39 protein-coding genes and 2 tRNA genes (2 of these 41 cut by a window edge) are annotated in these 57,671 nt (G+C 68.6%); 17 read left to right on the forward strand and 24 right to left on the reverse strand.

Annotation, left to right across the window (positions count from 1 at the left end; all coding sequences use genetic code 11):
- From VPH61_RS14185 to VPH61_RS14200, 4 genes are all read left to right on the forward strand, one after another.
- Positions 1-545, forward strand: the 3' portion of a protein-coding gene (locus VPH61_RS14185) for an ACP S-malonyltransferase (RefSeq protein WP_332064159.1). It extends 376 nt beyond the left edge of the window; the window shows 545 of its 921 coding nt (coding positions 377-921); its start codon lies beyond the left edge, outside the window; the stop codon is at positions 543-545.
- A 41-nt stretch (positions 546-586) separates the two neighbouring features.
- The gene (locus VPH61_RS14190; RefSeq protein WP_332064160.1) at positions 587-1,588 is read left to right on the forward strand and encodes a beta-ketoacyl-ACP synthase III; all 1,002 of its coding nucleotides are present in this window, start codon (positions 587-589) and stop codon (positions 1,586-1,588) included.
- Between the two features lie 64 nt (positions 1,589-1,652).
- Positions 1,653-1,901: an acyl carrier protein gene (locus VPH61_RS14195; protein WP_056008597.1), complete on the forward strand. Its 249-nt coding sequence runs from the start codon at positions 1,653-1,655 to the stop codon at positions 1,899-1,901.
- Between the two features lie 81 nt (positions 1,902-1,982).
- A complete protein-coding gene (locus tag VPH61_RS14200; RefSeq protein WP_332064161.1) occupies positions 1,983-3,218 on the forward strand; it encodes a beta-ketoacyl-[acyl-carrier-protein] synthase family protein in 1,236 nt (411 codons plus the stop codon).
- 155 nt (positions 3,219-3,373) lie between these two features.
- Here the strand turns inward: VPH61_RS14200 and VPH61_RS14205 are convergent, their stop codons facing one another.
- Entirely contained in the window at positions 3,374-3,895 is a 522-nt protein-coding gene (locus tag VPH61_RS14205) for a DUF3145 domain-containing protein (protein ID WP_332064162.1), read from the reverse strand.
- Between the two features lie 170 nt (positions 3,896-4,065).
- On the opposite strand from VPH61_RS14205, the gene VPH61_RS14210 reads away from it, so the two are divergent.
- The gene (locus VPH61_RS14210) at positions 4,066-4,722 is read left to right on the forward strand and encodes a PadR family transcriptional regulator (RefSeq protein ID WP_332064163.1); all 657 of its coding nucleotides are present in this window, start codon (positions 4,066-4,068) and stop codon (positions 4,720-4,722) included.
- On the opposite strand, the gene VPH61_RS14215 is transcribed toward VPH61_RS14210, so the two are convergent.
- Positions 4,701-6,491, reverse strand: coding sequence for a bifunctional 3'-5' exonuclease/DNA polymerase (locus VPH61_RS14215; protein WP_332064164.1), 1,791 nt, complete (start codon positions 6,489-6,491; stop codon positions 4,701-4,703). The genes VPH61_RS14210 and VPH61_RS14215 overlap by 22 nt on opposite strands.
- Before the next feature lie 94 nt (positions 6,492-6,585).
- Between VPH61_RS14215 and VPH61_RS14220 the strand changes: the two genes are divergently transcribed.
- The 6 genes from VPH61_RS14220 (at position 6,586) to VPH61_RS14245 (ending at position 14,371) form a co-directional block, all read left to right on the forward strand.
- Positions 6,586-7,347, forward strand: a complete 762-nt coding sequence (locus VPH61_RS14220; protein ID WP_332064165.1) for a hypothetical protein — start codon at positions 6,586-6,588, stop codon at positions 7,345-7,347.
- Positions 7,348-7,495: 148 nt separating this feature from the next.
- Complete coding sequence (locus VPH61_RS14225) at positions 7,496-7,966, forward strand: NfeD family protein (protein ID WP_332064166.1); 471 nt, start codon at positions 7,496-7,498, stop codon at positions 7,964-7,966.
- 134 nt (positions 7,967-8,100) lie between these two features.
- A complete protein-coding gene (locus tag VPH61_RS14230) occupies positions 8,101-9,555 on the forward strand; it encodes a flotillin family protein (RefSeq protein ID WP_332064167.1) in 1,455 nt (484 codons plus the stop codon).
- A gap of 57 nt (positions 9,556-9,612) precedes the next feature.
- On the forward strand, positions 9,613-10,986 hold the full coding sequence (locus tag VPH61_RS14235) for an MFS transporter (protein WP_332064168.1): 1,374 nt from the start codon (positions 9,613-9,615) through the stop codon (positions 10,984-10,986).
- A complete protein-coding gene (locus tag VPH61_RS14240; RefSeq protein WP_332064169.1) occupies positions 10,983-12,845 on the forward strand; it encodes a glycoside hydrolase family 2 protein in 1,863 nt (620 codons plus the stop codon). The genes VPH61_RS14235 and VPH61_RS14240 overlap by 4 nt, the downstream gene beginning before the upstream one ends.
- A gap of 89 nt (positions 12,846-12,934) precedes the next feature.
- On the forward strand, positions 12,935-14,371 hold the full coding sequence (locus tag VPH61_RS14245; protein ID WP_332064170.1) for a DUF1254 domain-containing protein: 1,437 nt from the start codon (positions 12,935-12,937) through the stop codon (positions 14,369-14,371).
- A 13-nt stretch (positions 14,372-14,384) separates the two neighbouring features.
- Here VPH61_RS14245 and VPH61_RS14250 read toward each other — a convergent pair whose 3' ends face one another.
- A complete protein-coding gene (locus VPH61_RS14250; protein ID WP_332064171.1) occupies positions 14,385-14,774 on the reverse strand; it encodes an MmcQ/YjbR family DNA-binding protein in 390 nt (129 codons plus the stop codon).
- Positions 14,775-14,928: 154 nt separating this feature from the next.
- On the opposite strand from VPH61_RS14250, the gene VPH61_RS14255 reads away from it, so the two are divergent.
- On the forward strand, positions 14,929-15,501 hold the full coding sequence (locus VPH61_RS14255) for a YceI family protein (RefSeq protein WP_332064172.1): 573 nt from the start codon (positions 14,929-14,931) through the stop codon (positions 15,499-15,501).
- Positions 15,502-15,634: 133 nt separating this feature from the next.
- Here the strand turns inward: VPH61_RS14255 and VPH61_RS14260 are convergent, their stop codons facing one another.
- The 5 genes from VPH61_RS14260 to VPH61_RS14280 all read right to left on the reverse strand — a co-directional run bounded on the left by VPH61_RS14260 (position 15,635) and on the right by VPH61_RS14280 (position 29,016).
- Positions 15,635-18,097 (reverse strand): S8 family serine peptidase, encoded by a 2,463-nt coding sequence (locus VPH61_RS14260; RefSeq protein ID WP_332064173.1) that lies wholly within the window; start codon positions 18,095-18,097, stop codon positions 15,635-15,637.
- Positions 18,098-18,165: 68 nt separating this feature from the next.
- On the reverse strand, positions 18,166-18,612 hold the full coding sequence (locus tag VPH61_RS14265) for a hypothetical protein (protein ID WP_332064174.1): 447 nt from the start codon (positions 18,610-18,612) through the stop codon (positions 18,166-18,168).
- An 85-nt stretch (positions 18,613-18,697) separates the two neighbouring features.
- Entirely contained in the window at positions 18,698-19,057 is a 360-nt protein-coding gene (locus VPH61_RS14270) for a hypothetical protein (protein WP_332064175.1), read from the reverse strand.
- Positions 19,058-19,980: 923 nt separating this feature from the next.
- Positions 19,981-26,313 carry a DUF7507 domain-containing protein gene (locus VPH61_RS14275; RefSeq protein WP_332064176.1) on the reverse strand — a complete coding sequence of 2,111 codons (6,333 nt, stop codon included), beginning with the start codon at positions 26,311-26,313 and terminating at the stop codon, positions 19,981-19,983.
- A 492-nt stretch (positions 26,314-26,805) separates the two neighbouring features.
- Positions 26,806-29,016, reverse strand: a complete 2,211-nt coding sequence (locus VPH61_RS14280; RefSeq protein WP_332064177.1) for an arylsulfatase — start codon at positions 29,014-29,016, stop codon at positions 26,806-26,808.
- A 436-nt stretch (positions 29,017-29,452) separates the two neighbouring features.
- Here VPH61_RS14280 and VPH61_RS14285 point away from each other — a divergent pair, with 436 nt between their 5' ends.
- Positions 29,453-29,782 (forward strand): carboxymuconolactone decarboxylase family protein, encoded by a 330-nt coding sequence (locus tag VPH61_RS14285; protein ID WP_332064178.1) that lies wholly within the window; start codon positions 29,453-29,455, stop codon positions 29,780-29,782.
- A 9-nt stretch (positions 29,783-29,791) separates the two neighbouring features.
- Here VPH61_RS14285 and VPH61_RS14290 read toward each other — a convergent pair whose 3' ends face one another.
- The 6 genes from VPH61_RS14290 to VPH61_RS14310 all read right to left on the reverse strand — a co-directional run bounded on the left by VPH61_RS14290 (position 29,792) and on the right by VPH61_RS14310 (position 43,484).
- A complete protein-coding gene (locus tag VPH61_RS14290; RefSeq protein ID WP_332064179.1) occupies positions 29,792-31,966 on the reverse strand; it encodes a LuxR C-terminal-related transcriptional regulator in 2,175 nt (724 codons plus the stop codon).
- 256 nt (positions 31,967-32,222) lie between these two features.
- Positions 32,223-40,115: a DUF7507 domain-containing protein gene (locus tag VPH61_RS14295; protein WP_332064180.1), complete on the reverse strand. Its 7,893-nt coding sequence runs from the start codon at positions 40,113-40,115 to the stop codon at positions 32,223-32,225.
- Positions 40,116-40,525: 410 nt separating this feature from the next.
- Positions 40,526-40,678: a cellulose binding domain-containing protein gene (locus VPH61_RS18860; RefSeq protein WP_442879107.1), complete on the reverse strand. Its 153-nt coding sequence runs from the start codon at positions 40,676-40,678 to the stop codon at positions 40,526-40,528.
- 381 nt (positions 40,679-41,059) lie between these two features.
- Positions 41,060-41,133: transfer RNA gene (locus VPH61_RS14300), tRNA-Ile, on the reverse strand.
- Between the two features lie 10 nt (positions 41,134-41,143).
- On the reverse strand, positions 41,144-42,397 hold the full coding sequence (locus VPH61_RS14305; RefSeq protein ID WP_332064181.1) for a glycosyltransferase: 1,254 nt from the start codon (positions 42,395-42,397) through the stop codon (positions 41,144-41,146).
- A 169-nt stretch (positions 42,398-42,566) separates the two neighbouring features.
- On the reverse strand, positions 42,567-43,484 hold the full coding sequence (locus tag VPH61_RS14310) for a DMT family transporter (protein ID WP_332064182.1): 918 nt from the start codon (positions 43,482-43,484) through the stop codon (positions 42,567-42,569).
- A gap of 40 nt (positions 43,485-43,524) precedes the next feature.
- Between VPH61_RS14310 and def the strand changes: the two genes are divergently transcribed.
- Entirely contained in the window at positions 43,525-44,088 is a 564-nt protein-coding gene (gene def / locus VPH61_RS14315) for a peptide deformylase (RefSeq protein WP_332064183.1), read from the forward strand.
- Between the two features lie 36 nt (positions 44,089-44,124).
- On the opposite strand, the gene VPH61_RS14320 is transcribed toward def, so the two are convergent.
- The 9 genes from VPH61_RS14320 to VPH61_RS14360 form a co-directional block, all read right to left on the reverse strand.
- A complete protein-coding gene (locus VPH61_RS14320; protein WP_332064184.1) occupies positions 44,125-44,430 on the reverse strand; it encodes an AzlD domain-containing protein in 306 nt (101 codons plus the stop codon).
- Entirely contained in the window at positions 44,427-45,101 is a 675-nt protein-coding gene (locus VPH61_RS14325; RefSeq protein WP_332064408.1) for an AzlC family ABC transporter permease, read from the reverse strand. Before VPH61_RS14325 ends, VPH61_RS14320 begins: the two co-directional genes overlap by 4 nt.
- A gap of 513 nt (positions 45,102-45,614) precedes the next feature.
- Positions 45,615-45,687 (reverse strand) — tRNA-Asn (locus VPH61_RS14330).
- Between the two features lie 91 nt (positions 45,688-45,778).
- Complete coding sequence (locus VPH61_RS14335) at positions 45,779-46,795, reverse strand: D-isomer specific 2-hydroxyacid dehydrogenase family protein (RefSeq protein WP_332064185.1); 1,017 nt, start codon at positions 46,793-46,795, stop codon at positions 45,779-45,781.
- Positions 46,792-47,649: a dipeptide/oligopeptide/nickel ABC transporter ATP-binding protein gene (locus VPH61_RS14340; protein ID WP_332064186.1), complete on the reverse strand. Its 858-nt coding sequence runs from the start codon at positions 47,647-47,649 to the stop codon at positions 46,792-46,794. Before VPH61_RS14340 ends, VPH61_RS14335 begins: the two co-directional genes overlap by 4 nt.
- Positions 47,649-49,337: an ABC transporter ATP-binding protein gene (locus VPH61_RS14345; protein ID WP_332064187.1), complete on the reverse strand. Its 1,689-nt coding sequence runs from the start codon at positions 49,335-49,337 to the stop codon at positions 47,649-47,651. The genes VPH61_RS14340 and VPH61_RS14345 overlap by 1 nt, the downstream gene beginning before the upstream one ends.
- Positions 49,334-50,407 carry an ABC transporter permease gene (locus VPH61_RS14350; protein ID WP_332064188.1) on the reverse strand — a complete coding sequence of 358 codons (1,074 nt, stop codon included), beginning with the start codon at positions 50,405-50,407 and terminating at the stop codon, positions 49,334-49,336. Before VPH61_RS14350 ends, VPH61_RS14345 begins: the two co-directional genes overlap by 4 nt.
- 1 nt (position 50,408) lies before the next feature.
- A complete protein-coding gene (locus VPH61_RS14355) occupies positions 50,409-51,500 on the reverse strand; it encodes an ABC transporter permease (protein ID WP_332064189.1) in 1,092 nt (363 codons plus the stop codon).
- A gap of 97 nt (positions 51,501-51,597) precedes the next feature.
- Positions 51,598-53,226, reverse strand: coding sequence for an ABC transporter substrate-binding protein (locus VPH61_RS14360; protein WP_332064190.1), 1,629 nt, complete (start codon positions 53,224-53,226; stop codon positions 51,598-51,600).
- A 472-nt stretch (positions 53,227-53,698) separates the two neighbouring features.
- On the opposite strand from VPH61_RS14360, the gene VPH61_RS14365 reads away from it, so the two are divergent.
- The 3 genes from VPH61_RS14365 to VPH61_RS14375 all read left to right on the forward strand — a co-directional run bounded on the left by VPH61_RS14365 (position 53,699) and on the right by VPH61_RS14375 (position 56,976).
- Positions 53,699-55,804, forward strand: a complete 2,106-nt coding sequence (locus VPH61_RS14365; RefSeq protein WP_332064191.1) for a peptidase M6 — start codon at positions 53,699-53,701, stop codon at positions 55,802-55,804.
- A gap of 120 nt (positions 55,805-55,924) precedes the next feature.
- A complete protein-coding gene (locus VPH61_RS14370; RefSeq protein WP_332064192.1) occupies positions 55,925-56,410 on the forward strand; it encodes a hypothetical protein in 486 nt (161 codons plus the stop codon).
- Positions 56,407-56,976, forward strand: coding sequence for a TlpA family protein disulfide reductase (locus VPH61_RS14375; RefSeq protein WP_332064193.1), 570 nt, complete (start codon positions 56,407-56,409; stop codon positions 56,974-56,976). Before VPH61_RS14370 ends, VPH61_RS14375 begins: the two co-directional genes overlap by 4 nt.
- Positions 56,977-57,018: 42 nt before the next feature.
- Here VPH61_RS14375 and dnaG read toward each other — a convergent pair whose 3' ends face one another.
- Positions 57,019-57,671: the 3' portion of a DNA primase gene (gene dnaG, locus VPH61_RS14380; protein WP_332064194.1), read on the reverse strand. 1,222 nt of this gene lie beyond the right edge of the window; only the last 653 of its 1,875 coding nucleotides appear in the window; the start codon falls outside the window, past its right edge; the stop codon is at positions 57,019-57,021.

The following is a 57,671-nucleotide window of genomic DNA, read 5'->3' on the forward strand; positions in this document are numbered from 1 at the left end:
AGCCGACCGGCATGAGCGCCGTCATCGGCGCCGACGAGGCAGCACTGCTCCCCCGCCTCGACGAGCTCGGACTCGAGCCGGCCAACTTCAACGGCGGCGGCCAGATCGTCGTCGCCGGCGCGCTCGACGCCCTCGAACGGCTGAAGGCCGAGCCCCCGGCCGGTTCGCGGGTCATCCCGCTGCAGGTCGCCGGCGCCTTCCACACCCGGTACATGCGCCCCGCGGTCGAACGCCTCGCCGAGGTCGCGGCGGGGCTCGCGCCCGCCGACCCGACGCTTCCGCTCTGGACGAACCGCGACGGGAGCGCCGTGACATCCGGTGCCGCTTTCCTCGACCTGCTCGTCGGCCAGGTCTCATCGCCCGTACGCTGGGATCGCTGCATGGAGTCCTTCCAGGCGGCAGGAGTCACCGGCATCATCGAACTCGCACCGGCCGGCGCCCTCGTGGGCCTCGCGAAGCGCGCGCTCAAGGGCGTGCCAACGGTCGCCGTGAAGACTCCCGAAGACCTGTCGGCGGCGATCGAGCTCATCGAGCAGCACGCCTGAGCCGGCGACGAAAACGAAGACGAGACGAGAAGGCCGAGCATTTGAATCCCACCCTCCAGCAGTCGCACGGGCCTGCCTTCACGCGCATCTACGCCGTCGGCGCGGCTCGCGGCGAGAACGCGGTGCCGAACGCCGAACTGATCGGGCCGATCGACTCGTCCGACGAGTGGATCCAGCAGCGCACGGGCATCGTCACCCGCACGCGTGCCGGCGCCGACGTCTCGGCGACCGATCTCGCCACGACGGCGGCGCGAGAGGCGATCGAGCGGTCGGGCATCGCCCCCGAGCTCATCGACCTCGTCATCATCGCGACCATCTCGAACGTGCAGCAGACCCCGTCGATGGCGGCCGTCGTCGCCGATCGCGTGGGAGCGAACCCCGCCGCGGCCTACGACATGAACGCGGCCTGCGCGGGTTACGCCTACGCGGTCGCCCAGGCGGACGCGCTGATCCGCTCGGGCGCGGCGACGTACGCCCTCGTGATCGGTGCCGAGAAGCTCTCCGACGTCGTGGACCCGACCGACCGCTCGATCTCCTTCCTCCTCGGCGACGGTGCCGGCGCCGTGGTCGTCGGCCCGAGCGAGACGCCCGGCATCGCGCGCACCATCTGGGGCTCCGACGGCTCGAAGGCGGGCGCGGTCGGCATGAACGGCACGCTCACCGAGTACCGCGACGGTGCGGCCGAGTGGCCGACGCTGCGTCAAGAGGGCCAGACCGTCTTCCGCTGGGCCGTGTGGGACATGGCGAAGGTCGCGAAGCAGGCACTGGATGCCGCTGGCGTGACGAGCGACGACCTCGCCGCGTTCATCCCCCACCAGGCCAACATGCGCATCATCGACGAGTTCGCCAAGCAGTTGAAGCTGCCCGAGACCGTCGTGATCGCCCGTGACATCGCCACCACGGGCAACACCTCTGCCGCCTCGATCCCGCTCGCGACGCACCGCCTGCTCGAGGAGCACCCTGAACTTTCCGGAGGCCTCGCCCTCCAGATCGGCTTCGGCGCCGGACTCGTGTTCGGCGCCCAAGTGGTGGTTCTTCCCTGAACCACCTCCCCCCGTCCCTCTAGACTGTCTCTCGGTCAAACGAGACACCCCCAAGGAGAAAACAATGGCATTGTCCACCGAAGAAGTGCTTGCCGGCCTGGCCGAGCTCATCAACGACGAGACCGGCATTGCGACCGACACGGTTGAGCTGGACAAGTCGTTCACCGACGACCTCGACATCGACTCGATCTCCATGATGACGATCGTCGTCAACGCCGAAGAGAAGTTCGACGTGAAGATCCCCGACGAAGAGGTCAAGAACCTGAAGACCGTCGGCGACGCCGTCACCTTCATCGTCAAGGCTCAGGCCTAGCAGCTGCGTGGAGCGGGCCGGCGCCATCTGCCCGGCCCGCTCGATCAGTGCGACCTATTCCTCCATCGGAGTGTTTCTCGAATGACCAAGAAGATCGTCATCACCGGCATCGGTGCGACCTCGCCGCTCGGCGGCACCGCCCCCGAGAGCTGGAACGCCCTGCTCGCCGGCGAGTCCGGCGCGCGCTCGCTCGAGCACGACTGGGTCGCGAAGTACGAGCTGCCCGTCACCTTCGCCGCTGAGGCCAAGGTTCGCCCCGAAGAGGTGCTCGAACGCCCCGTCGCGAAGCGACTCGACCCCTCGAGCCAGTTCGCCCTGATCTCCGCGAAGGAGGCGTGGGCCGACGCCGGTGCACCCGAGGTCGCGCCCGAACGACTCGGCGTCGACTACGCCACCGGCATCGGCGGCATCTGGACCCTGCTCGACGCGTGGGACACCCTGCGCGAGCGCGGGCCCCGCCGAGTGCTGCCCATGACCGTGCCGATGCTCATGCCGAACGCGGCATCCGCTGCGATCTCGATGCACTTCGAGGCTCGCGCGTTCGCACGCACGGTGGCCTCGGCCTGCGCGTCGAGCACCGAGTCGCTCGCGAACGCCTACGAGCACCTGCAGCTCGGCTACGCCGACGTCGTCATCGCCGGCGGGTCCGAGTCCGCGGTGCACCCCATCACGCTCGCATCGTTCTCGTCGATGCAGGCGCTGTCGCGTCGCAACGACGACCCGTCGCACGCCTCGCGCCCGTACAGCGTCGACCGCGACGGTTTCGTCATGGGCGAGGGCGCGGCGAGCCTCGTGCTCGAGACCGAAGAGCACGCGCTCGCGCGCGGCGCCCGCATCTACGCGGAGCTCGCGGGCGGCTCGGTGAGCGCCGATTCGTACCACATCACGGCGAACGACCCCGAGGGCCGCGGCGCCAGCCGCGCCGTGCTCGACGCGCTCGCGCAGGCCGGCGCATCGGTCGACGACGTGACGCACATCAACGCGCACGCGACGAGCACGCCCGTCGGCGACATCGCCGAGTACACCGCGCTGCGCAACGTCTTCGGCGATCGGGTGCACGAGATCCCCGTCTCCGCCACGAAGGCGTCGACCGGGCACCTGCTCGGTGGCACCGGTGCACTCGAGGCCGTGTTCACGATCCTCGCGCTCCAGAACCGCCTCGCTCCGCCGACGATCAACCTCACCACACAAGATCCCGAGATCCCGCTGCGCATCTCGGGCGAGCCGCAGCCGCTCGGCGACGGCCCGCAGCTCGCGATCAGCAACTCCTTCGGGTTCGGCGGCCACAACGCCGTCGTCGCGATCCGCACGCCGTAGCGGCGCCCGGGGCTCGCCCCGGCACGCACATGAGAAGACCCCGGTCGCAGTCCCTGCGCCGGGGTCTTCTCGTGCACGGTCCGAGGGTTTCGCTCATGCGCCGCCGGGAATGGTCATCCGACTTCGCGTCACGCCGCCGGCGGACCGAGGTTCGCTCAGCCCACCTGGTGCAACCAGACGACCGGGGCGAAGTCGCTCGCGTGACGGAACGGTTCGAGTTCGTCGTCCCACGCTTGGCCGAGGGCGAGGCGCAATTCGCGGTGCAGCTCGATGGGGTCGGTCCCGCCGACGTCCATCGCGTAACGGATACGGTCTTCGGGCACCACGGTGTTGCCGGCGGTGTCGGTCTGGGCGAAGAAGACGCCGAGTTCGGGCGTGTGCATCCACCTGGCCCCGTCGGAGCCGGGGGTGGGGTCTTCACTCACCTCGAAGCGCAGTTGCTCCCAGCCGCGCAGCGCCGAGGCGAGTTTCGCGCCGCTGCCGGCGTCGCCCTCCCAGTAGAACTCGGCGCGCATGGCACCGCGGAGCACGGGCTGCTCGCTCCAGTCGAAGTTCACGGCAACACCGAGGGCTGTGCCGGCGGCCCATTCGACATGCGGACACAGCGCCCTCGGCGAGGAGTGCACGAACAGCACGCCTCGCGCGGTGCGCACTGCCCGCGTGGCATTCTTCGTCATGTCTGTCTCCGTTCTCGAGGTGCGTCTTCCCCAACGACCTCAAACGGACAGATGACGGTATTCGGTTGTCGACGAGCGAGCCGTCACCGCCGATTATGCCCCGCATCAGGCTCATTGACAAGGCGCGAAACCATATACTCGGTGAAACGTTGATGTCGATCGGAGGACCGATGGCTGTTCGCGACGCACTGCTCGCACTGCTCTCCGCAGGCCCGGGGTACGGGTTCCAGTTGCACGGCGACCTCGCCGAGCGCACGGGAGGCCGACGAGACGTGAACGTCGGCCAGAGCTATGCGACGCTCGAGCGCCTCGGCAAGCAGGGGCTCGTCGAGTCCGCAGGCGCCACCGACGACGGGCTCCCCCTCTATCGCGCGACGCCAGCGGGTGCCGCTGCGACGTCGGCCTGGTTCTCGGGCACTGATGCCTCCGGCAGCGACGCGTGGGACGAGACCGTCGATCGGGTGCTCGTGGCGGCATCCCTGCCGGGCGTCGATGTCGGCCCGATCGTCGCGGCCGAGCGCATTCGCTGGCAGCAACGTGCTGCCGAGGCATCCGCTCGCGCCGTGATCGACAGCCGTGCAGGCGACGAAAGTGACACGGGAGCGGCCGCTCGCCTCGCAGCGCTGGCCGCTGCCGCCGAGGCCGCACGAGCGCGTGCGGCACTCGCCTGGCTCGACGACGTGACCGCGGTCGCCGATCGGCACGAACTGGCGTTCGCACCGCGAATGGAGCGGCCACGGCGCGGGCGGCGACCGGCGGCGACGACCGGCAAGGCGGGTGCGGCGAGCGTCGAGGGCGGCGCGCCTCAGGCGTCGGCCGAGGCGTAACTCTCGACGATCGCGAGGTCGAGCGGGAACTCCACGGGGAACCCGCCGAAGAGCAGGCGGCCCGCCTCGGTCGCCGAATCCGCCACGGCGGCGGCGACGTCGTCGGCGTGCTCCACCGGAGTGTGCACGATGATCTCGTCGTGGAGGTAGTAGACGAGGTGCGGCATTCGCTCGAAAGCCGACCCCGACCGGGACGCGATCGATCCGGGCTCGACGCCTGTCGCGGCGATCGACGCAAGTCTCGAACGGAGGCCCGCCATCCAGCAGAGCGCCCACTCGGCCGCGGTGCCCTGCACGACGAAGTTGCGGGTGAACCGGCCCCAGTCGCGGGCACGCGAGCGCGCGCGTCGTTCGTCGGCCGCGGTCGCCTCGGGCTGCGACGCGAGCGACTGCGTCGCACGCCACTCCGCCCCGGGCAGCGGCGACGAACGGCCGAGGAGCGTGGTGACGCTCGCACCGCGTTCGCCCTCGGCCGCCGCCCGGTCGACGAGCGCCATCGCTCGCGGGTAGGCCCGGGCCAGCCGCGGCACGAGCCGGCCGCTCTCGCCCGTCGTCGCGCCGTACATCGCACCGAGGATCGCGACCTTCGCCTGGTCGCGGGTCTCGACGACCCCCGCGCCGACGATGCCGCTGTAGAAGTCGCGCCCCCGGCCGGCCTCCGCCATCGCCTCGTCGTGCGCCAGACCGGCGAGCACTCGCGGCTCGAGCTGCGCCGCGTCGGCGACGACGAGCGCCCAACCGGGGTCGGCGACGACGGCACTGCGCACGTTCTTCGGCAGTTGCAGGGCGCCGCCGCCCGACGTCGCCCAGCGCCCGGTTGCCGTGCCGCCGGGCACGTAGTCGGGCCTGAACCGGCCGTCGACCACCCACTCGTCGAGCCACGACCAGGCGTTCGCGCTGAGCAGCCGTGAGAGCTTCTTGTAGGCGACAAGCGGCTCGATCGCCGGGTGCTCGTGCTCGCGCAGTTCCCAGCGGCTCGTCGACTCGACCGGGATGCCGGCGCTGCGCAGCGCCTTCAGCAGGTCGACCTGCGAGTCGAGGTTGACCGCGGGGGCGCCGAGCAGTGTGCGCACCTCGGCCGCGAGCGCCTCCATGCGGGCGGGCTTGCGCCCGGGCGCCGGCTTCGGGCCGAGCTCCGACTCGAGCACGCGCTCGTGCACGCCGCGGTGCCACGGCAGCCCGGCGGCGTGCAGCTCTGCGCCGATCAGGGCGCCCGCCGACTCGGCGGCGAGCAGCAGGCGGAGGGCTCCCGGCCGCTCGGACGCGACGACGAGGGCGAGTTGTCGAGCATGTTCGGCGAGCACGGCGTCGACCGGCACCCCGAGCACGTCCCGCGGGCCGGCGGTGGGCTCCTGCGCCGGGGCATCCGCCTCGTCGAAATCGAGCAGGTCGAAGAGCGGCGAATGGGCAGCGGATGCCGCGGGCACGACGGTCATCGGCTGGCCGGCCTCTGCCGGCCCGAGCGGCAGCCACTCGGGCCGCGGGTGCGCGGCGCCCGCACGGATCGCCGTCGTCATCGTGGAGTGATCGAGGATTGCGGAGGCGAGCACGAGGTCATGGCATCGTTCGACGCGCACGCCCTCGGCGAGGAGTCGGGGGTACCAGCGGCGGGTGTCAGCCCAGATCCACCGGGGGCGCTTCGCGGCCTCGAGCGCCCGCACGACGTCGCCGAAATCGTGCAGCGCCACGGTCTCGAAAGGAACGCTCGAGACCGCGGGGTCGACCAGTGCGACCCGGCCGGGCCCCATCGCACCGACCACGATCTGCATGCTGCCATTCTCGCCTGTGCGTCCGACATGGCGTGCCGCGGATGTCGGTGGCAACGGTGATGATCGAGCCCATGAACGAATACGGGCGGCGCCGATGGTCGCGGTGAGCTTCCGGTGCGGGCACGGCGCCGAACCCGGCGACGCCGGCGCCGTCGCACTCGCGAGAGTGTGCCCGCTCTGCATGCTGCTGCACGAGACGCAGCGCTCGCGCGCCGAACTGCTCTCGCGCGTGGCCCCGCCCCAGCGCGCGGCGCTCGCCCGTGAGACGCGCATCGGGGCGAGCTACGAGTGGCGTTGCGCCCGCGGCCACGACCGCTATCCGGCGACGGTCGGCGAGGTGCTGACCGGCCCGAGCTGCGCGAAGTGCCGCTCGAACGCAGCTGCGCCCGGTGCCCGGCGCGAGGCCGGCCTCGCCTTCATGAAACCGGGGCTCCGCGTCGGCACCTCGCAGGTCGAGCAGCGGTTGCGCATGCTCCTCGGCGAACGCATACGGCTGCACCACCGCGTGAACGCCGTGCGCATCGGGCGCATGTTCTACGGCAAGCAGGAGGTCTGGCCCGACATCCTCGTGCCACAGCTCCGCATCGCCGTCGAGTACGACGATCCCGGTCGTTCGAGACGAGCGCATCTCGGCTTGAAGGAGGCGTCCGACCTCGAGAAGGACGAGGCACTGCGAGAGGTCGGCTGGGAGGTCATCCGCATCCGCGCGGGCGGTCTCGAAGCGCTCGGGCCCTACAGCGTCGTGTGCCGCGGCCTCACGATCGGGGTCGCCGACGAGGTCGTCGCGCTCATGCGGCGCATCCGGGGAGACGAGGCAGTCGAGCGTCTGCTCGTACCCCGGCAACACGCCGTGTGAGCGTCAGCGGCGCTGCGAGCACGACTCGGTGTCGGCCCTCACCGACCATCTGTGGAATCCGACCAGCACGAAGTTCGTCCGACCGATAGGGTAAGTCGACCCGAGCACCCCCTCTGCCCGGGTATTCGCGCGCGCAGAGAGGCAGTCGATGCTCCTTCCGTTCCTCATCGTCGGAGGCATCGGCCTCGTCCTCCTCGTGATCTCGCTCGTGCTCGGCGACATCTTCGACCAATTCGAGATCGGCGACGGCGCCCTCTCGGGTACGGCCCTCGCGGTCGGCATGGTCGTCTTCGGGGCATCCGGCGCGCTGGTGTCGAGCATGGGCCTCGAACTCGTCTGGGTGTACGTGCTCTCGATCGTGCTCGCCGCGGTCGCGTACCTGCTCTGCGTGCTCGCGATCCGAAATCTCACACGCAGCTCCGACGGCGTGCCCACCTCTGCCGTGGGCCTCTCGGGCGTCGCCCGGTCGGGCATCACCACCGCGGGAGGCGAAGTGAGCCTCGACGGGCCCGGCGAGCTCGAACGCCGGCTCGCGTACTCCGACGAGCCGATCGCCGAAGGCGCGCGCGTTCGCGTCATCGAGCACGCGGGCAGCCGCGTGAAGGTCGTCGCGGGCTGACGCCCCCTCGACAACCGCTTCCCTCGACTCCAGCTCCCCCGGCTCGGGCCCCGCGTCCCACTGACTCGGATCCCGCGCCCCACTGAACCGCCCTGCACCACCCCGCCCTGCATCTCCTCCCGAAAGGAAACCCGATGCTCTCCCCCCTGCTGATCCAGGTGATCTCGGTCGTCGCGATCGTCATCGCGCTACTCGCCCTGCTCACCTTCATCGCCCGCCGCATCCGCCGCGTGCCGCCGAACGAGGCGCTCGTCATCGTCGGCCGCGGGGCCGGCCGCGCCGCACCCGAGCAGTCGTCGGCGCAGCGCGTCGTCATCGGCGGGCGCACCTTCATCTGGCCGATCCTGCAGCAGGGCTTCGCCATCTCGCTCGAGCAGCGCCAGATCGGCATCACCGTCGAGGGCGTCGACAAGAACCGCATCAAGATCGCCATCAAGGCGTCGATCAACTTCAAGGTCAGCGGCACCGAAGACGGTGTGCGGCGTGCCGCCCAGCGCTTCCTCTCGCAGCAGAGCCTGCTCACCGAGATCATCAAGGAATCGCTCGAGGGTTCGCTGCGATCGATCGTCGGCGACATGACGATCGAGCAGATCATCTCCGACCGCAAGAGCCTCTCCGACCGCGTCGTCGCCGAGACGAAGACCGACCTCGTCGAGCAGGGCCTGCAGGTCGACCTGCTGAACATCTCCGACATCTCGACGCCCGGCAGCGAGTACCTCGCGAACCTCGGCCGCGCCGAGGCCGCCCGCGCACGTCAGGTCGCCGAGGTGAGCGAAGCCGAGGCCGCCCGGGTGAGCGAGTTCGCGCGCATCGAGGCCGCCGAGCAGGTCGCCGAGCGGCAGAAGGCGCTGAGCCTGAAGCAGGCCACGATCAAGGCCGAGACCGATCGGGCCAACGCCGAGGCCGAGGCATCCGGTCAGCTCGCGAAGGCCGAGCAGGACAAACTGGTCGCCGTGCAGGAGCGCGACGCCCTGTCGGAGCAGGCGCTCGTGACGCAGGAGCGGCTCGACATCGAGATCCGCAAGCCCGCCGAGGCCGAGGCGTACGCCGAGGTGCAGCGGGCGACCGCCCTGCGCGATGCCGCGAACGCCGCGACAGAGGCCGACGCCTACAAGCGCACCAAGATCGCCGAGGCCAACAAGGTCGCAGCCGTGCAGGACGCCGAGGCATCCGCAACTGCCGTGCGTTTCTCGGGTGAGGCCGAGCGCGACCGTCAGGTGGCCCTCGCCGCCGGTATCCGTGCTGATGGCGAGGCCCGCGCGGCCGCGATCCAGGCCGAGGGTCTCGCCGAGGCCACGGCAACCGACGCCAAGGCCATGGCGCTGAAGAAGTACGGCGAGGCCGCCCTCGCGCAGGAGATCATCTCGCGCCTGCCCGAGATCGTTCGCGCAGCTGCCGAGCCGATCTCGAACATCAAGACGCTCACCGTCGTGTCGACCGACGGCGCGAGCGCCATCACGAAGACCGTCGGTCAGGTGCTCGGCGAGGGCACCGAGGTCGTGAAGTCGCTGACCGGGCTCGACGTCAGCTCCATCCTCGCCGGGCTCGCGGGCGGGCAGCTCGTGAAGTCCGACGCGACGACCGACTGACGAAGGCCTGAACGACTGAACGCCTGAAGCGCCGACCCGTCGGCCGAGAGGAAACCTGTGACGACGACGTCAGCAGACCTGGAGACCCCCTCAGCGAGCCGCCTCGGCCCGCGGAGGTGGGCGGTGCTCGCGCTCGTGGGCCTCGTGGGCCAGATCGCGTGGACCGTCGAGAACATGTACCTCAACGTGTTCGTCTACGACACGATCACCGACGACCCGGCGGTGCTCGCGGCGATGGTCGCTGCGAGCGCCGCCTCGGCGACGATCGCCACCCTCGTCGTCGGCGCATGGAGCGACCGGTTGGGTCGTCGCCGAGTGTTCGTCGCGGGCGGGTACGTGCTCTGGGGTCTCTCGACCGCGGCGTTCGGCCTCGTCACGGTCGAGGGGCACGCGGGCGCGGCATCCGTCGCCGGTGCCGTCACTCTCGCGGTGCTCACCGTCATCGTGCTCGACTGCCTCATGAGCATGCTGGGCTCGGGCGCCAACGACGCCGCGTTCAACGCTTGGGTCACCGATGTCACCGACACCACGAACCGCGGCCGCGTCGAAGCGGTGCTCGCCGCCCTGCCGCTGCTCTCGATGCTGCTCGTCTTCGGCGTGCTCGACGGGCTGACTCGAGCGGGCGAGTGGCGCACCTTCTTCCTCACCATCGGCATCGCGATCGTCATCGTCGGCGTCGTCGCCTGGTTCCTCATGCGTGATGCCTCGACGCCGCAGCGTCAGAGCGACGGCGTCTGGCGGGCGATCGCCTACGGCCTGCGACCGTCCACGATCCGTGCGAACCCGGCGCTCTACCTGACCTTCGCAGCCTGGGCGGTCTTCGGCATCTCGACCCAGGTGTTCCTTCCGTACCTGATCATCTACCTGCAGCGAACCCTGCGCATCGACGGGTACGCACTCGTGCTCGGCGTCGTGCTGCTCGGCGCCTCCGTCGTGAGCATCGTCGGCGGCCGGGTCATCGACCGTGTCGGCAAGGTCCGGTCGATCATGCCCGCCCTCGCGATCTACCTCATCGGTCTCGTGCTCATGGCGTTCGTGCGCGACATCACGTGGGTCATCATCGCCGGGCTCGCGATGATGAGCGGGTTCATGCTCGTCGTCGCGGCCGTCGGCGCAGCCTCCCGCGACGCCACCCCCCGCGACCGGGCCGGGTCGGTGCAGGGGCTCCGCATGATCTTCGCGATCCTGATCCCGATGGTCATCGGCCCGTTCATCGGTGCCGCGATCATCAGCGGTGCCGGTGAGACGTACGCCGAGCTCGGCGTCGTGAAGCAAGTGCCGACGGCCGGCATCTTCATCGGCGCCGCCGTCGTCGCCGTGCTCGTCGTCGTGCCGACGATCGCCCTGCTGCGCCGGGAACGCCGGGCGCAGGGGCAGCCGCCCCAAACGCCTCAGGAGCCCCAGCAGACCACCGAGGCCGGACAGGAATGACGCACGCCGCGCGGCCACTCCCGACGGCCCTCCTCACCGAGTGGGGAGAACAGCTCGATCGCGTGCATCCGCTGCCCGAGTACCCACGACCGCAGCTCGTTCGCTCGTCGTACCTGAACCTCAACGGCGTGTGGCAGTACGCGATCACCCCGGGCGGCACGACGGGCGGCGAGGCGCCGGGCGCCCTCGACGGATACGACGGTGAGATCGTCGTGCCCTTCTCCCCCGAGTCGTTGCTCTCGGGCGTCGGCCGCCAGGTGCAGCCCGACGAGACGCTGCACTACCGCCGCACGTTCCACCTCGACGACGACTTCAGCCCCGCCGACGGGCGCATCCTGCTGCACTTCGGCGCCGTCGACCAGCGCTGCGCCGTCGAGGTGAACGGCGTCGTCGTCGGGGAGCATGTGGGCGGCTACCTGCCGTTCACGATCGACATCACCGATGCTGTCGCCGGTCGATCGCACGGTGCCGCCCACGAACTGCTCGTTCGCGTCACCGACCCGAGCGACACCACCGAGTACTCCCGCGGCAAGCAGCAGCTCGATCGCGGGGGCATCTGGTACACCGCGCAGTCGGGCATCTGGCAGACGGTGTGGATCGAGGCGGTGCCCGCCGCGTGGGTCGCACGGCTCGAGTACCAGGCGAACCCGATGACGGGTGAGCTGACCGTCACGGTGCACGGCGGCGGCGCGCTCGAGCAGCCCGCAACGGTGCGCGTCATCGCCGACGGCGTCGTCACGGCCGAGGGGCGCGCGGCAGCGGGGCATCCGCTCATGCTGACGATCGCCGAACCGAGGCTGTGGACGCCCGAGAGCCCGTATCTCTACGACATCGAGGTCGAGTACGGCGACGACCGCGTCGTGAGCTACACGGGGCTCCGCAGCTTCGGGGTCGGCCCCGATGCCGACGGGATCCCCCGACTGCTGCTGAACGGCGAGCCGTACTTCCACGCCGGCGTGCTCGACCAGGGGTATTGGAGCGACGGGCTCTACACGGCGCCGTCCGATGCGGCGATGGTGCACGACATCCGCTCGATGAAGGAGCTCGGCTTCACGATGCTGCGCAAGCACATCAAGGTCGAGCCCCTCCGCTGGTATCACCATGCCGACCGGCTCGGCATGCTCGTCTGGCAGGACGCGGTGAACGGCGGCGGACGCTACAACCCCGTCGTCATCACGGCCCCCGTGCTCACTCCGCTGCGGCTCGACGACCGTCGACACCGGGCCTTCAAGAGAACGGATGCCGCGGCGCGCGCGCACTGGCGCCAGGAACTGCGCGACATGGTCGAGCACCTGCACGGCGTCGTCAGCATCGCGGTCTGGGTGCCGTTCAACGAGGGCTGGGGGCAGTTCGACGCCGCTGAGGTCACCGCGGAGCTGCGCGCCCTCGACCCGAGTCGGAGCATCGACCATGCGAGCGGCTGGCACGACCAGGGTGCCGGTGACCTGACGAGCCTGCACGTGTACTTCCGCCGCTTCCGCGTGCCTCGTCGCCGGCCGCAGACCGCGCACCGCGCCCTCGTCGTGTCGGAGTACGGCGGATACAGCCAGCGCCTGCCCGAGCACAGCGTGACGCCGCGCGAGTTCGGCTACAAGCGGTTCGACGACGTCGATCGTCTTGCAGCCGCCTTCGTGCGACTGCACGAGGAGGAGATCATCCCGGCGATCCCCCGCGGCCTCGCTGCCGTCGTGTACACGCAGCTCAGCGATGTCGAAGACGAGAGCAACGGCCTGCTGAGCTACGACCGCCGCGTGGTGAAGCTGCCGGCCGACGTCGTTCGATCGGTGACCGAGCGGCTGCGATACAGCGGGCGACCGGCGCAGATCCCACCGCGCGGGGGCTCGACCGAGGAGTCCTGACTCCGCACGTTCTCCTTCCGTTCTCCGCCCGACGTTGTCTTCCGCTGGTGCCCCTGCCAAGGTGAGATCACGTTCGATCAAGGGGGAACATGTCAGAGCAGCAGCGTCCAGGTCTCACCGCAGCCGAGATGGCGGCGGCCGTGGCCTCGGTGAGCACGCCCGATACCGTCGCATCGCCGTTCGGCGAACTGCACTTCTTCGATGGAGTGCCGCTGCCGGAGACCGTCGAAACCGCGTACAACGCACTCGACCTGATCCGCGCCATCGACGTGTTCCTGAACGCGGTGCCCGGCGCTTCGCTCGTGGCGTTCCGCGCCGGCCTGCGGGTCGCGGGGGTCACCTCGGCCAGGCAGATCGGCATCACCGATCCGAGGGCGACCTCGAAGGCGCTGTTCCTCACTCCGAACACCGAGACGACGTACGGCGTGACCATGCTCGACCTGAAGGCGTGGGGGCCGACCGTCATCGAGGCGCCGCCGCAGTCGCTCTGCGTCGTCGACGACTTCTGGTTCCGCTACGTCGCCGACATGGGCATCGCGGGCCCCGACCAGGGCGCGGGCGGCAAGTACCTGTTCCTGCCGCCGGGGTACGAGGGCGAGGTGCCCGACGGCTACTTCGTCTACCGAACCCCGACGTACACGAACTTCGTCGTGCTGCGGGCACTCGGCGGCGTTCCTGCGATGAAGCAGACGCGCATCTATCCGCTCGCCGAGGCGGCGAGCCCCCAGGAGAACGAGTTCGTCAACCTCGCCGAGACGCCGTTCAACACCGTGCACGCGAACGACTACTCCTTCTTCGAGGAGGTGGCCGAACTGGTGCAGGAGGAGCCGGCGGAGGCACTCGATGCCGAGCGCGCCGGCCAGCTCGCGGCGATCGGCATCGTGAGCGGTCAGCCGTTCGCACCCGATGCGCGGCTCCGCGGCATCCTCGAACAGGCGGCTCCCATCGCCGCCGGGCTCGCGCGAACGGTCGGCTACCAGCCGCGCGACCCCGACGCCGTGCTCTACGGCTCATGGCGCAACGGCTTCGTCGGCGGCAGCTACGAATTCCTCAGGGATGGCGCACGGCTGCTCGACGCCCGCACCCAGTTCCACTACCTCGCGACCGTCATCACCCCGGCGATGGCCCACGCCCAGATCGGCGCCGGCTCGGCATACGCCTATACCGTGCACGACGCCGAGGGTCAGTTGCTCGACGGCGCACGCAGCTATCGACTGCACGTCGACGCCAATCCCCCGGCGAAGAACTTCTGGGCGGTCGACATCTACGACACGCAGACGCGTTCGCTGCTCGTCATTCCCTCGACGCCGTATCCGGCGCTCGCGAGCAACGACGGCAAGCTGCAGACCAACGACGACGGGTCGTTCGACCTCTACTTCGGCCCGACCGCACCGGCCGGCAAGGAGTCGAACTGGATCGAGACGGTGCCTGGCAAGTCGTGGTTCCCGCTGCTGCGGATCTACGGCCCGCTCGAGGCCTGGTTCGACCAGACCTGGCGGATCAACGAGTTCGAGCCCATCGGCTGAGCGCGGACGGCGCCTATCGGACGTTCGCGTCGAACTCGGCCCGCAGGTACTTCGGAGCCTGCACGCGCCACGCCTCGGTCACGAGTTCGGCGAGATGGCCCTGGTCGACACCGGCCATGCGGAACGCGACCTTGGGTTCGCCCCACCTCGTCGTGGTGCGCAGGAACACCTCGGGCGCCATCTCGACGAGTGCGAGCGCGTCGATGGGGTCGGCGACCTTGACCCCGACGACGAGCTCGGCCGCGATGATCGCCCGCATGTCGTCAGGGATGCTCGGCCAGGGGTGGCACTCCCACGCGAAGAGCCTGCCGCGCACGAACCACGCGGCGCCGCCCGTCGTCGCCCGCTCTTCGCTGCCAGGCAGCTGAGCTGCGGTACGTCGGAGGTCGTCGAGGGTCGGCACGGGCCGAGTGTATGCCGCGCCGCCGACACCCGACGATCGGGGACTTGCACGGCCGAACGCCGAAACGCGATGACGGCTGCAGACACCATGGAGCATACGAACAGCCCGCAGATGAGAGACTGTTTTGGTTCGTGCAACAACCTATGGGGAGATCATGACCGACAACCGACCAGACCTGAGCGGCGACTGGGACCTCGACCCGGGTCACACTCGCATCGGCTTCTCGGCCAAACACGCCATGGTGGCGAATGTCCGCGGTGCCTTCAACGACATCACCGGCAGCCTGCACGTCGACTTCGACGACACGGCCAAGTCGACCGCCGAGATCGTGCTCAAGGTCGCCAGCATCGACAGCCGCAACTCGCAACGCGACGATCACTTGCGCAGCGCCGACTTCTTCGATGCGGAGCAGTGGCCCGACATCGTCTTCAAGAGCACCCGGATCGAGGAGGTCGGCGACAACGCCCTCGTGGTCTCGGGCGACCTGACGATTCGCGACGTCACGAAGCCGATCACCATCCCGATCGAGTTCACGGGCGTGGAGACCGACGCCTTCGGCGCGTTGCGTGCCGGATTCGAAGGCACGCGGCGCATCGACCGCCGTGAATACGGACTCGAGTGGAACATGGCGCTCGATTCGGGCGGTTGGCTCGTCTCCGAGAAGATTACGCTCGAGTTCGAGATCTCGGCGATCAAGCGCGACAGCGACGCGCAACAGGCCGCCTGACGCTGGTCCGAGCGTAGGAGGCGCAGCGGCCCTCGGCCTTTACTCATCTGCAAGGGGTCGGATGGACTGACACCGGGCCGAGACGGACGGCGAGCCAAGCTCGGTCGAGCCTGGCTCGCCGGGTCACATGCAGCTAGTCGCCACCGGTTTCCGCCCCGGGCAGCGCACGCATGACGGTGAGGGTCACATCGCCGTCCTGGTAGGACACCCTGAACAGATGTCCGTCCTCGTTCAGCACCCGTCGTTCGGGCAGGGAATGGAAGTTGCCCTGGATCGAGTCGCCGCTCGCGATCGTCAGCACCGTTCCCGGTGCGAGGGGCGCGCGAACGTCCAAGTCCAGTTCACCGCTCAGCACCAGGTCACCGGCAGCCCGTACGCTCGTGTAGTCGTCACCGCCGGAGATGGTGATGGCAAGGCCACCCCCGCCGCTGACGCTCACGTCGCCGCCGACGTCCAGAACATTTCCGGGCACGACCTCGGCGTCGCTGATCGACGCTGCATCGACAGCTTCTCCGGATGACAGACCCGGTTGCAGTACGCCGCCGTCGACGTCGATGCTGCCTGCCACGAAACCGCTGCCGCCGAGAGTGCCGCCACTGACATGGATCGAGCTCGCGTGCGAACCCGCGATCGAGAGCTTGCCGCCTTCAACCGTGGTACCGCCCTCGTAGGTGTCGTCGCCCGTCATGATGAGGGACCCTGGGCCTTGCTTCGTCAGAGACGCCGTGTAGAGGTCGTTGTCGATGTTGTTCTGGATATAGGCCGCGCGCTCGTCCATCCATTCCTTGCGCCACGAGACCGCCTCCTCGTAAGTGATCTTGTCGTACAACTCGGGATGGCCGTCGGTGATGGCTTGGATCTGCGGGTCATTCAGGATGCCCTGAACCACGAAGGCCTGCTCGTCGAGCGTTCCGTCGGAATTCAACACATTGGGGCTGAATTCGCCGGCGTACGCAGTGCCCTGCTCCTGGTAGCCCGCCAGCCACGCCAGATCCTCCAGTTCTCGTTGCTCGAGCGCGTCCTGGCTGATGTCGTTGGACCAGACATCCAGCGACCCCTCGTCCAGGTCGTAGGTCATGGGATTCAGGAACTGGGCCGGGCCATACATGCCCTTGGCCAGATCGGGAATCCCCCAGCCCCAGCGCTCGTCAGGAAGGCCGTCGGGAGCGGTCCAGGCGATGGACTCCCCCGTCGGCGAGGTTTGCCCGGCGCCGAGGAACCTCACCCCGTCTGACATCTTGTTGTTCGCCGTGGTGAGCATCAGGTCACGCACCTGCTTGGCATCCATGTTCGGATAGCGCGACAGCAGAACCCCCATCACCGCTGTCGCAACGGGCGTTGCCGGTGACGTGCCGCTCGAGTTCGAGTAGACGGCGTCGCCACCGCTGCTCGTGGTCCGAACGCTGTTCGAAGGAGTCGAAACCGACCACCACTTGGCGAGCCCTGCCTCGTTGTAGCCGAACTGCTTCGTGTACTCGGGGTTGGCGTCGGTCGGGGGCTGTACCCCGCCGACTGACACCCATTGCTTCTCCGCCATCGGGTTGAAGAGGGGGTACGCCGGGCGGTAGTACGGATTGCTCCAGTCGTTGTTGCCGGCCGACCTGACGTTGACGGTACCGCTGTCCTTGATGGCATCCCAGATCGCGTCCATGAACGACAGCCCGGGGTAGCTCGGGTTGTATTGGATGCCACCTTCGGAATAGCTCCGCTTGAAGAGGAAGTACTGGTACTCCAGATCCTTCATCTCCTCATTGGGGATCGTGGTTCTCATGGCCGTGGCGTTGGCGCTGTCCTTGCCGGCCACCTGGTACGCGTTGGCGAGATTGCCGCCGACTCCGAGGTCGTTGCCCAAGCCGTCGTAGCGTGTTCTGTCGATGGTCTGCACGAACGAGCCCCAACTGCTGTTGATGACCTCCGCCCCAGAATCGACCAAGGCCTTGTTCGCCGTGGACCAGTACACGTAATCGTGGAACGGGCCATGGGACTGGCTGTCGGAACCACCGGTCTTGGCGACTTCCATCCTCGACCCGAAGGCGATGCCGTGCTGCTCGATCCCATCGCGGATGCCGGAGGTGACGCCGAGCATGCCGGTCCCGTGCGAGTAGTCGCTCGTCCTCGCCTGATCACCAGCCACGGTGAACCACTCACCCGCCGTAAACGGGTTCGACGGAGTCGCGCCTCGATACCCGAACCCGGATGTGCCGTAGACGCCCTCACCCGCGACTGGTTCGATGAGTGCGGTCTGGAACCCTTCGTGGGTCGTCCTGTAGCCCGAATCCATCATGCCCAGCGTGACATCCTGTCCGCAGTAACCCAGGGCGTACGCGGTGGACGCGTTCACGGCGACGAGCTGCCACGGCGCATTGACCGCTGTACCAGGGGTCGAAGGATTGTGGCCGGTGTAGAAACCGTATTCCGGCGTTTCCCAACTCGCCCTGGCAGCATCGACGTCGGTAGGACCCGTGGCGACGAAGCCGGTGTCTCCTGGGTGGGAGAACTGCGTGCAATCGTCGGCGAAGTCCGACTGCGCGTGAGCCGGAGAACCGGCGACGGCGAGGAGAGGAAGGCCGAGCACCGGCGCCAAGAACAGGGCCATCGTCCGTCGTGATCGAGGCTTTGTCGTGCTGCCAGCTGGTCGACGTGGTTGTTGCTTCCGTTCCATCTTCAGATCCCCCGATTCTCGATGTCGGACTGCGCAACGCCAAGCCCGCATGCTGCGACGGTAGTGGCGGCCGATCCGGGACACAAGACTCCCCCGCTCAGCGAATGCTGTGCACGGTCACGGTCACGGTCACGGTCACGACGGACTAGTTCAGGAACCCGGTGAGTTGCTCGACGATCAGGTCGGGGCGGGTGATGAACGGGTGGTGGCCCGTCGGCACCTCCACACTGCGGGTTGCTCGCGCCGCGTGTCGGCGCTGCGAACTCTCGGTCGAGGTCGATCATCTCGTACGCGAGCGTGGCGAGCATGCGGATGCCGGTGGCGCCGATGGGGTGACCGATCGAGATGCCGCTCCCCCGCGGGTTGAGCCGCGGATCCTCAGCATCGATGCCCCAGTCGGCGAGGCAGGCGAGCACCTGCACCGCGAAGGCCTCGTTGAGTTCGATCACGTCGAGGTCGTCGAGCCCCCCGCGACCACGTGGACCCACCGTCGGTCGTGATCGTGCGCCCCACCTGCCGGCGGGCCGAAGTTCGCTAGCCCGGTCCGTCGGGATGCGCGAGATCGTAGGCGCGAGAGACCTTCTTGGGCACGACCATGCGCCACGCATCGACGACGAGTTCGCGGGCCTCGGCGCGTTCCAGCGACGCAAGGTCCGCATGAACCCAATTGAAGCGCATGTCCGAAGCCGAAGGCAGCTGGAACTTGCGTGGATCGCCCCCGACGAGCGCCCCACGCTCTTCCTTCGGCCAGGCGAAACCCATCACGCGCTCGTCGAGAGAGAACGCCACGTACACGATCTGACCGACGCGGAACTTCAACTTCCCACGAACAAACACAGGGTACGAGCGCTCCAACTCCGTGCCCAGATCTCGAACGTCCCCGATCACCGCCATGCTCGGACCCCCTTCGGTCGCGTCGCGGGACAGACTGCCTGGCCGCGTACATCGCGGCTTCGGAACATCCGCCGCAGGATGGTCGAAGACCGCGGCGGTCTTTTCCGCTGACGCTCGGCAGCCTCGACGAGTGAGTTGCTCCATCCCAGCATGCCTGACGGCCGCAAAATATCTCAGGCGCGCTCTGCGCTCGGGAGGAGCATTCGAATCTCGGTGCGACGGACTAGGAAGCACCATTCCGAAGACAAGAACAGGAACGTATCCCTTCGCAGAAGGTGTGCGGGCAGTCCACGAAATCTCGGTCTCCATAGGCGAGGCGCCTGGTCCTGACTATGACAGCTTGATTCAGGACCGGGATGACGGCCTGATACAGGACCATCTATCTGAATACGGGACTGCTGCAGCAGTCCCCCCGCCAATCGTGGGCTGGGTTGACTGCGCGGCCTCTTCGTCCGTCTGCGGAGCGGAGATCGTCCTCCTCGCCAGAGTGCGATGCCGCTCCCCGACCGTGATCTCCACCGGCCGCACGAGTTCGGGTGTGTACTCGTTCTCGGTCTGATCAAACATCGTCTCGTCCTTCCCCCTCAGAGCCGTGGGCGATGCCGTTGTCTCCGCACCGCCTGCGCGAACGAATGCAGATGCGACGTCCCCCCGAAGCGGCATCCGATCGTGATGCTAGCCATCCGCCCGCTTGCGCCGAGTCCCCCAGATCGCGTGAACCTGTATTGGGATTGAGGCGGCGCTGCCCGCCGCGATCGCCGCGATCCTCACCGCGATTCGCGGGTCGCGCCCACGCCGCAACCACAGCGACGGCCGCTTCGGGCGATCATGAGACTCCGCGACCACTTGACGATCGGGGTCACGCGCTCCCGCGCCGGTGACCGACCCGCGACGCAGGAGGGTGCACCGTGGGTCGGCCCGCTTCACGATGTCCGGCGGCGACGGACGAGCACGATGAGCAGCAGCCCGAGGAGGGCTGCCGTCGCGCCGCCGATGATTCCGTCGATCGGCAGGTCGACACCCGTGGTCGGCATGTCGCCCGACGACGACGGCCTGGGCGGCGGCGTGACAGCCACCGCGGTGCCCGTGTAGTTCGCCGGGTCGTCATCGGTGACGACGAGCTCGGTGCCAGGCACCCGACCCGTGACCGCGCCGACGTTGACGTAGGCGCCCTCGATGGCGACGCCAGAGGCCGTGCAGGTGAACGACTCCCCGGGCGCGAGCGGCCCCGCGACCACGTTCGAGTCGGTGCCGTCGCACGAGATCTCGTCGGCGTCGACCAGGTCGTCGGTCACGGTGACATCGACGAGTGGCGCGTTGCCCGTGTTGGTCACCACGTACGTCCACTCGACGCCCGCTCCCGCCGTGAGCGGCACGCCGGGCGCCTCGTCGGCGTCTTCGCCGTTGGTGGCCTTCTCGATGTCGATCGCGGGCACGGCGCCGAAGTAGTGCGACGCGTCCGCGTCGGTCACCTCGGCCTGGAACGGGCCGATGCCGGTCACCGTCCCGAGGTTCGCGTACTGGCCGGCCGTCGCGATGCCGGTCGCGACGCAGGTGAACGACGCCTCGGGGGCGAGCGGCCCCGCGATGACGTTGCCGCCCGTACCGTCGCAGTCGATCGCCGAAGCATCCAACTTGTCGTCGGTGACCGTCACGGCGGTGAGCGGAACGTTGCCGGTGTTCGTCACCACATACGTCCACTCCACGTCAGCGCCGGGAGTGATGTACGGCCCGGTGGGGTCGTCGGCGTCTTCGCCGTTGGTCGCCTTCTCGATGTCGATCGCCGGCTCCGCGCCGAAGTAGTGCGACGGGTCGCCGTCGGTCACCTCGGTGTCGAGCGGATCGGTGCCGGTCACGGTGCCGGTGTTCTCGTACTGGCCCGCCGTCGCCGTGCCGGTCGCCGCACAGGTGAAGGATGCCGCCGGCGCGAGTGGCCCCGCGATGACGTTGCCGCCCGTGCCGTCGCAGTCGATGGCCGAGGCATCCAACTTGTCGTCGGTGACGGTGACGTCGGCGAGTGGCACGTTGCCGGTGTTGGTGACGACGTACGTCCAGTCCACGTCGCCGCCGACGGCGACCAGCGGTCCGGGGGCCTCGTCGGCGTCCTCGCCGTTGGTGGCCTTCTCGATGTCGATGGCCGAAGCGACGCCGAAGTAGTGCGACGGGTCGTCGTCGGTCACTTCGACGCCGGGCACGGGATCTCCGTCGACCGAGGTGGTCGCCGGGCCTGTCGCGACGACGCTGCCGAGGTTGGCGTACTGCCCCTCGACGCCGACTCCGGCGGCGATGCACGTCACGGTGCCACCGGGCGCGAGCGGGCCGGCGACGGCATTGCCGCCGGTGCCGGCGCAGTCGATGTCGGAGGCATCCACCAGGTCGTCGGTGACCGTCACATCGGTGAGCGGCACGTTGCCGGTGTTCGTCACGACGTAGACCCACGCCACGGTGCCGTCGACGGCGACCAGCGGCCCGGTCGGCTCGTCGGCGTCCTCGCCGTTCGTGGCCTTCTCGATGTCGACGGCCGGCTCCGCACCGAAGTAGTGCGACGGGTCGTCATCGGTGACCTCGACCTGCGTGGGATCGGTGCCGACGGCGGTGCCGGTGTTCGCATACTGGCCGGCCGTCGCGGTGCCGGTGGCGACGCAGGTGAAGGATGCCTCGGGCGCGATCGGGCCCGCGATGACGTTGCCGCCCGTACCGTCGCAGTCGATGTCCGCGGCATCCACCTGGTCGTCGGTCACGGTGACGTTCGTCAGGTCGACGCCGCCGGTGTTGGTCACGACGTACGTCCAGCGGACGCCGCCGCCGACCGTAACGTACGGGCCGGTCGGCGTGTCGGCGTCCTGCCCGTTGGTCGACTTCTCGATGTCGACCGCGGGCGCCGGCATGACGGCGAGGTCGACCGTGAAGGTGGTGAAGTCATCGGGGATCAGCTCGCCCCCGAGCCCGGCGACATCGTCGCCGGAGGGACCGTTCGCGCCGACCAGGTCGTCGCCGTCGTACTCGTACGACAGGGTGACCGGGGTGCTGGTCAAGCCCGTCGTCGCAGGGTCGGGGGCGGCGGTGTTGTTGTTGTCGGCGGCCTCGTTCGGGTCGATGGCGCCGCTCGACCCCACCGTGCGCACCACGGTGTCGGCGAGCGGCCCGCCCGGGGCGAACATCGCCGCCGGGATGTGCACGGTGTACTCGCCGGCCGGGATCGCCGCGACCGACCAGCGGCCGTCGGCGTCGGTGACCGTGGTCGCGACGAGATCGCCGTCACCGTCGAGCACCTGCACGGTGACACCCGGCACGCCCTGCTCGCCGGCGTCGAACCGGCCGTTGCCGTTGCGGTCGGTCCACACCAGGTCGCCGAGGGTGAACCCGGGCATCAACACGTACGGCTCGTTCGACAGCAGCGGCTGGTCCTCGAACGTCGCCGAGAAGATCATGGCCCGGTTCACATAGACGTTGTCGAGGGTGTTGCTCGTCGACACCGCGGGGATCACCGCGCGCACCCGCGACTGCACCGGCAGCGGCCCGTTCGAGACGAACCGCACCGCGGTCACGTCGCCGAAGTCCGCCACCTCTGCTGCGGTGAGCCATCGTCCGCCGGCGGCCGCGGGGTCGGCGTTGGACGCATCACGCGCGTCATGGTTGACGATCGACGGGTCGACGGTCGTGTAGTACCACGTGCCCGGCACCGGCCCGCCGGTCCCGCCGCGGATGTACTCGGGGGCGTCGAGGGCACCGGTCAGCTGCACCAGTCCGGTGTAGTCCGTTGCGAATTGGTCGCGCCGCGAGAGCGCATCGGCGGCGCCATCACCGTTCCACGGCAGCACGTCGATCACGTCCGGCGCCTGGAACGACAACACGGTCGAGGTGTTGCCCCAGTCGAGCGACCACGAGTAGTCCTCGCCGCTGGCGACGAACGGCGTGTCGACGTTCTTGGAGATGCCCATCTGCCCCGAGCCGACCACCTGGATCGTCGCGGTGTCGGTGGGGGCGTTGGTCGAGTTCGCGGCGGTCGCCTGCATCGTGTTCATGTACGTCTCGCCGGGCTGGGCGAGCGTGTCGACCGTCGTGCAGATCTGCAGGTGCCTGGCACCCGCGGCGGTCGGGTGGAAGATCCACTGGTTCGTGCCCGTGCTGACGATGTCGACGTCGCCGCCGAGGAACGTCACCTGCCGAGTGGCCTGGTCGTAGCTCATCGTCACGCCGGCGGGCAGCCGAGCTTGCGTGCACGCGGCATCGAAGTGCAGGTCTGCGGGCATCGTGTCGACCACTCTCACGTCGAGCATGGTCATTCCGGCGAAGGTGCGATCGGCGAGCACGTTCAGGTTCCACACGGCGGTGTCTCCCGGCAGGTACTGCGCGGGCGCGACGGTCTTGTCGACCTGCAGTTGCGGCCCTTCGAAGCGGCGCTCGCGCAGCGTGGTCGCCCAGCCGTCACCGGCGGTCGGCCAACCGCCGGCGTTCGCGAGGCGGATCCGGTGCGGGATGGGCTCGCCGGCGTTCGGACCGCCGTTGTATTCCCCGCGCACCTTGAGTCCCGACCAGAGGTTGAGTCGGAACGGCCCGACCTCTGTGAGGGCGGGGTCGATCGGGCGCACCCGCATCATGTTCACGTGGTCACGCCAGTCCGCGCCGAACGTCGTCGGATCGGTCGACCACGGCCCGGGATGGTCGCGGCATCCCGTGGCCGCGGCCTGGAGCGACGTCGTGTCGCTCGGGAAGAGGTTGACCGACGTGTTGAACGGCCCCGCTTGCGTGTCGACCGTGTTCGGGCCGACCGCGTACTCGATCACGTAGTCGGCGAGATCGACCGAACCGCTGCCGGTGATCCACGCCTCGCCGCCCTCGCGAATGTACTGGGTCGAGACGTCGAAGACATCGCACAACTCCATACCGGTGACCGAGACGCGGTTGCTGCTGCCCTCGTGATACACGAGCGTGTTCAGCGTGTGCCCCGCGTACGACGCGCGGAACTGGTTCGGGTCGCTGCCGTACGCGCCTCCCGTCTCGGTGGCGATGTACTGCTTGTCTCCCGTCAGCGTGCCGCACTGGCTCGCGGCGGGACGGACGCTGCGGATGTCGACGTTGTTGCCCGATGCCGTGGTGCCGTTCCAGCCCGGTTCGAAGCCGGGAGCGGCGCCGTTCAGGCCGTCGGGATTGTTCGGACCGCCCTCCACCGTCCAGTGCTCCGAGTCGACCACCTCGTTGTCCAGGTCGAGGGTCACGTTGGACTGGCAGATGTCGCCCTCGATCTGATCCATGGGAATGAAGAAGGCGGCAACGAAGTGTCCGAACCGGCGGTCGAAGCCCGATTGGCTCGGCTCGAAGCTCATGTCCCATCCGTCGGACGGCTGCGTGCCGGTCTCGCAGGTCGGCGTCCCGGATTCGCGCAGCGGCGAACCGGTGGCGTTGGGACTGCACACGAGGAGGATCGCGTCGGGATGACTGACCAGTCGGTCCTTGAACGTGACCGGGCGGTCGAGCCAGGGTCCGACGTTGTCGGGACCGGCCAGGTCGAGGACCTGGATATTGTAGCGGACGATGTACCCGTCGACCTGCTCACCGTCGATGGTCTCCGTGCTGTACGTCGGACCGTCGCGGAAGGACTTGCGCAGATCCCACTGCGGCGGCTCGGCCTCGCCCGCCACCACGGCGAGGTTGTTGCCGGTGCCGTCCCAGCCGGGCTCGTGGCCGTCGCCGTAGTTCAGGGCGCCCCCGTTGATCGACCAGTGGTCGGTGCCCTGGGCGCGGTTGTCGAAATCGAACGTGCCGGTCGGCACCTCGTCACCGGGCTGCCACGCAGGGTCGATCGCCCGGTTCATCTCGTCCAGCGGCACGAACACGGTCATCACCATGTGCCCGACGCCGGTGTCACCGCCGACACCGCTGTTCGGGGCGATGCTGAGCTCCCACCCGTCGGCCCCCTGCACCTCGGTCATCGACGGACAGGTCAGCGTCCACGGCGATCGGCCCGCGTTGTCGGCGAGATTCGTCGGCCGGCACTCGGTGATGCGGGCACCCGGGAACTCGGGCATGACGTCGGTGAAGGAGACCGGCCAGTCCAGCTCCGCCCCTCCGGTGCCGCCGAGCATGTCGGTGATGTTGAACTGGTAGCGCATGAGGTAGCCCGGTGTCGGGACGCCGTCGATCGGCAGTTCGGTGAAGTCGGGCCCCGTCGGGACGTTCCCGTTGGAGGGGTAGACGACCTTCTCCAGATCCCATTGTGCGGTGCCGGTGACCTCGACTACTGGCCCCGAGACCGTGTTCGAGGTGCCGGCCTCTCCGCCGCCCGCGACCGCGCGCATCGCGATGCTCGCATGCGACGGGATCGGGGTGGCGGTCGTGAACCGGTAGGCGAGCTGCACCGCTGCGACGTTGGAGGACATCGTGCCCAGGTTGCAGACGACGGTGATCGAACCGTCCGGGTTCACCCGCTGCGACGACGGCGGGTTCGCGCCGTTCACTGCGGCGAGGCATCCTGCCGGAAGTCCGCCCGTGCCGGGGCCGGCGAGTTCCAGCTCCGCTCCGTTCGTCGACGAGACGGTGAACTCCGCGACGACGTTCGGCACCGACGCGCCCGTGGGCAGGCCGGTCAACGACACCGAGTACGCCTGCATCACGGTGTCGCCTGTGCGGACGACGCAGTTGCCCGGCCCGGAGTCGTTGCCCGGCTCATCGTTCGCGTCGAACGGCGGCGTGCCCGTGATCGCGAATCCCTCGCAGGCGGCCGCCTCGGGCAGCCGCGCCACCACCAGGTCGGCGATCGGCTGCAGGCCCGCATCGAGCGCGGTCACTTGCGTCGCGCCCGCGATGGTGAACGGCGTCGTCACGCCCCGCTCCGGTTCGCCGGGATTCGGGGCGCCCGTCGTGGCGAAGTCGTTCTGACCGCTCACGGCGTCGGGGAACAGGAACGGGCCGGGCGCATCGACGCGCACGACGTAGGCGCCGTCCGCCGCATTCGCGAAGCTGTAGGCACCCGCCGCATTGCTCGTCGTGGTCGCGACCACCGTGCCCGCCGGCGATGCCAGCAGCTGCACGGTGACCCCGGACCTCGCGACCTCACCGCCGTCGCGGATGCCGTCGCGGTTCGAGTCCGCCCAGACCACGCCCGAGATCAGGCTCCCGTCGGCCGCAGAAGCCTGCTGCGAGACCGCCGGCACCACGAGTCCCGCGATCATCGCCAGCACCGCCGTGATCACGAGCGCGAGGCGCCCCCGCGCCCGCGCCGCTGTGCTGCCATCGTCGAGCTTCCGAACAGACATGTTCGCCCCCTGTCCCCCACAGACGGTGGATGTCACCGCCGCTGAGGACCCCCGCCCAACCATCCCGAACCCGACCAGGGCGCCGCATCACCCAGATCGCGTGATGTGAGCCCGCGCCTTGTACCCACGGCCGGCTGCCATCTTCTTTCCCGAAGGCCGTGCTGGTGGGTCAGTACACGATCACGCTCCGCACCGTCGTCTACGAATGGGACGGCGAATTCCGCTGACCCTCATGGGACCAGCGCCCACGAAGACAATGCCCGCCAGACCGCGCGCATACTCCCGGACTCAACGCCTCGCGTCTTCCCCATCAAGACGACGAAGCACCCGCGACCTTCTGCTGGCAGATCGGCCTCCGCGAACCCCAACCGCAGAGACCGCTCACGCGAGATTACGTTGCGTCCGACGCGACGGGCTCTAGGGAGAGTACGAAGGAATCAAATGAGGTACCCGCCGCCCGTGTCCAGAGTTGGCGTTGGAGGCGTGCTCGCGTCATCCCTTCGCCGGCGTGTCGTACGCGATGTGCACCGCGTTGATCCTGCCATCGAACTCGAAGGGCATGCGGTCGACGTAAGCGCGCGACACCGCGCCGCCGTATGCTCGGCCGATGTCGAGGCAGTCGTTCGCCGAGAACAGCAGCGGGGCGCTCACCGGCACGGTGCCTGAGGCGGCCTCGGCGCCGTCCACCCGGAGCACGACTTTCAGTGGTCCTCCGGGGCGTGGTTCGACGTACGAGGTCTGGACCTCGACGGTGACGTCACCTGCCGGCAGGGGCGACGATGAGGCGATGATCGTGCGCTGCACGAGGAACAGGTTGTACTCGTAGTGCAGCACGCCGTCGACGAGGTACGCAGTGAGTCCGCCGCCGGCGCCGCCGAGCTTGTAGAGCACGCCGTTCGCCTTCTCGGGCAGCGTGAGCTTCATCGTCACCGTGTTCGGCTTGTTGCCGAGCGCGGGCGCGCAGAACTCGGGGATTCGCACGGTGTCGCCCGACATCTCCCATTCGGTGTAGGCCGGGCCGAGCCGGTACTCGGGGTGGTAGACGGGCACCCAGAGTCCGCCGCCCACCGGGAGCACCTCGTTCCTCGCCGCCTCGATCGCGAAGAGCTCCTTCATCTGCGCGAGCTTGTCGGGGTGATCCGCAGCGAGGTCGTGGGCCTGCGACCAGTCCTCGTCGAGGTGGTAGAGCTCCCAGGTGTCGGCATCGGGTGTCCAGGTCGCGATTCCGGGAGGAGCTCCCGGAACCCAGGGCAGCCGGGGGCCGGTGGCCGATGCGATCCAGCCGTCGGCGTAGATCGACCGGCTCGCCATGATCTCGAAGTACTGCACCCGATGCCGCTCGGACGCGGTGGCGTCGTCGATCGCGTAGGCGAAACTCGTGCCGTCGATGGGATCCTGCGGGATGCCGTTGACCATGTCGGGGTGCGAGATTCCGAGGATCTCGTAGATCGTCGGAGCCACGTCGATGACGTGATGGAACTGCGTGCGCGGCTCCGGATCGTGCGCGATGCGCCCCGGCCACTGGACGAACATCGGGTTGCGGGTGCCGCCGAGGTGCGAGGCCATGAGCTTCATGCCCTGGTACGGGGTCGACCCGGCCCACGCCCACGCCGCGTGGTACTGGTTGTCGGTCGCAGGCGAGCCGAGCGCATCGAGGCCGCCGAGTTCCTCGAGCGCGCTGATGTGCTGGTCGATGGTCGTCGGGATCATGTTCTGAGCGAGAAGCTCGCTGATCGTGCCGTTCTGGCCCTCTCCCGACGATCCGTTGTCGCCCCAGATGTAGACGATGATCGTGTCGTCGAGGTAGCCGAGCCGCTCGACCTCGTCGATGAGACGCCCGGCCTGCACGTCGGCGTGCTCGCCGAACCCGGCGGCCACCTCCATCAGTCGCCGCTGGAACGGCTTCTGGTGCTCGGGGATCTCGTCCCAGCCCTGCAGGCTCTCGGGCCGCGGAGTGAGCTCTGCGGAGTCGGGGATCCAGCCGGCCGCCTTCGCCCCGGAGATGGCCTGTTCGCGGTAGGCGTCCCAGCCGTCGTCGAACTTTCCGGCGTACTTGTCGGCCCATTCCTTCATGATGTGGTGCGGGCCGTGGATGGCCCCGGTCGCCCAGTACATGTAGAACGGCTTGTCGGGCGCGTTCGCCTTGTGGTCGCGCAGCCATCGCATCGCATCGTCGGCGAGGTCCTCACTGAGGTGGTAGCCCTCCTCGGGGGAACGCGGCGGCAGCACGCCAGTGGTGTTGCGAACGAGGTTGGGTTCGTATTGGGATGCCTCGCCGGCGAGGAACCCGTAGAAGTACTCGAACCCGTAGCCGGTCGGCCAGCGGTCGTACGGTCCCGCCGTCGTGGTTTCCTCAGCCGGCGTGTTGTGCCATTTCCCCCACGCACCTGTCGAGTAGCCGTAGTTGCGCAGCACCTCGGCCATCGTTGCGCTCGACTTCGGGATATGGCCCGAGTATCCGTCCCAGTCGTTCGCCAGTTCGGCGATCTGCCCGTTGCCGACCCGGTGGTGGTTGCGTCCGGTCAACAGCGACGCACGCGTCGGCGAGCACATCGCCGTCGTGTGGAATCGGTTGAACCCGATGCCGGCCGTGCGCACGCGCTCGAGCGTCGGTGTCTCGACGAGCCCTCCGAGGGGCTTCGGCAGTGCAGGACCGGCATCGTCGATGAGGATCACGAGCACGTTCGGCGCATCCGCGGGCAAGTGCTGCTCGGGCGGCAGCGGCGAGTACGTCGACTCCTGAAGCGTGCGGCCTGCGAAGCTTCCCGACGGTTTCGGAGGGAACGGCAGCGTCCTCGCACTCGGCAACGGACCCCCGACGACGGAATTCCGTTCGCTCGTTCTCTTCCCCATGATCTCCCCCATCTGTCTGATCTCCCCCATCTGTCGCGCTGCGGCCGATTCCTGCCCTCAGGTGACCGCTTCTCGCACACGTTGACGCTCATGATAATTCTCCTCGGCCGGCATCCGACATGGCATCACTCAGATGGCATGATGATCGCCCGAATCAGACCAATTCGCCTGATCTGGATGATGCGGATCGCGTTGCGGCCGACTGGAATACACCGAGACGACGGAGCAGCCGAGGTCGAGCACTCTGTGTGGGGTTCGCCTCACATCGACATGTGAGGGGAATCGCGTGGACTACATCGATCAACTGCGTCGACTCTCGATTCATGCTGACGAGCTGGGTCCTGAGTCCCATTCGGTCGCGGCGACGGAAGCTCTCGCTCCGCGCGACCGGGCGATCGCACGGTTTGCGGCGTTGGTCGCGATGGGCGGCACCGATGCCTCCTTCTCCGCAGCCGCCGACGAGGCGGCACGGGCGCAGGTAAGCACACGCGAACTCGTACAAGTCATCCTCGGCGTCGCCACCTTCGTCGGGATGCCGCGGACGGTCTCGGCAGCGCAGCACCTCCTCGTCGCTCTGGAGCTCGACGTTGAGACCTTCGTTCCCGGCAGCGACTAGGCTCGCCGGCTAACCGAGGATCCCGATCTCCCCGGCACGCTCGACAGCGGCGCTTCGAGTCGTGACTTGGAGCTTCCGGTAGACCGATCCGACCTGCGAACTCACGGTGTTCCGGCTGACGAAGAGGCGATCGGCGATTTCCGAGATCGTGAGATGCGTCTGCAGGTAGGGCAGCAGACGGAGCTCCGCCGGCGTCAGCGGGGAACCACCGAGCAGGGCACGGCTCTTGTCGAGCGAGGCTCGAACGTCATCGACCGCCTCGTCGAGCGTGCCGTGGTCCGGGCGCAATCGCTGGAGCTCCTCGATCTCGTTGAGAAGATGTGCGGCAGTCGCGGTATTGCCGAGGGCGATGTAGGCGCGGCTGAGTTCGATTCGCACCTTGATGGCGAAGATCGGCGTCACGTACGTGCAGAGCGGGCGGTCGCGCATCGCTCGTGCAAGGAGATGTTCCGCCCGGGCCGTGTCTCGACGCCGCAGCGCGATCCGGGCACCGACCGCAAGCGCAAGGCAGGTCGTCATGTAACCGTGCAGGCCGTTGGCCTCGATCACCGAGAGAGCTTGCTCGGCATGGCTGCTGGCCTCGTCCACCGCATCGGCGTCGAGCGCGATGACCGCGAGCTCGGCCTCGCTGAGCAGTATTGAGTCGGGGTTGCCGAACGCGATCGCTTGTCTCGTGCATTCCTCATAGGCGGCGATCGCGCCTTCGAGGTCGCCGCTGAGCTGCAGGGTCCACCCGTAGAGATGGAGTGCTTGGTCACGCCAGGGGCTCGTCGACGATTCGCAGCTCACGCTGTACTTGGCGTCGCGAGCGGCCGATTCGAGGCCGTCTCGCCACATGATGACGCGCAGCATCGCCCACCCAGAGGCGTAGCTCGGCAGTCCGGATTCCGGAGGTTCGTCGTATTCGATCTGCTCGAGCAGATTGGCCCACCGATCGGCTTCTGCTGCGTGACCGTCGAGAACCGCGCGCAGACCGGCGAGCACGACGAGCGGCGGGTACGCGCGGATCGCCGATTCTCCCAGGTCGTTCATCCACCGTTCCACGGCGGCGAGCTCGCCAGCCTGGTAGGCGGTCTGTGCACGCTCGGCAACGAGTCGCACCGAGCGATCGTGCTCGTTCGCCGACAACAGGTGATCGATCGCGTGCGACATCTTCTCGTGCGCCTCGTACCATGCAGCTGCCCCGAGATGCAGCCGGCGTCCAAGGCTCGGTTCCGAGCGCTCCAGCTCGCCGAGCAGGAACTCGCGGAAGAGCTGATGGTATCGATACCGACCTTCGCGCCGGTTCAACTCGACGAGGAAGAGCCCGCGGGAATCGAGCGCTTGCAGCTTCGCTCGCGAATCCTCTCGTCCGAGCACTGCGTCGCTGCACGCAGCCGCGACTTCATCGAAGATCGCGGTGCGACGCAGAAACTCCTGATCGTCAGGTTCCAGCCTGGCGAAGCATGCTCGATACAGATACTCGGCGATCGTCTGGTCGTCGCCGAGTACTCCGACCGGATCGCCGCCCTCTCGCGCGACGATAGCGGCGAGAGCAATGCCAGTCGGCCAGCCTTCGGTCCGATCGAGCAGATGTTCCAGATCGGTGTCGGTCAGGTCGCCGGCTCCGAGGTACGCGAATACCTGCCGAGCCCCGGCTGTGTCCAGTTGGAGATCGACCGATCCGACCTGGAGCACCTCTCCAGTTGGTCGGAGACGCGCGAGGAAGGGCAGCGCGTGTCTGCTGGCGAGCACTACCTGTGATCCAGGTGGTATCCGTGCCAATGCCACCTCGAGTACATCCTGGCAGCGGGCGGATGACGCTTCATGCACGTCGTCGATCATCAGGACGAATGGGTCGTCGACGTTCGAGATCGCCGCGGCGAGCCGGGGTGCCATCTGGCCGAGCACCGCTGTGCCGACGGCGGGCTGTTCGCTGACGGTCAAGAACCCGTCGAAGTCGGGCATGGCCATCGTGAACGCGGTCGCGATCGCGCTCAGCAGCGCTGACGGGTCGTTGTCGAAGGGGGACAGCGTGAGGGAAACCGTGCGGCGCTGCTCCAGCTCTGCCCATTGACCCAGCAGCGTCGACTTGCCGTACCCGGCCGGAGCAGTGACGGCGACGATCGAAGCAACGCGTGACTTCTCGATGATGCCCGCCCGGCTCACTGATGCGCTGCGCAACCCGCTCCTGAGCAGCTCCATGACCGTCCCCCGATCCGACCCCGAGAGAGCCGGGAGCGGCAGTGCCGAACGGCTCGTGTACCCCGAACCTAGTCCTGCACCCCCGACCGTCGCCAGTGCGACACACTGCGCACCCTACCCCTCAAACAGGGCACAAATTGCCGGCGAGCGTCCCCTCATGTCGCAGACGTCGCGGGGCGAACGCTCGTCCCGAGGAAAGTGCCGCGACCGCACCGATGCCGGCCCTCCGGGGGATGGTCCGGCTCCGGCGCGACGGTCACTCGACCACGTCCTTCGCCGTACGGCGACGTGCGAGCAGCAAGAACAGCAGTCCCCCTCCGAGGAATAGGGCTCCGGCGGCCAGTGGGAGGACGACCGCGACGCCCGTGTCCCCCAGACCGCCTGTGCCAGTGGTGGTGCGCGGGTTCACGGGCGGGGTGCCGATCGGCAGCATGTCGCCGAAGTAGTGCGACCAGTCCTCGTCGGCGACCACGGTGCCGGCGACCGAGCCGCCATCGACGTCGGTGGTCTCCGGGCCGGTACCGACGACGGTGCCGAGGTTCGCGTACTGACCTGCGATGGCGGTGCCCGTCGCGACGCAGGTGAACGACTCCCCCGGCGCCAGCGGGCCGGCGATGACGTTGCCGTCGGTGCCATCGCAATCGATGCCTGCCGCGTCGACGATGTCGTCGGTCACCGTGACGTCGACCAGGTCGACGTTGCCGGTGTTCGTCACCACGTACGTCCACTCGACGGCGCCGCCGACCGGAACATTCGGGCCGGTGGGCTCGTCGGCGTCTTCTCCGTTGGTCGCCTTCTCGATGTCGATCGTGGGGACGACGCCGAAGTAGTGCGACGGATCCTCGTCTGTGACCTCGGTGCCCGCGACGACAGTGCCGTCGACATCGGTGGTCGCGGGCCCGAGAGCAGTGACGGTGCCCAGGTTCGCGTATTGACCCTCGATGGCCGTGCCGTTCGCGACGCACGTGAAGGTGCCGCCGGGCGCCAGCGGCCCCGCGATGACGTTGCTTCCCGTGCCGGCGCAGTCGATGTCGGCGGCATCCACCAGGTCGTCCGTCACCGTGACGTCCGTGAGGTCTGCGGTGCCGGTATTCGTCACCACGTACGTCCACCGCACATCGCCGCCGGCGGCGACGAGCGGACCGGTCGGGGTGTCCGCGTCCTGACCGTTGGTTGCCTTCTCGATATCGACGCTGGCGTCCACCCCGAAGTAGTGCGACGGGTCATCGTCCTCGACGAGCACTCCGGCCACCGGGTTCCCGTCGACATCGGTCGTCACCGGGCCGATGCCGGTGACCGAGCCGAGGTTCGCGTACTGCCCGACGATGGCGGTGCCGTTCGCGGTGCATTCGACGGACTCGCCGGCCGCGAGCTCGGCCACGACGTTGCCGTCGGCGCCCTCACACGTGATGTCGGCAGCGGCGACCAGGTCGTCGACGATCGTGACGTCGGTGAGGAGCACGTTGCCGATGTTCGTCACCACGTACGTCCAGCGCACCGCGCCGTCCCGGTTCACGATCGGCCCGGTCGGGTCGTCAGCATCCTGACCGTTGGTCGCCTTCTCGATGTCGATCGCGGGCTGAACGCCGAAGTAGTGCGACGGGTCCTCGTCGTCGACCGTGATGCCGGCGACGGGGTTGCCGTCGACATCGGTGGTCTCAGGGCCGACACCCGTGACGGTGCCGAGATTCGCGTACTGTCCGAGCACGGCCGTTCCCGTCGCGACGCAACTGAAGCTGGCACCGATCGCCAGCGGGCCGGCGATGACGTTGCCTCCGGTGTCACTGCAATTGATGTCCGCGGCATCCACCAGGTCGTCGGTGACTGTCACGTCGGTCAGCATCGAGTTGCCGGTGTTCGTGACCACGTAGGTCCACCGCACCTCACCGCCCACGGTCACGTTCGGCCCGGTCGGGTCGTCGGCGTCCTGGCCGTTCGTCGACTTCTCGATGTCGACGGTCGGCGCGATGCCGAAGTAGTGCGACGGGTCCTCGTCGGACACCTCCATACCCGGGACGTTCGCACCGTCGACGTCGGTGGTCACGGGCCCGATACCGGTCACCGTGCCGAGGTTCGCGTATTGACCTGCGATGGCCGTGCCGACGGCCTCGCAGGTGAAACTCGCGCCAGGTGCCAGCGGTCCCGCGATCACGTTGCCGCCGGTGCCGGCGCAGTCGATGTCGGCGGCATCCACCAGGTCGTCCGTCACCGTGACGTCGGTCAAATCCGAGTTGCCGGTGTTCGTGACGACATACGTCCACCGCACGTCACCACCAGCTGCCACGAGCGGACCAGTCGGAGTGTCCGCGTCCTGACCGTTCGTCGACTTCTCGATGTCGACGGTCGGCGCGATGCCGAAGTAGTGCGACGGGTCCTCGTCATCGACCACGACACCCGCCACCGTGTTCCCGTCGACATCGGTGGTGTCCGGGGCCGTGCCCGTCACGGTGCCGAGATTCGCATACTGCCCGAGTACGGCGACTCCGGAGGCGACGCAGGTGAACGACTCGCCCGGTGCGAGCGGCCCGGCGACGATGTTGCCGCCGGTCTCATCGCAGTCGATGTCGGCCGCCGACACCACGTCGTCGACGACCGTCACGTTCGTGAGCGGCACGTTGCCGGTGTTCGTCACCACGTACGTCCACCGCACTTCACCGCCGACGGTCACCAACGGCCCGGTCGGGTCGTCGGCGTCCTGGCCGTTGGTCGCCTTCTCGATGTCGACCTCGGGTGTCGCACCGAAGTAGTGCGAGGGGTCTTCATCGGTGACCTGCACCATGGCCGGGTCGAGGCCGACGACGGTGCCCATGTTCTCGTACTGGCCCTCGACCGCGATGCCGTTCGCCACGCAGGTGAAGGATGCGCCCGGAGCGAGCGGTCCGGCGACGACGTTGGAGCCGGTGCCACTGCAGTCGATCGCCGTGGGATCGATCTGGTCGTCGGTGACCGTGACGTTCGTGAGGTCGACGTCACCGGTGTTGGTCACCACATAGGTCCAGCGCACGGCGCCCCCGACGGCCACGTTCGGGCCTGTGGGGTCATCGGCGTCCTGACCGTTCGTCGACTTCTCGATGTCGATGCCCGGTGCGGGCATGAGGGCGAGGTCGAGGGTGAAGTTGCTGAACGCGTCGGGGATGAGGTCGTTGCCGAGGCCCGCGACATCGTCGCCTTCGGGTCCGTTCGCGCCGGTCAGGAACTCGCGCTCGTCCCGCTCATAGGAGAGTGTGACCGGTGAGCTCGTCAGGCCCGCATCAACCGGGTCCGTCGACGCGGTGTTGTTGTTGTCGCCGCGCTCGTTCACTCCGTTCGCGGCACTCGATCCTGCGGTGCGCACGACGGTGTCGGCGAGCGGCCCGCCGGAGGCGAACATCGACGCCGGAATGTGGGCGGTGTACGTGCCGGCCGGTATGGCTTCGGCCCTCCATCGGCCCGCGGCATCCGTGGTCTCGGTCGCGACGATGTCGCCATCGGCGTTGCGCACCTCGACGGTGACGCCGGGTACGCCCTGCTCACCCGTGTCGAAGCGGCCGTTGCCGTTGAGATCCAGCCACACGAGGTCGCCGAGGGCGAAGCCCGGCATCAGCACGTAGGGCTCGTTCGACAGCAGCGGCTGGTTCGGGAACGTGGCCGAGTAGATCTCCGCCCGGTTCGCGTAGATGTTGTCGAGTTCGTCGCTCGTCGAGACCATCGGGATCTCGGCGCGCACGCGAGTGCCCGTGGCGAGCCACTCGCTCGAGACGAAGCGCACCGCGGTCGCGTCGCCGAAGTCGGTGATCTCCGCGGCCGTCAGCCAGAGTCCTCCTGCGGCCGCGGGGTTCGCGTTGGCGGGGTTCCGGGGGTCGTGGTTCAGGGTCGCGGGGTCCGCCGTCGAGTAGTACCAGGTACCGGGCACGTTGCCGGTGGCTCCGCGGATGTAGGTCGGCGCCGCGAGCGCACCGGTCAGCTCCGCGGTGCCTTCGTAATCGGACGCGTACTGCCCGCGAGCCGACCCGGCCGCCGGATCGCCGTCGCCGTTCCATGGCAGCACGTCGATGAGGTCGGTGGGCTGGAACGCGATCACCGTCGAGGTGTTGGCCCAATCGAGCGACCAGGTGTACTCCTCGCCGCTGGCCACGAACGGCTTGTCGACGTTCTTGACGAGACCCAGCTGGCCCGACCCGGTCGCCGTGGTGGTCGCATTCGCCGTCGGCGCGTTCTCGGCGCTGTCCGACATCGCTTGCACCTGGTTCACGTAGCTGTCGCCGGGTTGCGCGACCGTCTCCAGCGTCGCGCACAGCTGGAGGGCGGTAGCGCCGGTGCGGATCCAGTAGTTGGCCGCGGTGGTCGTGATGTCGCCGAGGAGGAACGTCACCTCGCGCGTCGCCGCGTTGTAGCTGACCGTCACGCCGGCTGGGAGTCGGCTCCTGGTGCAGGCTTCGTTGTAGATGAGGCCGACCGGAACGGTATCCACGAGACGGAGATTCTCCACCACGGCGCCGATGGGCGCGTTGTTGACGCCGACGCTGAGGTTCCAGATGGCGTCCTGCCCAGGGAGGTACGTCGCCTGCCCGGCGGACTTCGCGACGATGAGCTGCAGCCCCTGGTACCGGAGCTCCTGCTGCATCGTGGCCCAATTGTCACCGCGGGGACCGGTCGACCAGCCGCCGATGTTCGAGAGGCGGACGCCCGTCAGCAGCGGCTCACCGTCGTTCGGGCCGCCGTTGTACGACCCGCGGGCCCGCAGGAACATCTTCAAGTCGAGCCGGAACGCGGAGTGCTCGACGTGGTCTGGTGCCACGGGGCGGATCCTGACCATGTTGACCTGGTCGCGCCAGTCGGCGCCGAACTGGGCCGGGTCGGTGTGCCAGGGGCCTGAGTCGTCGCGGCATCCGGTGTTGTCGCCGAGGAGCGAGGTTCGATCCACCGGGTACAGCCCGCCGACCGGCGCTCCCGTCTGGGTGTCGACGGCATTGGTGCCGACGCCGTACTCGATGACGTACTCCGATGCGGTGGCGCGGCCCTGCGCCGTGAACCATGCCGGGGCGTCGAGCTGGAACACCGACACGTCGAACGTGTCGCAGACCATGGGATTGTCGACCGGGAATCCGATGGCATCCTCTGCTCCTGGCGCCTGGACGCCGCGGTTGGGACCGGTGTTCCGGATGCCCGACCAGTCGACTTCGAGACCGGCCCACGACTGGACCCGCTGGCCCGAGGCGACCGTCGTGTTGTCGGCCCACGCGTTGCCTGCCGCGTTGGTGAAGTACTTGTAGCCCGTGATCGGGAGGTTCGCCGCGAGCTGGCGCGAGACATCGTCGTAGATGATGCCGCCGTCCTGGCCTGTCTCGGGCCAGCTGCCCGAGTTGTTCAGCAGCACACCCTGCGGGATGTCCTCGCCGGCGTTGGGGCCGCCGTTGTACTGCCAGCGCGACTGCAGCGGCAGGTACAGGCCGAGCGTGAACGGGCCGGTTTCGACGTGCCCGGCGTCCACCGGGCGGACGCGGACCATGTTCACCTCGTCGCGCCAGTCCCCGCCGAAGGTCGCCGCGGGATCCGTGCTCCACGGCCCCTCGTCGTCCCGGCACCCCCGCACGTCGGTCACATTCGCCGTATTGTCGAGTCCATTGCCCGTGCCCGTCTGCGTATCGACGGTATTGGAGCCGATGCCGTATTCGATCACGTAGTTGGTCAGGTCGAACGCCGGATTCATCGTGGCCGTCCGTGCCTGCAGGTGCGGGTTCGGGTCAGCGCCCGTGATCGGAGCCAGCGGGTTGCCCGAGACGCGCCAGACCGACACGTCGAACACGTCGCACACGACCGGGTCGGTGACGGCGATGCGGTTGGTACTCGCCGTCGTCCACACGTGCGAGTTCACCACGTCGCCGAGCGAGAACTGGTTCCAGTTCGAGAGTCCGCCTGCGAGCGACTCGTACTGCTTGTCGCCTCGCAGTGTGCCGCAGTCGCTGACGGTGCTGCGCACGTTGAACGTGCGGGTCGAGACGTTGTTGCCGGTCGCGGTCGTGCCATCCCAGCCGGGCTCGAACCCGGTGTCGTTCATGGGCCAGTCGTCCGCCGTCCAGCCATTGGTGCTCTGGGCTTCGTTGCGGAACGTGAGCGTGTCGTTCACGTTCGCGCGGCACGGGTCGGGGACGGTCGGCGTCGGCACGAAGAAGAACGCCTGCCACGTGTTCGTCTTCGTGTTGTTGCCGTTCGCGCTGGGGGTGAAGCTCATGTCCCAGCCATCGGCGGGCTGCACCCCGGTCTCACACGTCGGTGTGCCGGTGTTGAAGTTGCCGGAATGACCGAGACATCCCGTGAGCACGGCATCCGGCCAGTCCGGCATCAGGTCCTTGAACGCGATGTTGTCGAGGTTGGTGCTGAGGATGTTGCCGTTCGACTCGTCGACCCTGAACTGGTACACGACGGAGAAGCCGGGTACCGGCGGCGTTGCCGGGTTGTTGTCGAGGGCACCATCCACGAACGCGACGTTCCCCGTGTTGGTTTTCGCCAAGTCCCATCGTGGCTCGGAGATGTTGAACTGGCTCGGCACGATGTTGTCGTCAGTCGCGGTCGTGCCGTCCCAGCCGGGCTCGTAGCCGGGGCCGACGCCGCCGGGAGGATTGTTCAGCTGGCCGCCGATCATGTGCCAGCCGTCGGTGTCTTCGACGTTGTTCTGCCAGGCCACGGTCCCGGTCGGCGGGGTGTCACCGTGCTGCCAGGTCGGCTCGACCGAACGGTACGCATCGGAGGTGGGCACGAAGGCGAGCACCAGGATGCGCGTGCTGTCGTACGGCGAGTTCGACGGCTTGCTCACCGACATGTTCCAGCCATCCGCGCCCGCCGCCTCGTCGATCGGGCAGGTGACGGTCCAGCCACTCCTGAGGCTGATGTTGTCCGTGCGGCGATCCTCGCATCCGTACATCACGGCATTGGGGAATTTCGTCATCCGGTCCGTGAAGATGATCGGCCACTCCAGGTCGGACCCGCCGGTACCGCCGAGGTTGACGATGTCGATCCAGTACTGCACGCGGAATCCCGGCGTGACGACTCCGTTGATGGTGCGGCTCGACGCGAAAGGTCCGGCCTGGAGCGACTTCCTCGCCTCCCACTCCGCGGTGCCGGTCACCTCGATGACGGGACCTTGAACGGTGCCCGACGGTGCCGCGTCGCCCTGACCGGCGTAAGCGTGGGCGGTGACCTCGCCGAACCCGGGAATCGGCGTGTCATCTGCGAAGCGGTAGGCGAGCTGCACCGTGCCGACGTTCGACGACATCGGCCCGAGGTTGCACACCACGGTGATGGATCCATCGGGTTCGGTCGTCGCCGACGACGGCGGGTTCGCCCCGTTCGCCGCGGCGAGGCATCCGGCCGGCAGCCCGTTGGTGCCCGGTCCGGCGAGCTGGAACGTGGAGTCTGCGACATCGCTCGGGTCGTTCGGGTTCGGCACCGGGTTGATGGTCAACTCGATCACGACATTGGGCACGCTCACGCCCGTCGGCAGGCCCGTGAGTGAGACCGAGTAGTTCTGCAGCACCGTGTCGCCGACGCGCACGATGCAGTTGTCGGGTCCGGTGTCCAGGCCCGGCCCGGCCGCCGCGTCGAAGGGCGGCGTGCCCGTCGTCGCATATCCGTCGCAGGAGTTCGGGATCTCGAGCCGGTCGATCTCCAAGGTCGAGATGGGTTGGAGTCCGGCATCCAACCCGGTCGCCTGCGTTGCGCCGGTGATCGTGAAGGCCGCCGTGATCCCGCGCTCGGGATTGCCCACCGTCGGCACCTCCGCGCGTTGGAAGTCGTTCAGCCCGCCGGCCGCGTCGGGAAAGCGGAAGGGGCCGGGAGCGACGACGCGCACGAAGTAGCTGCCGTCGACGGCGTTGGCGAAGCTGTAGGTGCCGTTCGCGGCCGACGTCGTCGTGGCCGCCACCGTCCCGGTCGTTGACGACACCAGCTGGACCGTCACACCGGCCTTCACGCTCTCGTCGGCGGTTCTCTGGCCGTCGCGATTCGCATCGGCCCAGATGACCCCGTTGACGAGGCTGCCGGGGCCGGCGAATGCCGCCTGCGGGGCGAGCGCCACGGCCGCAAGCAGGCTGAGGACCGTCACGATCACGACCACCAGACGTGAATGCGGCGCTATCCGGCGCTTGGTCTTCAGCGTGTCGACCAGTGACATTCGGGCCCCCCTCGAACGGACGTGCTCATTCCCCCGCGACGACCTCGACCTGACTGCCCATCCTCACGTCATGCGCCGTGAGCGAAACGACTGGTCGTCTTGCCGGACACTAGCAGGCCTCGGGTGCAGACCCCATCGCTCGATTTGGGTGAGATCGACCCGGGCATCGTATGTAATCTCCATCTCGGTGCACTACGTTGACCGGAAAGGCGTAGAGGACGCGGCCGTCGCCGGTCACGATCACGCGAATGAACTCTTGGCCACGTGTGCCGATCCCTGGACTACGCCGATATCGTCGGATGCGAACTTGGCTCCGTTTGGGCGAACTCGACGAGCGTGCCGCGATCACCGTGCCCTGACGCCGGAAGCTCTGGGACGCGCGCGAGTACGCGCTCCACAGAGCCCCTCAACTACTCAGCGGCGCACGCGACGACAGGGTTCGTCGATGGCGCAGTCCCGGTTCCGGTGAATCCGAGCGCTTCCGTGCCTCCAGCGGCGATGTCACCATTCCAGGACTCATTGATCACCGTTGCCGTTGCCCCCGTCGATCGAGAGCGGGCCATGGATCCGCCCCGCAGCGGATCCCTCAGACGCAAGCGCGGGCGGATCCCTGTTGTCTCGGTGTCTTGCGCACGTCAAGTTCCGGGCCGACTTCACCCGAATCGAGTGAGGCCATCCGGAGAACGGCGACCTAACCTCACTGTCAGTGAGGCCGCGCGTTCGGGTCGAGGTCTCGCTCACCACACCAGCTGGGTGGACCGGGTGAGATTGCGCCAGCCGGTTGGTATCGGCGGACGCGCCCCGCCCCGGATTCATCGACGTTGACGAGGCGGGGCGTGTCCGATTCCTTCCGGTGTCGCGCGCACGCCGGCACCGAGTGAGGGGGGCCAGCCCACTCACCTCACCCCTGACCGCCACAGGCGGCGATCGGGAATTCTTCACCGTAGGGCGGACGGGACTTGAACCCGTGACCGATGGATTATGAGTCCACTGCTCTGACCAGCTGAGCTACCGCCCCGCGCTCCGGGTCACTCGGAAGTGGCGGCCGGTGCGACATCGGTGACCGGATCGGTCACCAGCTTCCCACGATACAGACTCTCGAAGGTCGAGATCGTGCGCTGGATGTCGTGCGCTGCGATGAGCCGGATCGACCCTTCCTTCAACGCGCGGTACTCGGCCGGCGAGGCCTCGAGCACCACACGCAGCTTGGCGGCGAGGTCTTCGGCGTTGCTCGGCTCGAAGAGGTAGCCGTTCTCGCCGTCGTGCACGAGGTGCGGCAGCGCCATCGCGTTGGCCGCGACGACGGGCAGCGCCGAGGCCATGGCCTCCATGGTGACGATGCTCTGCAGCTCGGCGATCGACGGCATCGCGAGCACCGACGCACGGTGATAGGCCTCGCGCAGCTCGTCGTCGGTCACGTAGCCGGTGAACTTCACCCGGTCGGCAATGCCGAGTTCGACCGCCATGTGCTCGAGGTGCTTCTTCTGGTCGCCGCCGCCGACGATCTCGACCTTGGCGTCGAGCTCCTTCGGCAGCAGCGTCAGGGCGCGCAGCAGCACGTCGATCTGCTTCTCGCCGGTCACACGGCCGACGAAGAGGATGCGGTTCTCGGTACGCGGCTCCCAGTTCGGCGAGTACTTGTGCGCGTCGATGCCGCACGAGATCGCGTGCACGCCGATGAGACCGGTGTGCTTCTCGAGGAACTGCGCGGCCTTGCGGGTCGGCGTCGTCACGGCCTCGGCGCGGCCGAAGGTGCGGCGTGCCGCCTTCCACGCGAGGCCGACGGCCCATTCCTGCCATGCAGCGGGCAGCAGCGTGAACTCGAGCATGTTCTCGGGCATGAAGTGGTTGGTGCCGACGATGCGGATGCCGCGCTTCTGGGCTTCGACCGAGAGGCCGCGACCGGTGATGATGTGCGACTGGAAGTGCACGACATCGGGCTTGACCTGGTCGATGACCTTCGCGCTGTTCTGCCGGATGCGCCACGGCAGCGCGAAGCGCAGCCAGTCGTGCGGATACCAGCGCCAGCTCCGCAGGCGGTGAGCGGTGATCTCCTGACCCTCGTGCACCTCTTTCCAGGTGCCATGCTTGCGGTTGCCGGCGGGGGCCATGACGTGCACGTCGTGGCCGCGCTCGGCGAGACCTGCTGCGAGACGCTCGGCGAATCGCGCGGCGCCGTTGACGTTGGGGGCGAAGGTGTCGGCGCCGATCAGTACCGTGAGCGGTCGTTCGGTCTCTGCTCCGGCGGTGCCGGGAGTACTCGCACCGGGGGTGTCTGACACGTGGGGTTGTTCCTCACCATTTCATGGGATCGAGGGCGATCGGCCCTCGTCGGGGCATCGGGGCGCTGCGATAGGCGGCTCGACGCGCGGACTGAATCCGACGATAGTCTACGCAGCGCACCGGATGCTCCCCTGTGCGCGCATGTCGCCGCAGCAGTCGCTGCTCAGCTCACAGGCGCGTCTGCGGGTGGTTCCGGGCGAGCTGGAAGACACCCCACACGGCGATGACGCCGGCGACGATGAACACGCCGATCGCCCAGAGCGGCGCCTGTGAGGCCTCGCCGAGCACCGCGATGCCGATCGCGACGGCGACCATCGGGTCGACGACCGTGAGTCCGGCGATGACCAGGTCGGGCGGGCCCGACGCGTAGGCGTTCTGCACGAAGTACGCACCGAGGGCGGCGGCGCCGAGCAGGCCGATCAGGCAGAGCGCGGTGAGCCACTCGAACTCCCCCTGCTCCACCCGGCCGATGATGACCTTGGCGAGGGTGGCCACGAAGCCGTAGAGGACGCCGGCCATGATCACGTAGTAGATCGCACGGATGTGCTGGCGGAAGAGCGCGAACGTGACGCCGGAGGCCGCGAGCACGACGGCGAGGATGATCAGGATGGTGATCAGCTGGCGCTCGGTGACCGGCTTGTCGACCGCCGTGAACGCGGCGACGCCGACGAAGAGGAACACGCCGCCCACACACATCACGATCGCCGTGATCGACTTGCGGTTCAGCTTCACGTGGTTGATGCGCGAATTGAGGATCGAGGTGATGACGAGCGCGATCGCCCCGAGCGGCTGCACGACGATGAGCGGGGCGAAGTAGAGGCTCGACAGCTGGAAGACGATCGCGAGCCCCAGCATGAGGGTGCCGAGTACCCACGAGGGCCGTGCGAGGAGCAGCGCGAGCTGCTTGAAGTTCAGCCCCTTGCCGAAGCTGTCGACGGTGCGCGACTCGACCTTGACCACGCCTCGGTGCTGGAACTGCGCTCCGAGGGAGAGGAACACCGCGCCGACGAGGGCGAGCGGGATCCCGATGAACTGGGTGGGGTCGAGTGCGATCTGCTCGGTGAGGTCGCTCAGGTCCGGTTCCACGCATCGACCCTACCCGTTCCGTGCCGGATATCCTTGCCGAATGGCCGTGCTCCCCATTCGAATCACCGGCGACCCGGTGCTGCATTCCCCCGCCCTCCCGATCGAGGAGATCGACGACGAGATCCGCACCCTCGTGGCCGACATGTTCGAGACGATGGACGCCGCGCCGGGCGTCGGGCTCGCCGGCCCGCAGGTCGGAGTGGGGCTGCGGCTCTTCACGTACGGATGGGTCGATGAAGACGACACGCGCTGGCGCGGCGTCGCGATCAACCCCGAGCTCTGGATCTCCCCGCCGCCGGCCGGTGAGCCCGACATCGACGAGGAGGAGGGCTGCCTCTCGTTCCCCGGCGAACGGTTCGGGTTGCGTCGTGCCGAGCGCGCGATCCTCCGCGCGACCGACCTCGACGGCAACCGCTTCGAGATCGCTGCCGAGGGATGGCTCGCACGCATCTTCCAGCACGAGTACGACCACCTCGACGGCACGCTCTACACCGACCGTCTCGGTGAGCGCGATCAGCGCATCGTGGCGAAGATCACCCGCAAGCTCGGCTGGGGCAAGTCCGGTGCGCAGTGGATGCCGGGCGTCGACGAACTCGAGGCCTGAGCAGCACCAGATCAGCGGATGCCGCATGGCACCGGTTCATCCGAGTGCGCGGATGCCGGCGGCGACGAGCGCGGCGACCGCCACGACGACGATGAACGGCACCCGCAGCGCGTAGAGCGCGGCGGCCACGATCACCGCGGGCACTCGCGCATCGATCACGATCTCCTGGCCGGCGCCGAGGGTCTGCACCGCGATGAGTGCGGCGAGCAGCGCGACGGTCAGCAGGTCGGCGATGCGAGCCGGGCGCTCACGCTCGAGGAACCCGGCGGGCACAAGGTGGCCGACGAGCTTCAGCGCGAGCGTCGCCGCACTGGCGATGAGAATGATGTGCCACGTGGTCATGACGATCGCCGCCGATCGAAGAGGTTGAACCAGCCGACGACGACCGCGACCACGGCCGCCACCAGCACCGGGAGACCGGGCATCAGCACGGGCGTGGTGAGGGTCGCGACGACCGCCGCCGCCACCGCCACGGCGCCCGCCTGGAATCGCTTGAGGCGCGGCCAGAGCAGTCCGAGGAATGCCGCGGCGGCCGCCGCATCCAGCCCCCAGGCCCGCGTGTCGCCGATCGCGTCGCCGATGAGTGCGCCGGCGAGCGTCGTCAGGTTCCAGCCGACGAAGATCGTGATGCCCGTCACCCAGAATCCGACGCGCGCCGCCCGGTCGTTCGGCTGCGCGAGCGCGACCGCCGTCGACTCGTCGATCGTGACCCAGGCCGCCGCCACGCGTCGCCAGATGCTGCCGCGCCCGGTCACCGGATCGACGTCGTCGACGATCGGCTTCATGCGCATGCCGTAGACGACGTTCCGGATGCCGAGCATCGCGGCCGTCGCGATCGCTGATCCGCCCGCCGCGACTCCCCCGCTCGCGAGCACGCCCACGAGCGCGAACTGCGAGCCGCCCGTGAACATCACGAGGCTGAGGAAGCAGGTCTGCCAGACGTCGAGGCCTGCGGCCACCGAGAGAGCGCCGAAGGAGACGCCGTAGATCGCGGTCGCGAGCCCAACAGCCAGGCTGTCGCGGACCGCCGTCGAGCGCTCGGCGGCAGCCGCGTCGCCGTCGCCGGCGGCGGATGCGTCGGCAGCGGCGCGCTCGTCCACAGACCCTCCTGTTCCGCGCACCAGAATATCCGGGCGCAGGTCGCGCCGAAGCCGGTTCGAGGGCCCGCGGCTAGCGTTGGCGGGTGCTCACCTTCGTTCTCGCCGACCCGACGAGCCAGTCCTCACGCGGGATCCTCCGTCTGTACTACGACGACATCATCGGCCGGTACTACGGCCGCCGAGATCGAGGAGACACTCGCCGACGAACCCAGCGACAATCTTCTCGGCAGCACCGGAGCGTTCGTCGTCGCGCGTGACGGCGATCAGGTGCTCGGCTGCGCCGGCGTGCGGTGAGGTGCCGGAGTTCAGCGACGCACCGTACGCCGACCACTGGATGGCGAAGGACCTCGTCTCGCCCGAGTGAGCAGGCGGAAGACGGGCGGAAACAGGAACGGCCCGGCCTCCGAAGAGACCGGGCCGCGAATGCTCCCCCACTTGGACTCGAACCAAGAACCTACCGGTTAACAGCCGATTGCTCTGCCAATTGAGCTATGGAGGATCGCTTGTTCAGCGATGGATACTCTAGCAAAAGGTTGGCCCGACTCCCAATCCGAGGCCGCCTCGACAACGTCGTGCGAGGCGACTCCGTCTCAGTAGCCCGCGACGGGATCGATGCGGCCCTCGAATGCGCCGTCGCCGAGGAAGGCGCGCACGTTCTGCGAGATGCGCTCGGCGAAGAGCGGCACCGTCATCTCCTCGGTGTCCGCGACGTGCGGCGTCACGATGCAGTTCGGCGCCTGCCAGAGCGGATGCCCCGTGGGCAGCGGTTCGGGGTCGGTGACATCGAGCCCTGCGCCGCCGAGATGGCCCGACGCGAGGGCCTCGACGAGCGCCTCGGTGTCGACGAGACCGCCGCGCGCGACGTTGACGAGCACGCAGCCACGCGGCATCCGCTGCAGTTCTGCCGCGCCGATCAGGCCGCGCGAGTCGCCGGTGAGCGCTGCTGCGAGCACCACCAGGTCGGCGCCGTCGAGCGCCTCGCCGAGTCGCGTCGTCGGCAGTGTGCGTGCCGCCCCGGCGACCGGCACGGCGCTGCGCCGCACGACCGTGGTGTGCACACCGAACGGCTCGAGCAGGCGCAGGAGCTCGACCGCGATGCCTCCCGCACCCACGATGACGACGTTCGCGCCGTAGAGCGTGCGGCCGAGTTCGTCGACGTGCCACGAGGTCGCGTGCACACGCCTCGGAATCTCGCGAAGCACCGCGAGTGCGAGCATGAGCGCGTGCTCGGCAACGGGCTGCGCATAGGCGCCCTTCGCACTCGTCCAGACGCGGCCGTCACCCGCAGCTCGCCCGAGAAGCCCGGCGAAGGCGTCGACGCCGGCCCAGGGCAACTGCAGCCACGCGATCGCCGGGTGGGCGTCGAGCAGGTGGGCGAGGTCGTCGCCTCCGGATGACGCAGTCCACACGACCCCGCGGGTCGCAGTCGACAGCGGGGCGACGACTCCCCCGGCCCGTTCGACTGCGTCGACGAACGCCCGCTCGGCAGTGGGCAGGACAGCGATCGGGCCCGCCTCCACCGGCGTCGGCGCGGTGCCGTGCACTTCGGCCGCACCGAGCACCACGCGGTGCCGTGCGAGCGGCACGGGCGCCGCGGCATCCGTCATGCCGAAGGACCCAGATCGAGGTCGTCGATCACCGCGTGACCGGCATCGAGCGCGCCCGCGAGGGCCTTCACGTACGGGTCACTCGGGTCGTCGAGCACCTCGTCGATCGAGCCGATCGCCACGAGACGCCCCCGGTCGAGCACCGCGACGCGACGCGCAGTGCTGCGCAGCACCGGCAGGTCGTGGCTGATGATGATCGCCGAGAACGTGTGCTCGCGCTGGAGATCGCCGATGAGCTGCGCGACGACGTCGCGCACCGTGAGGTCGATGCCGGCGGTCGGCTCGTCGGCGATGAGCACCGACGGCCCGAGCACGAGCGCGCGGGCCAGCGCGACCCGCTGACGCTGCCCGCCCGAGAGTTCGTACGGGTACAAGTCGAGCTTGCCGAGCGGCAGCCGCACGCCGTCGAGCATCGTGGCGACCCTCGTGGCGAGGGCCCGCGCGTTGTAGCGGTGGTCGCGCTCGAGGATCGGCTCGCCGATGATCTCGGCGACCGTGCGGTCGGCAGGCAGCTTCGAGGCGGCGTCCTGCGGCATGTAGCCGACGTGGAACTGGTACTCGGGCAATTTCCGCTTCGGGATGCCGCGCAGCGACTGCCCGAGCACCGTGGCGTCGCCGCCCGTGATGAGCGGCCGGCCCTCCGATGCGCGGGCCTCGAGCGCGACGCCCGCGAGCAGCCGCGCGAGCGTGCTCTTGCCGCTGCCCGCGCTGCCGAGCAGGCCCAGCACCTCTCCCGGCGCGACCGAGAGGCTCAACCCGTGCAGCGCGACGTGCGCCGGGCTCGGCCCACGTGCCGGGTACTCGACCGACAGGTCGTCGAGCACGATCGGATAGCCGTGGGCGGCGCCACGCATCAGACGGCCTCCCGAAGGCGCCGGAGTTCTTCGCGACGCTCGGCCTGGGCGACCGGATCGGGAACCGGCAGCGACGCGAGCAGCCGCTGCGTGTACGGGTCGCGCGGTGCGCCGAGCACCTCGGCCCCCGTTCCCTCCTCGACGAGCGAACCGCGATAGAGCACCGCGATGCGGTCGGCGAGGATGTCGACGACCGCGAGGTCGTGGCTGATGAAGAGCGAGGCGAAGCCGAACTCGCGCTGCAGCTCGGCGAAGAGCTCGAGCACGCGGGCCTGCACCGAGACGTCCAGTGCCGAGGTCGGCTCGTCGGCGATCAGCAGCTCGGGCTCGAGCGCGAGCGAGCGCGCGAGGCTCGCGCGCTGGCGCTGCCCGCCCGAGAGCTCGTGCGGGTAGCGGTCGCCGTAGGCCTTCGGCAGCTGCACCGCCTCGAGCAGTTCGTCGACCCGCTTGCGCGCCGCGGCGGGGTTCGACGCCCGGCCGTGGATGACGAGCGGCTCGGCGACGCACTCGGCGATGGTCAGCAGCGGGTTGAAGCTCGACGCGGGGTCTTGAAAGACGAAGCCGATGCGGCTGCGGAGCGGCCGGAACTCGCGCTCGCGCACGCCGTTCATCTCGTGGCCGAGCACCTGCAGCGAACCGCCGGTGACCTTCGTAAGCCCCGCGATCGCGCGGCCGATCGTGGTCTTGCCCGAACCGGACTCCCCCACGAGACCGAGCACCTCACCCGGACGGATCACGAAGTCGACGCCGCCGACGGCCTGGAAGCCGGGCTTGCCGAAGCGGCCCGGGTAAACGATCTCCAGACCGGATGCCTCGACCACCGGGGCCTGCTCGAGCCAGTCTGCCGGTCGCTTCGCAGCGCGCTCGATCGCGCTCGCCGTGCCGGTGCCGACGTACGGCACCGCGGCGAGGAGGGCCTTCGTGTACTCGGCCTTCGGCGCGGCGAAGAGCGTCTTGGCGTCAGCCTCCTCGACGACCTTGCCCTGGTACATCACGGCCACGCGGTCGGCGAGATCGGCGACGACACCCATGTTGTGGGTGATGAGCACGATGCCCATGCCGAATTCGTCTCGGCATCGACGCAGCAGGTCGAGGATCTCGGCCTGCACCGTCACGTCGAGCGCCGTGGTCGGCTCATCGGCGACGATCAGGCCCGGATCGAGCACGAGCGCCATCGCGATGACGACGCGCTGCTTCTGACCGCCCGAGAACTGGTGCGGGTAGTGGTCGACGCGATGCTCGGGGTCGGGGATGCCGACCCGGCCGAGGATCTCGATCGCCTTCGCCCGGGCATCCTTCGCCGAGATCGACGAGTGGGCGCGAAGCCCCTCGATGATCTGCCAGCCGACGGTGTACACGGGGTTCAGTGCGCTCGAGGGCTCCTGGAACACCATCGCGACATCCGTGCCCCTGACGGCCCGCAACTGCTTCTTCGAGAGCGACACGATGTCGCTCTCGGAGGTGCCGGCCTTGTTCGAGAGGATGACGGCGCCGCTCGCGGTGGCGGTCTCGGGCAGGAGGCCGAGGATCGTCTTGGCGGTGACGGTCTTGCCCGACCCCGACTCGCCGACGATCGCGAGCACCTCGCCGCGCTCGACCTTCAGCGACACGTCGTCGACGGCCTTGACGGCGCCCGCGTCGGTGGCGAACGAGACGCCGAGTCGCTCGATGTTGACGACCGTGCTCATGAGCGGACCCCGATTCCGTGTTCATCGAATGATTCGCCGTCTTCGAGACCCGCGAGCCCGCCGGGCCCGGCCGTGAGCGTGCCGCCGGGCACCACGGAGGTCTCGGCGACCTCGCCCGAAGCCTGTGCGACGCGTCGGCGCCCGCGCAGGCGCGGGTCGGCGAGGTCGTTCAGGCTCTCGCCGACGAGGGTGATGCCGAGCACGACGAGCACGATCGCGAGGCCCGGGTAGAGCGCCGTCCACCAGATGCCGCTCGAGACGTCGGAGAGCGCCTTGTTGAGGTCGTAGCCCCACTCCGCCGCCGCCGTCGGCTCGATGCCGAAGCCGAGGAAGCCGAGGCCCGCGAGGGTCAGGATCGCCTCGGACGAGTTCAGCGTGAAGATCAGCGGCAAGGTGCGGGTGGCGTTCCGCAGCACGTGGCGGAACATGACCCGGCCGTTCGAGGCGCCGAGCACCTTGGCGGACTCGACGAACGCCTCGGCCTTGATGCGCACCGTCTCGGCGCGGATGACTCGGAAGTACTGCGGGATGAACACGACCGTGATCGAGATCGCGGCGGCGAAGACGCCACCCCACAGGTTGGACTGGCCGCCCGAGATGACGATCGCCATGACGATTGCGAGCAGCAGCGACGGGAACGCGTAGATCGCGTCGCACACGACGACGAGCACGCGGTCGAGCCAGCCGCCGAAGTAGCCCGAGACGAGGCCGAGCAGCACGCCCGCGAAGATCGACAGGATCACCGCGATGATGATGACGTACAACGCGGTCTGCGCGCCCCACAGCACTCGCGAGAGCACGTCGTAGCCGCCGACGGTGGTGCCGAAGAGGTGCTCCGCCGACGGCGCCTGCTGGCTTCCGAAGGCTCCCTCGGCGTCACGCAGCTGCGCGAAGCCGAACGGGGCGATGAGCGGTGCGAAGATCGCGACCAGCACGAAGAGGCCGGTGAGCACGAGGCCAGCGACGAGCATGCCGCGCTGGAGGCCGACGCTCTGGCGCAACTGGTGCACGACGGGAAGCCGGTCGCGCAGGCGCCGCTTCGGCGGCCGGATGACGGTGTCGGTCGACATGTCAGTACCTCACCCTCGGGTCGATGAGCGCCGCGATGATGTCGACGATGAAGTTGGTGAGCGCGACGATCACGGCGAGCAGGGCGACGATTCCCTGCACGGCGACGAAGTCTCGCGCCTGGAGGTACTCGGAGAGCATGAACCCGAGGCCCTTCCACTCGAAGGTCGTCTCGGTCAGCACCGCACCGCCGAGGAGCAGCGCGATCTGCAGGCCGATGACCGTGATGATCGGGATGAGCGCCGGGCGGTACGCGTGCTTGCGCACGAGCCGGTACTCGCTCACGCCGCGCGAACGAGCGGCGTCGACGTAGTCGGTCGAGAGGGTGCCGATGACGTTGGTGCGCACGAGCCGGAGGAACACGCCGGCGGTGAGCAGGCCCAGCGCGATCGAGGGCAGCACCGCGTGCGCGAGCACGTCGCCGAGCACGGCGGGATTGCCCGTCATGATCGCGTCGACCGTGTAGAGGCCCGTCTTGTTCGGCAGCAGCTCCATCTGGAGCTGTGCACTGACCGAGGCTCGACCGGCGACCGGCAGCCATCCGAGCCACACCGAGAAGATCAGCTTCAGCAGCAGGCCGGCGAAGAAGACCGGCGTGGCGTAGCAGAGGATGGCGAACACGCGAAGGGCGGCGTCCTGGCCCTTGTCGCGGAAGTACGCGGCGATGAGGCCGAACGGGATGCCCACGACGAAGGCGACGAGCAGGGCGTAGAACGCGAGCTCGAGGGTCGCGGCACCGTAAGTGATGAGGATCTCGGTGACCGGGCGATTGTCGGTCAGCGTCGTTCCGAAGTTGCCCGTGGCGATCTGTCCGAGGTACTCGAGGTACTGCACGAAGATCGGGCGGTCGTAGCCGGCCGCGTGGATGCGCTCGGCGAGCTGGTCGGCCGGGAGCTGGCCGCCGAGCTTCGCCGTGATCGGGTCGCCGGTCGAGCGCATGAGCACGAAGACGAGGGTGACGAGGATGAACACCGTCGGGATGATGAGGAGGGCCCGCACGATGATGTAGCGGCCGAGGCCGCCACCCGAAGATCTGGGTGGTCTCCGTTTTGCGGGGGACGCGCTACTGGCGGGCGCCGTCGTCGTTGAGGTCAATGTTCGCCAATCGGGTGAGGCTCGAATGCGGATGGCCCGCTCCGGAGAGCGGGCCATCCGTTCCTTGCGTAGAAGTGACTCTAGCCGTTCAGCCGGCTCAGCCCTTCGTCAGCGCCGCGTAGCGGAACTTGAACGAAGCGTCGAGCGTCTGGTCGGCGCCTTCCACGTCGGTGCCGGTCACGGCGACCTGAGCACCCTGGAGGTACGGGACCGTCGACAGGTCGGCAGCCACCTTCTGCTGGATCTCCTCGATGAGTGCGGTGCGTGCCGCCGGGTCGAGCGTCGACGCCTGCTCGATGATCAGGTCGTTGACTTCCTGGTTCACGTAGTGGTTCGAGAGGAAGTTCTCGATCAGGAAGAACGGCGTGACGTAGTTGTCGGCGTCCGAGTAGTCGGGGAACCAGCCCAGCTGGTAGGCCGGGTAGACGTCGGAGGTGCGGTCCTCGGAGTACTGCACCCACTCGGTGGTCTGCAGGTTGACCGTGAACAGGCCGGTCGACTCGAGCTGGTCCTTGATGAGCGCGTACTCGTCGGCCGACGAGGGGCCGTAGTGGTCGTTCGAGTACTGCAGGTTCAGCTCGATCGGCGTGGTGACGCCGGCGGCCGTGAGACGCTCGGCGGCCTTGTCGGCGTCGGGCGCACCCGAACCGTCGCCGTACATCTCGACCATGGGCTCGATCGCACCGGCGAGGCCGGCCGGCACGTACGAGTACAGCGGCGTGTAGGTGCCCTTGTAGACCTGCTCGGCGAGCTCATCGCGGTCGATGAGGTCGGCGACGGCCTGGCGAACGGCGAGCGCCTTGGCCGGGTCGGCCTCGGGCGTCTTCGCGCCGTACGGCTGCGTGTCGAAGTTGAAGACGATGTAGCGGATCTCGCCGCCGGGGCCCTCGACCACGTTGACCTTGTCGTTGCCCTTGAGGTCTTCGATGTCGGTCGCGGAGAGGCTGCGGTAGGCGACGTCGATGCCGCCTTCCTGCACGTCGAGCTTCAGGTTCGACGACTCGGCGTAGTACTTCAGGTTGACCGTGTCGGTCTTCGCCTCGGCGAGCAGGCCCTTGTACTCGGGGTTCTTCTTGAACGAGATGAGCGTGTTGAAGTCGTAGCTCGCGATCGTGTACGGGCCGGCGAACGCGTTGGCCGCGACGATCTCGTCGTCGGGAGTGAGCGCGTCGGCCGCGAAGACCTCGTCGTCGACGATGGCGCCCGGGAAGCTCGTGAGGATCAGGGGGAAGACCTGGTCGTTCTCGGCCTTCAGGTGGAAGACGACCGTGGTGTCGTCGACGACCTCGGTGCTGTCGAGGTTGTAGAGCAGGCTCGAGGCGCCGTTGGGGTCGGCGATCGCGAGCTGGCGGTCGAACGAGAACTTGACGTCGTCGGCCGTGAGGTCGTTGCCGTTCGCCCACTTGAGGCCCTCGGGAAGCGTGACCGTGTACTCGGTCGGCGAGGTGAACTCGGCCGACTCGGCGAGGTCGGGAACGACGTCGGTGCTCTGGTAGTCGGTGTTCAGCAGGTACGGGAAGACCTGCGTCTGCACGGCGAGCGAGCCGTTGTCGTACGAGCCGGCCGGGTCGAGCGTCGTCACCTTGTCGGTCGTGCCGATGGTGATCGAGCTGCCGGAAGCCTCTTCGGCTCCTCCGGCTGCACAGCCGGCGAGCGCGAGGGCTGCGGCCGAGAGTCCGGCCACTGCGACGAGGCCGCGCCGCCCGTTCTTGGATGCGGATGTCATATCCGTCTACCTCTTCCTTTGGATATCGGCACGACCGCGACGAGGCGGCCGCCGAACTGTGTGAGACCGGGACGTTCGGATCCCGCAGGCGGGACGAACCGGGTTGCTCGTTCTTCGCTTCGAGCGACGAGAGCGGATGCGCCTTCGCCGCTCGATCCGAGAGACACTTCAAGAGGTAGCACGGCGACCTTGCAAGGGAACCCAAAGTTATCGGACCGTAACGTTCAACAATTCCGAACGATATCGGTCAGAACTCCTCACACTTCGGAAACGACGCAAGTCCGCCCTTCGGCAGGCTCCCGGTGGGAGGCTGTCGTCCACATCGTCTTGACAGCGGTCTCAGTGCTGCTGCACAGGATCGGAACAGTGGGCAGCATCGCCTGCGATCACCATCGGGAGGTTGGCAGTGACACGACATGACCCAATGAAGCGGACCGGCGGGCGCCGGCGACCGGACACGAGGCGGGTGGGCATGGCGGTCGTCGCCGCCGCGGGAGCCATCGCACTCGCCGCCGTCTCCAACGGAGCCGCGAGCGCTGCACCACCCGAGGCCTTCGATCCATCGGTCCTCGACCCGATCGACTCCCAGAACTGGGAGAACATGGACGACATGACGTGGGACGACTACGTCGGCGTGCCCGGCACCGACTGGGCGAACGACGCCGAGGGATCCGAACGCCAGTTCAACGGAGCCATCGTCCTCGTCGACTTCGAGAACCAGCCGTTCCTCGTCACGCAGCCGGAGGGCACCCACGCCTTCGGCGACCCGTCGGGCCTCGCGAACGGCCTCGAGCGCGAGGACGTGCCGGGGTTCTACCTCGACCTGCTGAACAAGCCGAGCGAGCTGAACCACGGACGCACCATCAACGAGTACTGGATGGAGCAGTCCGGCGGCCGGCTCAGCGTGCAGATGGAGGCGTTCGGACCGTACCAGCTGCCCGGGAACATCGAGGAGTACGGCCTCAACGACTCGTTCAACAAGCCGAACGCCGCGTTCTGCCCGCAGGGGCTGTCGTGCGACAAGAACATCCGCACCGACGCCAACGCGCTCTGGGGTGCGGACATCGGCAGCGACGACCCGCTGACCCAGTTCGACCAGGTCTTCTACGTGACCGCCGGACACGACGAATCAGCGACGTGGGAGGAGTTCGGGCAGATGCTGTTCGAGAACCCCGAAGACGTCACCGACGACTTCGGCCCGCCCCGTGACGAGAACGGTGTCGCCCTCGACCAGAACGGCGCGCCCATGGCGAACTGGGCGAAGACCCGCTACATCCCGTGGACCTCGTGGGCTGCGGCGGTGAACCACTGGCCGAACGCGAACTTCCCGCGCAACGGACGCGCCGGCAACTCCACGCAGGCCGAGTCCTCCGGAATGGGCACCTACGCCCACGAATTCGCGCACATCCTCGGGATCGCCGACAACTACGGCAACCCGTACGGCACGGAGGCCGCCGACGGCGGACCGCTCCGCGACACCAGCGGACCGTTCGACATCCTGGCCCGCGGAACGTTCAACGGTCCGGGCGGCACGCACGAACGCTGGAGCGTGCCCTCGGTCGCGGGCGGCTCGCAGCCCGCGGGCGTGGCCCTGCGGAACCGCATCAACCTCGACATCATCGACGAGTCCAACTACCTGAACATCCAGGAGGGCGAGCTCGATGCGCTCGGCTCGGTCGTGACGAACGTCGTCTCGCGCGCAGTGATGCGCCCGGGAGAGATCACGGGCATCAACCTCGTGTTCGACAAGCCCGGTGAGGCGGCGGCCGACGATTCGACCGGCAGCTGCACGCGCCGGGCCCAGTACGACTGCGACGGCGGCTCATTCGACAACTACACCGTCGAAGTGATCGACCAGATGGGCACCGACTCGTTCCAGCCCGACCACGGCGTGATGATCGCGAAGACGAAGAACCTCGATCGCAACCCGTTCATCTGGACGATCGACGCCAACCCGCAGGACATCGCCACGGTCGACTACGTGCGCCCTGACGGAACGCCGATCATGATCACTCGGGGTGACCAGCGACAGCTGAACGATGCGCTCTTCCACGCGGGCAACGATTCCGGTTCGGAGTACGAGTACGTCGACACGGCGAACGGCCTGCACTTCTACGTCGTGAACGTGCAGCGCGACGCCGACGGCATCCTCGCCTACGACGTCGCGGTGCGCTCCACGGTGAGCGCGGGTCCGCAGGCGCGCGGCGTGGACCTCGGCACGGCGGTCGTGAATGGCAACCTCGCGTCGCTGCACGGCCAGGCCGAGGCCACGGGCATCGCCATCGCGCAGTGCGCCGTTCCGCTCACCAACTCGGGCGACGCCGTCGAGGACGCCAAGGCGAACAGCGACATCTACCGTATCGCGACCACGATCGAGGGTCGCGGCTGGTCGGTGGACACGCCGAGCAACATCGTCACGGCAGCGGCCGGGGAGACCGTCTCCGTGCCCGTGTACGCCTCACGCGGTGCGGACGCCGCTCGGGACGCGGTCGTCACGGTCACCGCGACGTCGGAGAACGACCCGACCGTCACGGAGACCATCACCTGCGAACTCGACGCGCCGGGCAACGCCCGCTGAGTCGAACCGTCGGCCGGACCGCGCGGAATGGAGCCCGTCTCCGTTCCGCGCGGCTCCGGCCCGTTCTCGCGCCAGATGGAACCGACGCCCGCTTCGACCCTTCCAAGAGGAGATCGCATGATGTCAGGGAGCTTCCGACGTGCAGCGTCGGCCTCCGCACTCGTCGCGGCGGTGCTCGCGCTCGCCGCGTGTGCGAGCCCGCAGAGCGCGGGGTCGGCGGGTTCCGACGGCCACGAGCTCGAACTCGTCGTGCGCGACGGCCATCTGCGTGAACTCGGCGCCTCGTGCTCGGGCGCCCGGCCGTATCTCGAGTTCCACGCGGGAGCCGAGCTCGCCCTGCTCGATGACGACGGCCGAGCGGTGTTCTCGACACCGCTCGGTGATGGCGAAGCCGTGAAGGTCGACGACATCGACTACGGGGCCGCCCCGCGCATCCCCACGTTCTGCCGCTTCGCGCTCGGAGCCGTCAACCTCGACGACGGCGAGAGCTACGACGTGAGCATCGACGGCCACGTCGTCGCCGAGCATCGAGCGGATGCCGCGGCGACGATGGTGTTCGTTCCGGCGCTCGCCGTGATCGCCCCGACCACAGAGGAGACGGAATGAGCAACGGCCGCAGATCGATCGCCGCGCTCGGCATTCTCGCCGGCGTCATCCTCGTCATGACCGCCTGCTCGAGTGGCGTACGCGGCGGCGCGACGCAACTCCCGGCCCCGGTGCCCGCAGAGGTCGAATACGCCGCTGCCGCGGAGAGTCCGATGGCGCCGAGTCTCGAGGGGCGGCTCGTCGACGACACGCCCGTCGATCTCGAGGTGCTCGCGGCCGGCCGACCGCTCGTCGTGCAGTTCATGGCCAGCTGGTGTTCGAGCTGTGCCGAGCAGCAGGACGTCCTGTCCCGGATCTCCGACGAGTACGGTGACACGATCGCCGTGGCGCACGTCTCGGGCGACACGGATGCCGACGCGCTCACCGCCTATCTCGATGAGCACGGCGTCGACGGGCCGGTGCTCGTCGATCCCGAACTGCAGGTCTGGCGGTCGTTCGCCGTGACCGAGCCGCCGATGACGGCGCTCATCGACCACGAGGGGCACCTGGTCAGGCTCTGGCCGGCCGGTGCCGACGAGGAGAAGCTCGGCGAGCAGCTCGATCGGCTCGTGCGCGGCAGCGACTGAGTCGTCCCGCGACTGAGTCAGGCGCGCAGCGGCCGGGTCGGATCAGTCGGCGCGCAGCGCCCGGCGCTCGGTCTCGATCTCGACGAGGGCGCGCTGCAGTGCCGCGTACGCGGCGGTGTCGGCGCGGTCGGTGCGCTGCAGGCGCCCGAGCAGCTCGGACTTCTGGCGAAGCAGTTCGCGATCGACGAGGGCGCTCACGACGCCCTGCACGTAGACGGTGAGCTCGGCCTCGTTGCGATGCGGCATCGGCGCGACGGCGAGCTGCTGCACGAGGCTCGCGAACGGCTGCGGCACCTCGGCGATGACGCGGTCGACGCGCACCTGCGGGTCGGGCGAGGCGAGCACCGACGCGATGCCGTCGCGGATCACCGCGAGCGACGGGTTGCCGAATCGGCAGTCGATCGCGTGGCGCAGGAGGTCTGCGCCGACGGTGTCGGGGTGCTGCACCATCGCCTGCAGGGCGTCGCGTTCGAGGCGGGTCGCCGGGTCGTTCGGCAGTTGGGTGATCGAGAACGGGCGCTCGGGGACATCCGCTGCCGTGGCGGTGCTTGCGGGCCCGGATGCCGCGGACTGGCCGCCGCCCGACTCCCCCGACTTCGGCCGGCTCGAGGCCGAGCGCACCGCGCGCGCGACCTCGCCGAGCTCGACGCCGAGCATGCGGGCGAGCTCGCGGGTGTACCCGGGTCGCATTGCCG

The sequence above is a fragment of the Agromyces sp. CCNWLW203 genome (assembly GCF_036576125.1).
Taxonomy (GTDB): domain Bacteria; phylum Actinomycetota; class Actinomycetes; order Actinomycetales; family Microbacteriaceae; genus Agromyces.

Bases quoted from the DNA above. Each gene is read 5' to 3' on its own strand.
- VPH61_RS14345 (WP_332064187.1), bottom strand. From the start codon at position 49,337: ATGAGCACGGTCGTCAACATCGAGCGACTCGGCGTCTCGTTCGCCACC.
- VPH61_RS14350 (WP_332064188.1), bottom strand. From the start codon at position 50,407: ATGTCGACCGACACCGTCATCCGGCCGCCGAAGCGGCGCCTGCGCGAC.
- VPH61_RS14375 (WP_332064193.1), top strand. From the start codon at position 56,407: ATGAGCAACGGCCGCAGATCGATCGCCGCGCTCGGCATTCTCGCCGGC.
- VPH61_RS14365 (WP_332064191.1), top strand. From the start codon at position 53,699: ATGGCGGTCGTCGCCGCCGCGGGAGCCATCGCACTCGCCGCCGTCTCC.
- VPH61_RS14210 (WP_332064163.1), top strand. From the start codon at position 4,066: ATGGCTGTTCGCGACGCACTGCTCGCACTGCTCTCCGCAGGCCCGGGG.
- VPH61_RS14205 (WP_332064162.1), bottom strand. From the start codon at position 3,895: ATGACGAAGAATGCCACGCGGGCAGTGCGCACCGCGCGAGGCGTGCTG.
- VPH61_RS14275 (WP_332064176.1), bottom strand. From the start codon at position 26,313: ATGTCTGTTCGGAAGCTCGACGATGGCAGCACAGCGGCGCGGGCGCGG.
- VPH61_RS14290 (WP_332064179.1), bottom strand. From the start codon at position 31,966: ATGGAGCTGCTCAGGAGCGGGTTGCGCAGCGCATCAGTGAGCCGGGCG.
- VPH61_RS14335 (WP_332064185.1), bottom strand. From the start codon at position 46,795: ATGACGGATGCCGCGGCGCCCGTGCCGCTCGCACGGCACCGCGTGGTG.
- VPH61_RS14295 (WP_332064180.1), bottom strand. From the start codon at position 40,115: ATGTCACTGGTCGACACGCTGAAGACCAAGCGCCGGATAGCGCCGCAT.
- VPH61_RS14240 (WP_332064169.1), top strand. From the start codon at position 10,983: ATGACGCACGCCGCGCGGCCACTCCCGACGGCCCTCCTCACCGAGTGG.
- VPH61_RS14260 (WP_332064173.1), bottom strand. From the start codon at position 18,097: ATGGCCCTGTTCTTGGCGCCGGTGCTCGGCCTTCCTCTCCTCGCCGTC.
- VPH61_RS14255 (WP_332064172.1), top strand. From the start codon at position 14,929: ATGACCGACAACCGACCAGACCTGAGCGGCGACTGGGACCTCGACCCG.
- VPH61_RS14245 (WP_332064170.1), top strand. From the start codon at position 12,935: ATGTCAGAGCAGCAGCGTCCAGGTCTCACCGCAGCCGAGATGGCGGCG.
- VPH61_RS14270 (WP_332064175.1), bottom strand. From the start codon at position 19,057: ATGGCGGTGATCGGGGACGTTCGAGATCTGGGCACGGAGTTGGAGCGC.
- VPH61_RS14320 (WP_332064184.1), bottom strand. From the start codon at position 44,430: ATGACCACGTGGCACATCATTCTCATCGCCAGTGCGGCGACGCTCGCG.
- VPH61_RS14370 (WP_332064192.1), top strand. From the start codon at position 55,925: ATGTCAGGGAGCTTCCGACGTGCAGCGTCGGCCTCCGCACTCGTCGCG.
- VPH61_RS14360 (WP_332064190.1), bottom strand. From the start codon at position 53,226: ATGACATCCGCATCCAAGAACGGGCGGCGCGGCCTCGTCGCAGTGGCC.
- VPH61_RS14220 (WP_332064165.1), top strand. From the start codon at position 6,586: ATGGTCGCGGTGAGCTTCCGGTGCGGGCACGGCGCCGAACCCGGCGAC.
- VPH61_RS14340 (WP_332064186.1), bottom strand. From the start codon at position 47,649: ATGCGTGGCGCCGCCCACGGCTATCCGATCGTGCTCGACGACCTGTCG.
- VPH61_RS14195 (WP_056008597.1), top strand. From the start codon at position 1,653: ATGGCATTGTCCACCGAAGAAGTGCTTGCCGGCCTGGCCGAGCTCATC.
- VPH61_RS14215 (WP_332064164.1), bottom strand. From the start codon at position 6,491: ATGCAGATCGTGGTCGGTGCGATGGGGCCCGGCCGGGTCGCACTGGTC.
- VPH61_RS14230 (WP_332064167.1), top strand. From the start codon at position 8,101: ATGCTCTCCCCCCTGCTGATCCAGGTGATCTCGGTCGTCGCGATCGTC.
- VPH61_RS18860 (WP_442879107.1), bottom strand. From the start codon at position 40,678: ATGGCCCGCTCTCGATCGACGGGGGCAACGGCAACGGTGATCAATGAG.
- VPH61_RS14225 (WP_332064166.1), top strand. From the start codon at position 7,496: ATGCTCCTTCCGTTCCTCATCGTCGGAGGCATCGGCCTCGTCCTCCTC.
- def (WP_332064183.1), top strand. From the start codon at position 43,525: ATGGCCGTGCTCCCCATTCGAATCACCGGCGACCCGGTGCTGCATTCC.
- VPH61_RS14200 (WP_332064161.1), top strand. From the start codon at position 1,983: ATGACCAAGAAGATCGTCATCACCGGCATCGGTGCGACCTCGCCGCTC.